This window comes from Psychrosphaera aquimarina, from assembly GCF_032461525.1.
GTDB lineage: Bacteria > Pseudomonadota > Gammaproteobacteria > Enterobacterales > Alteromonadaceae > Psychrosphaera > Psychrosphaera aquimarina.
The window spans coordinates 634386-692056 of sequence record NZ_JAWCUA010000007.1 but is presented as its reverse complement, the minus strand read 5'-3'; the positions used below and the strand labels follow the sequence as shown (position 1 = coordinate 692056).

Sequence of the window (57671 nt, the reverse complement as noted above, 5' to 3'; positions counted from 1 at the left end):
CTATAAAATTCCCGAGCTCTAAGTGAAACTCACCTTTGCCTTTAAATGGTAAAGTATCCCACTGAAATTGTTCGTCAAACCCTAATGCCCTCGGATACCATTGGGCAGCACCTATTAAAATTGCACCAGATTTAGTGATTTCAAAACCGGAACGTGGTGATAAATCGTTATTACGTTCTATGAATTGAAGATCCCAGGTAAGAGTTATTTTCTGTTTTTGGTTTGCTTTTAATGGTTTGTCTAAATGAACCAAATAATAGGTTTGTTTTTGCTCTACGTGCAACGTTTGCCCGAGTTGGTTTTGTGCTTTTAAAAAAGTTGTGCCTGCGCTTTTAATATCATCAGCTTGTTGAAAGCGTTGTTGAGGCAGTTCAAAAATAAGATAAGGCAATGTGTTACGAGAATGGTTGTGGTATGTCACATTTGCTGATGCACTAAGGTATTTTCTATCGACGTTGACCTCAACATCAATAATATAATCGACTTGTTGCTGACTCATGCCTGATTGAAGGCTGTTTGATACACTCTGCCAGCTTATTAAAAATAGTAAAATGCCCGTGACAACTCTGATATTAGTAAGACAATAAAGCATTTTGTTAATAAGCCTTTAAAGTTGATAAAAAAGTTAAGCTACCCAACGTTTGTTTAAGTACTCAATTAATGGATCACACAACACGGGTGGTTCAATCATTACCAGAAGTTCGATAAATAATGCGAGCAATTCAGGCTGAGAATTAAGACCCAATTTGGCATAGATGTTTTTACGATGCATTTTAATGGTTTCATCACCAATGGACAGTTGTCCTGCAATCGCTTTCACTGAGTAACCTTGTAACATTAATAAACAAACATCATGCTCTCTTGGCGTTAGCGTTTCTGTGCCAAATAGGCGATGAAAGTCTTCAACGTATGAGGTTTCAAATTCATCATAACGCATTTGTTTATGTAGCTCTTTATGGTGAGCAACCACAAGACGTTCAACTTGAGGAAATAATTCATTGAAAACGTCTAATTCTGAATTGGAAAATGACTCAGATCGTTGGAAACGAGCCATTTCAATATGCACAAACGCATTGTTTGTTGGTAATTGAATTAAAAATCCAACCTCATCTTTGATTTTTAATAATCTAAAGTATTGGTTGAAGTAGTTGGGGTAATGTCTGTTGTGTTCAGCGCTGATGTCATTTAAACGGAAAAACCCATTGCCTTTTTTCTCTCTTCCTAAGGTATAAAACGGATCTAATACAAAGGCTTTAGTTAAATAAACATCGAGTTGATCACCAATGATTTTTTTATTTTGCCAGATCAATTGAGCATGGGTATTGGGAATAAACTCCAACACTAATATCTCGTCTAAATGCGCGACTTCGCTTAAAAATTTATTCATTAACGGGTAAAATGTAGTTTTGCCAATTGCATCTTGCAATGCCATTAAAAGCTTTGTCCAGTTAACTAAATTAGTTGTCATTTTTCTTCTCACACAATAATAGATTTTATTTCAAAGAATTCTTCTATAGCCGAAGGACCTAATTCACGCCCGTTGCCCGACTCTTTGTAACCACCAAATGGAGCCGCGTTATGCCAAAAAGCGCCATTGATATAGACTTGCCCAGCATCTATTTTTCTAGCCAGTTTTTTACTTTGTTCCGTATCATCACTCCACACTCTGGCACTTAATCCATATGGTGTGTCATTACATAATTGAATAGCTTCATCTATTGTTTTGTATTTAAACAGAACCAATACGGGACCAAATATTTCTTGTTGAGCTAATTGTGCGTCATGCGGCAAATTAGTAATCACAGTCGGTTGATAATAGTAACCAGTTTGGTCGATGCGGTTGCCGCCGTATATGATTTCAGCACCTTCATTTTTGGCACGTTCCACTGCAGACGAAATATTATCAAGCTGGTTTTGGTTGATCACTGGCCCCATAAACGTATCTTTTGTATCTGGATCACCAACACTAAGTGATGAGGCTGACTGCTTAGCAAGTTGTTTAGCCTGTTCGAATTGAGACTCGTGAATGAACATTCTGGTTAATGCCACGCATGTCTGGCCACTGTTTGCCATGACATCTTCAATGCCTAGATTGATAGCGCTTTCAAGTTGTGTCGTTGGACAAATCAAGTAAGGCGATTTGCCTCCTAACTCCAATAGGACTCGTTTAACAGACCCAGCAGCAACCGATTGAATATGTTTCCCGACAGCAGTGCTTCCGATAAACGATATGCATTTAACTAAAGGATGGGTGGTTAATACCGGCCCAACATCGCGCCCTGAACCAATAACTAAATTGAATACCCCTTTAGGTAAATTAGCCGCTTCAATAGCTTGTGTCAGAAGTAATGCCGAAGTTGGTGTAAATTCAGAAGGTTTTACCACCATAGTGCAACCCGCAGCCAAAGCTGGGGCAACTTTTGCGATTAACTGATGCAAAGGGTAATTCCACGGCGTAATAATACTGCATACCCCTATGGCTTCTTTATAAATGGTGAGGTTTTCGTCTATAACTTGTTCATGTTGTATATCTTTAGTCCATTGCACATGTTGCTCAAATGCATCAATCGGATCGTCAACTTGCACTTCTGTGGTGAACTCACGAGGACAACCAAGTTCATTAACAATGGAATCAATCAGTGGCGTTCTTCGTTTTTTTAATTCAATGACAATATTGTTAATAAATTCAGCTCGTTCATTCGACGAATATTGTTGCCAAGTTGGTATTGCATCGTGAGCAGACTGGATAGCTGTTTCCGCTAATTCATGGCTAGCTAACATCAGAGTAATGTTATCAAGTCCCGTTGCTGGATTTTTTAAATATAGCGCAGCAGGCTTAGATTCTTGTACCCAAGCACCATTGATGAAATGAGAATTAATTGTTTTACACATGATCGGTCGTCGACTTTAATATATTGCTTGAACGGACAGTAAGCAGAATGCTCACTATGATGGAAATGGCACCTAACCATAAAACTTCTCGTACAGGGAAGTAGTTAATCGTTAAAGCTGCAACTGGAGGGCCGATGACTAAGCCTACTTTAAAGGCAGAAACACATAACACTATTAGTTTACCCGCACTGTCTATATCACTAAATAATGCCATCATGATTGGCACGACAAAGCTCCACATAATCTGATAAACAATGGTTGAAACGGCATAGATCCAAAAGGCGGTTTCAGGGGTCATGAAATATAAAACAGCAAGACAAGGTATCTGAATGAGTGCGGTTAAATATAAACCGGAATTACGCCCATAACGATCTACATACATACCTGATATAATTGATCCTATGGCACTAATTGCAAAGCCTAGCCCTAAGATTAAGCCAATTTGGGTATTGGTTAATTGTGCATCGACACCAATGCGCTCTAAATAAGCCCAAACCGTGCCTTGTGCAAAATAATAAGCAACGACCCCTAAAAATACATAGACCGCAGCTTTTAAGTTTCCATCAATTTGGAAAGCGCCAACGGTTGACGTTTTACTGTTCTTTGGGCAAGTAATCAAAATTAATATTAGTGCGGGGATTAAAAATAAATTAAAAAACTCAAAAATGCTATCTAGCCCATCAACTGAAATTAAGTTAGGTAATATCCAAAAACCGATAGTGCCAAATACAACTTGCGTGGTAACTACGGCACCAAAGGCTTGATCTGGTTTTTTAAAGTCGCCAAATGCAGCAAGAGAAATAGCATAACTGGCACCACAGGCAACGCCTGCAACAAAACGGATCATCATTAAATGTGAGAAGTCTGTAATGTGAGTTGAGGCAATATTACAGGCAATGAAAATGAGTAGTCCTAACGATGTCACCACGCGCCAATTTACTCGCCGACCCCATAAAAAAGCAGTCGCACTTGCAATTAAAATTCCTGCTACATCTGCAGATGTCAGCCAACCTACTTGTTGTGTAGTAAAGTGCCCTGAGTCTGAATAAGCGCCAACCATTAATGGCATTAATGTCGTAACGGCTGCCCCCATCATAGCAACAAGCAATAACCCTAAGGTTTCAAACACTTTTAGCATTGAATAATTGGTAAAATTGGTCAGGATTTTTTGCAAAATGTTCTCTTTATTATTGTTATTATTGGACGATAAATATACTCAATTTCAGTTTGCCTACTGGAAACTGATAATTACAGTTAAAACCTATAGGTTAATGCTATAGGTATTAAAATTTAGTGTGCAATTTTAATTTCTCAAAATTGCACACTTGTAAAAGCGAATTATTGATAAATTAAGTACGGCTTTCTCTTGGCCAAGTAATTTTGTAGACCAGCTTGCCATTGTTGTTTTATCTGTTCAGCCGTTTGTCCAGCTAAGATACTGGTTCTTATCTTGTCTGTTCCTGCTAATTTATCCATAAATTCTGGACGTTCGAAAAACTCAACGCCAGCTTTGTCAAACAGTTGATACCAATTCATAAAAATGGATAACTCTAAACCTCGAACATTTGAAGAGGTAAAGGTTTCACCTGTGGCTAATTTCTCTTCCAGCTTAGGATATGGGGCGGAATGTGGATTAGCTTTCGGTGTAAATTTAAAGTTACCTTGGTTGATTTTGTCATGCCCCACCACTTGGAAAGGTAGATCGGTACCTCGGCCAATACTTATTGGTGTTGCTTCAAAAAAACATAAAGAAGGATATAAGTTAATAGACAGGTCATTAGGTAAATTGGGGCTTGGTGGTACAGGTAATGAATAAGGTGTCTCTCTACTGTAGTTAGCTACAGGGATGACGGTTAAGTCTAATCGAGACATTAAATCTTTAGTTTGTTGTTCAGCCGATTCTAACCCTATGGTCAACCATTTCTCACCAAGAATCATCTGAGCTAACTCGCCTACGGTTAAGCCATGTAAAATCGGAATAGGGTGCATACCAACAAACGAACGAAACTCATCTTCAAGAATAGGCCCGTCGATATACATGATATTGGGGTTTGGTCTATCTAAAACGATAAATTTTACATTAGATTCCGCTGCAGCCTGCATTACATAATGCATTGAACTGATATAAGTATAAAAACGAGTGCCGACATCTTGAATATCAAAGATCATGACATCCAATGAGTTCATGACATCAGCAGTAGGTTTTTTATTTTTACCGTATATAGAAATTATATCTATGCCAGTTTTAGGATCTTTAGAGGATGAAACTTTTTCACCTGCACCATGATCTCCTCTGAAGCCATGTTCAGGTGCGAAAATATATTTAATGTTCACGCCATGACTCAATAACAGATCGACGATATGCTGCTGGTTCACTTGAGACGTTTGATTTACCACTAGGCCAACCGCCTTGCCCTCAAGTAAAGGCAGGTATTTATCTACTTGTGCCGCACCAACCAGTACATCTTGGTTACCCGTGTTGTTATCACTTTTTTCCGTAATAGAACAAGACAATACCATTGGTAAAATAGCGATTAATATTAATGTTTTCATCCACATAACTGGCCCCTATATATTGATAAAGTTGTATAGTTAACTAAGGTTTTATGCCTTTGCCAGTTTCACACTTTCTAATGTTTTTCTTAAAAAGCCACCGTTATCTAATAACTTTTGCTGAATATCTTGAACATTTTCGTTGGTCAAAATATGCAATATGGCAAGTTTTGCATTGTAATGGGTTTGCTCTAACGCGACTTGAGCGGTATGTGCATCACAGTGTGTTGCCTGCATGACGATTCTGATCGCGCGGACATAGAGTTTTTTATTACTGGCGTTAACATCCACCATCAAATTTTCATAAATTTTACCGGTACGTATCATACTGGCGGTACTCAACATGTTTAATATTAACTTTTGAGCGGTACCAGACTTCATTCTTGTCGAACCTGTTAATACTTCAGGGCCAACCACAGCACATATATTGATGTCACAATAGGTAGCTAATTGGCTACTAGGGTTACAGCTGATGGAAATGGTTTTTGTACCTAAACTTTTAGCGTAGTCAATTGCGCCTATCACATAAGGCGTTCGGCCACTTGCAGCAACGCCAACTAAGATGTCATTTTCACAATAATCGATGTTGATTAAATCGTTCTTACCCAGCTCTGCTGAATCTTCAGCTCCTTCAACGGCTTTATAGATAGCTTGACTACCACCGGCAATAATACCGATAACCTGTTCACTAGATACGCTAAATGTAGGAGGGCACTCAACTGCATCAAGAACACCAAGTCGTCCACTGGTTCCAGCGCCAATATAAATCAGTCGGCCGCCTTTATTGAATGACTTTACGATCTCATCCACTGCTTTGCCTATTTGAGGTATGCAAGATTTTATCGCAACAGGCACAATAGCGTCTGCTTGATTGATTTTAATTAATAATTGCTCAGTATTTACTAAATCCAGATCAAACGTATCTGGATTACGCGTCTCTGATACCATAATATCCAATTGGGCAAGTAAGGTATCTCTTTCAGTGCTGTCGTATTTTTGGCTTTTGCTTTTCTTAGTCTTGTGTTTATCTTTATTGCCAAACTGTTTTTTGGCTAACAAACAAGCGCCATCTAATGAACTGCCACAGGACAATTTACAAAATGACTTAATTTCCTCTTTAAGTAATGGCAAAGTCACTTCAGCCAAACCACCCATGATCACCACATCAACTCCGCTATTTAAACGTGTTTGTTGGATCAGTTGCTCTGCATCTGAAACGTGTTGTTCCACTAGTCCTTTTGCAACAGGGCATTCATTGCGTAATTCAAATACGTCGATGCTCAATGAGGCATAATCTTTTGCTTGAGCTTTGGCTAACCAATTTGCAATTTGTTGTTTTCCATTACCTAAAATAGAAGCGACACGATGTGCCATTTTCGATTGAGCAGCTTGGTGCCAGTTGATTTCTGACAACAGAGCTTGTACGGCATTAAAACCTAATTTTGCACCACTGGCTTCATCACCAATAGGGAAACCCCAACCACCTACATAATGCTCTTCACTATTTTCATCTAATCGAGCGCCTACTGAACCTGTTCCTAATGCGATTACCGCAACAGGTTCACCCTTATTAGCACCAAACAAAGAAGTTTTGGCATCATTAACGACTTCTAACGAAGCAAATGCAAAAGGCAACTCTTCAATAAGTTGTTCTGCTTGACTGGCAACACCACCGCCGGCAACACCAATAAGAACGTGAGTATCTAAAGATGATGCTTTTACCTTAAGTAATAGTTTTTCAATTAGTTCTTTTAATATAATTTGAGCATTTGCAAAGTCGTTACTTAATGAAGAAGAGCCCGTTTGAATAGTATGGCTTTCTCCAGTTGAAAGATTTTCGATCCGACCAATGGTTTTGGTGCCGCCACCATCAATACCAATTATGTATTTATCTTCCATTAGATTTCCTTAGCGTCTGAGGTTTTGTCGATATGAGTAACCTTGTTTGGTTTTCCCAGCAGACAAGTTAAAAATGATAAAGCAGTACCAATACATAGTTGCCACGTGAAGCCTAGGTTGATCTGCCAATCAGCAGGAAACAGAGCTTGTGCAATGTATGGTTGGAATATTAGAGGTGTTAAAAAGCCTACGATTAGGGCTAATAATACAGAGCGAGGGTTACCTCGTTTAGTAAATAAAGTTGCGCCATAAACCCCAAGCAATCCACTGTATGAGAACACCATGACACTCAATGCGAAGGCTAATAATGGCATTTCAGAATACTGTTGCCAGAAATAACAAAGAATGGCCATAGCTGATAGTACGATTGCCACTACAAGCATACTTATCTGTCCTGCAAACACAAAATGTCGGTCATTTTTGACTGAACGTTTTTGTTTCCAAGGGCGATATAAATCTTGCACAACAACTGAAGACATTGAATTTAAACCAGAATTTAGTGTTGAAATTGCAGCTGCAATTACACCAATCGTCACGAGACCTTTGATACCGGCAGGCAGTTCGTTTAATACGTAATACATAAACACAGTGACTTTTTCGCCAGAAAATGTAGGTGTGTCGGCGATAGAGTTGCTTAGATTCATTAAGTCTGGACGTTGGTAGAAAACATAAAGTAGTAAACCAATAACAATAAATAACAACATCACTGGAATAACTAAAAACACAGACATTAAAATAGAACGGCTACCTTCTTTAGCATCTTTACAGGTTAATACTCTTTGCGTCATATCTTGGTCTAAACCAAATGCAGCTATATTAAGTAATACAAAGCCCACTAACGTTGAAGCAACGGTAAATACACCTGTTGAAGTAAAGTCTAAACGCCAATCTACAATTTTTAGTTTGGATGCTTGCCCATTACCAGGGTTTTGGAGGACATCAACGATTTGGCCAAAATCAGCAGGTATGCTTTGTAATAGAAAATAGATAACAAATAATCCAGCACTAACATAAACGGCACACTGGATCACATCACTGTAAATAACGGTTTTGATACCACCAACAACAGAGTAGCCTAAACCGACAGCGGCCAATACCAACACAGAAATGACAACAGAATTAGGCTCTATATTACCAAATAGGATCATAGCAACGGCGATGGCAGCCATATAAAGTCTAGCGCCACTAGCAAAGATACGACCAAACAGATATAAAATCCCCGCTTGTTTTTTAGCATCAGAGCCAAATCGCTTCTCTAATAATTCATAAACAGTAGAAACATTATTTTTGTAAAATTGCGGAATTAACCATACCGATACAATATAAGCAGCAATAAGAGCACCTACATTGGTGAACAAGTAGGTCAGGTCGTTTCTATACCCTTGGTCAGGCCCACCTAAAAAAGTAGCGGCCGATTGAGAAGTTGCCAAAACAGATATGGCAACTAGCCATACGGGCATTTTATTTCCACCAAGAAAATAATCATTGGTATTGTCAACGGCCTTGCGATTGAAGTACAAGCCTGTAGCTACTAATAGTAATATGTACCCAAAAAATACTAGCCAGTCGTATATGTGAAATTGTCCAGTCATAATGTTTTGTAATTCATGATTCCGTGATTTGATAATTGTAGAATATATAATTCCTGTTAAGATGTAAAAACTTTAAGCAATTTATTTTAATTATCCCCCTATATAGGTGCTAAAAATGACAAAAATTCAGTCGCTTTCCCTCATTTTATCTGGCTTTGCCATATTATTGGTGACAGGGTGTCAAACTTCTATTAAATCACCAGAAGATGAACTTCGACTGGCTTTAGCACAGAAACTAATGATTGATGCTAGATATTATTGCCCAACTAACTCTAAAGGTGAGCGTTGTGTTAAGCCATTAACTCAATTAACACCTGATTTAGCGGATATGGTGGCAAACACCAATTTAGGCGGAATAATTCTATTTGCTGAGAATTTAGACTCACCAGAACAAATCACTCGGTTAAATAATGATCTGCAAAATGCAGCGCAAAACAGTAGCAGGCAAATTCCATTATTTATATCAGTGGATCAAGAAGGGGGAAGGGTTGTTCGTTTACCGCGTCAATATGCTACCTCATTTAGTGGCAATATGGCGATTGGGGCAACTTTTGCCAAACACCAAGATAAGTTTGCACAGCAAGTTGGGCAAGTCATTGGGGCAGAACTATCGGCAGTTGGTTTTAATGTTAATCATGCACCGACAGTAGATGTTAATGTAAATGCACAAAACCCAGTGATAAATGTTCGCTCTTTTGGTGAAAACGTTGATCTTGTGTCTGAGTTAGGTGCGAGCATGACCGATGCGATGCAAAAACAAAATGTCATCGCTACGTTAAAACACTTTCCTGGCCACGGCGATACCAATGTAGATAGTCACACCGGTTTGCCTGTGGTGAAACATGACATTGAGCGGATAACTCAAGTTGAATTGGCACCATTCCAATATGCCATTGATAAAGGCATTGCTAAAATGATCATGACGGCACATATTCAATACCCCAGTTTAGATAATACTCAGTTTGTTAGTAAAGCTGGTGAAAGCATGACGTTACCTGCCACAATGTCTCGTAAGATATTGACCAACTTATTACGAAATAAAATGCAATTTGATGGTGTTGTGATCACGGATGCTTTAGACATGAAAGGTATCAGTGATTATTTCACAGAAGATGAAGCCGTGATTAACACTTTTGCAGCGGGGGCGGATATTGCTCTTATGCCGTTTAAGGTTCGCACACCACATGATTTAAATAAAGCAGACTTATTGTTGGACAAGTTGGTCGCTGCAACAAAAGCGGGCAGATTGGATAGACAAGAAATTCTAGATTCCGCTCAGCGCATCATGAAGTTGAAGCAGACGTATAATTTAAGCAGTGCGTACCAAGGGACGTTAGACCAAAAGTTAACTGAAGTGAAAAACGTGTTAGCGAATAAAAAGCACAAAAAAATAGAAGCTGAATTGGCAATAGAGTCGGTGACACTAATTAAAGGCAAAGGTAAAATTAAGCCCGGCGCAAACGCTATACATATTGTAATGCCAGATCAAAATAAGTGTAAAGCGATGTTGAATGCTTTTGCTCAAGATCATCAATACTTTATAACTTGTAGTAACTTTACTACCGGTAATGCTGTCCATACTAAGCAATCGATTAACTCAGCTGATGTGTTAATTTTTGGCAGTATTTATCCTAATCAAAGCGCAGTTGAAATGGGCGGGATGGAAGATTTAAGTAAGATGAAAAACAAGTTGAATCGACAAAGTTGGCCTAAATCAACCCAAATGAAAGACATGAAAGCACTGTTTTCTAGTGCCAAAGAAGCCGGTAAACAAACTATTTTCATTAGTTTAAGAGCCCCGTATGAAGTGACTCAATTCTATAATGAGAGTACCGACATAATAGCAACTTATTCTTATAACCAAAGTGTTGGACAAGACCAGGTTATTAGTGGTTTGGCGTTTGAAGCACTGGCACAGATTTTAACGGGTAAACGAGAAGCTCATGGTCAGTTACCTGTAACGGTGGTAAAGCCTTAACCCATTATAATTAACAGACGTTAGATAACTTATATAATTGACCAGAGTTAATCGTATAGGTTATCTATCGTTCTAACCGATATGTAATGATTGTTGTCGTGATTTCTATCCCTCTATATTCAATAATAAAAAAAGGGAAAGATATGAAAACACTAGCACTTGCTTTATCTACATTAGTACTGATTTCTTGCGGTTCCAGTAGCCCTGAGGAAGATACTGAATCTAGCATAACCACACCAGATAATGTCCAACAAAACAACGAGATCGTGTATCAAGATGTCACAACGCCAACCAATAAATTAGGCGCGTGGATCTTCTACATAGATGAAACTACGTTAGTTCATAATAATCATCAGGATATGGCTAATTATTTAGCGAGTGTTGGGATTAAACGCGTGTTTATTAAAATAAGCGATATTAATTACAACTGGGGATCCAACAAAATTGCATTTAACGAAGATAGTGTTGATTGCGGCGAGTGGCAAGATGCTTGTGAGCCAGACAACCTAGCGCATTATAAACAAAATGGAATTGAAGTATGGGCATGGACGTATAATGATATTGGCTTATATGAAGATCAAGCTGATATGTTAGAAGCGGCAGTTCGAGTTGGGTATCAAGGATATGTGTTAGACATCGAAACTGAATTTGATGGTAATTCTACCGAGTTAAATAATTTGTTAGTCGCACACTCTAATCGTTTAGCGTCATTAACAGAAATACTTCCGGAAGATTTTACCTTTGCTGCAACTACTTGGGGGAACCCTAAAGATCATAGTATGGATATCGGATTGATAGATGATTATGTTGATGTGCATATGCCACAAACTTACATAGAAAAGTGGGGCGGATCTTATCTCACGGATATAGCTGCAGGGATCAGAAAAGGCGATTGTGAATATAGAGATTTAGGCGCCGAAAAACCTATTTGGCACATTGTTTCTCACGAAGACAAAATCCTGTCAGGTGATGATTTGGACACGTTTATTAAATATGCAGGACCAAATACATCGATTTGGCGTATAGCAACATCTTCTCTTATGACAGAAATCGAGGCAGTTGATGATGCAACAACCACATTTAAAAGTCAGGACTGTACACTGAATAATTTTGACTTATAAATTTCACAATGAATAGAATAGGCAGTTAGTTTGTGTTTACTAACCGCTCATTTATAATAAAATAGTGAGAAAAATTAATGACTAACCAATTAAGAGTGTTGTTTGCGATTGCCTGTATTGGGTTTATCTTGGTTGCTGCTAATATCGATGCAAAGACAAGTGCCAATGTACGATATGGAAAATATCTTCAACCACTGTTGGACAAAGCAGAGATTTCGCCGAGTGACATAACTCCAATTATTGCAACCCTACAGAACAAAGAGATACTAAAAGTAGAAGCGATAGGTCACTCTTTTCAAGGGCGAAAAATACATAAAATTTCAATTGGAAGCGGTAAGACACACGTATTAATTTGGTCACAAATGCACGGCGATGAGCCAACAGCAACCGCGTCTATTTTTGATGTTTTGAACTATATAACGGCGGATGAAAATAAAACATGGCGTGACAATTGGTCGTCTAAATTAACTCTACATTTTGTTCCAATGTTAAACCCTGATGGTGCAGAACAAGCGTCTCGTTTTAATGCTCAGGGCATTGATATCAATCGTGATGCTTCACAATTACAAACCCCTGAAGGCCAGTTGTTACACAAACTCGTTAGTACGATAAAACCCAGTTTTGGTTTTAACCTGCACGATCAAAGTAGAAATTACGCGGCGGGTGATTCAGATAAAACAGCGACTATTTCGGTTTTAGCCCCTTCGTTTAATTATGCAAAAGAAGTTAATGATGTGCGTTTACGAGCAATGCAAGTTATCGCAGAAACAGTTTCAGCGATAAAACCTAGATTAACCGGGCACATTGGGCGTTATGATGATAGTTATTCTCACCGTGCATTTGGCGACACGCTGACTCGTTTAGGGGTGAGTACAGTCTTAATTGAATCTGGTGGTTTCCCTTCAGATGATAATCGGCAAATTGCCAGAAAAGCGACCTACTTAATGTTAATTGCTGGTATTGACTCGGTTCACAACAAGACTTATTTAAAATTTAATCAAAAAGATTATGACAAAATTCCCATGAACGTTGAGGGAAAAATAAAAGATTTATTGGTTAACAATATCACTATTAATGTAGGTGAGAAGCCAAGTTATACCACCAACTTTATTATTGATTTAGCGGTTTATGGCTCTGGTAAAGCTAAGATAATCGAAATTGGAGATGCATCGGTTTACAGCAGTTATCATCAATTGGATGCGAGTAATTACCAGTATATTAAAGGCGAGGCATACGATTTAGATAAAGAAGGGCCTTTAACGTTATCTGACTCAGTTTATTTTAGAATACTCAAACAAGGAATAACTCACTTTATAGGTGATGCGACAAAATTAATAAATTCCTCTTCATTTCCAGTCGTGCTAAACCCAACTAATACAGCAACTGAAATACCTAGCTTAAGGCAAACTGCAACCTTCTTATTGTCAGATGGTCGTGGTATTAAATTTGCGGTATTAAACGGACAAGTATTGGACTTGCGCACCGGGCAGCTACTGAATCCAATTGGAACATAATGGTGTAATTTTAATTGAAGCGATAATTTTCAATGTTATAAAAAAAGCCGCAGATTTGCGGCTTTGTTTTATGTTTTAACCTATTTCAAGACAGACCTAAGTTAGATTAGGCCAGAACACTTTTACTATGAAGCTAGCCAATTGGGAATTTGATCTAAATTGATTAAATCATCTAGGTTTTGTCGCTTACGTATTACTGCAAAAGCATCATTTTTTACCATTACTTCGGCAATAAGTGGACGAGTATTATATGTACCTGACATTACCGCTCCGTAAGCACCACAGTCTTGGATCACCACCAGATCACCTGACTCTAACTCAGGAAGCTCTCGAGCTACAGCAAAGGTATCACCACTTTCACAAACCGGGCCTACAATGTCGTATTTCTTGTTCGGTTTGGTTGATTCTAAAACTGGACTAATACGATGATAAGCATCATATAAACTAGGGCGGGCAAAATCGTTCATGGCTGCATCAACAATTAAAAAGTTTCTATCTGTGCCCAATTTGTCATAAATTACTTCACTTACTAAACACCCTGTATCGGCAGTTAAACTGCGTCCCGGTTCTACTATGTATTGGCAGTTAAACTCGCTAAGCTCATCTTCGATGATCTGACGGTATTCGGCCATGTCTGGTAGCGAATCGTTTTCTGGGTCGTAACAAATACCTAACCCGCCGCCTAAATCTAATACCTTTATGTCGATGCCAAGTGCGTTAAGTTGTTTATAAAGATCAGCGACACGTTTGAATGCGGCTTTAAAAGGGGTGACATCTGTGATCTGAGAACCAATATGAACATGGATACCTTGAACCGTGATCGCAGGCAGGTTATCAGCTAGTACAAAAGTATCTAGTGCTTGTTCATATCCGATGCCAAATTTATTCTCTGCTGTACCTGTGGTTATTTTTGCATGGGTATCGACAGCAACATCTGGGTTGATTCGGATAGCTATGTTTGCTGACTTATTACATTTAATCGCCACCTTATTGATGTTGTGTAACTCGGCTACAGACTCAACGTTAAATTGTAAAATACCTTGTTCAAGTGCATATTCAATCTCATGCGCCTTTTTGCCAACGCCAGAAAATACAACTTTATGTGGAGGTACTCCAGCATGTAGAGCACGTTTTAATTCACCTAAGCTTACGACATCGGCTCCTGAGCCTAAAGCCGCTAAAGTACGTAAAACCGCTTGATTAGAGTTTGCTTTGACAGCAAAACATATCAAGTGATTTAAATCTGATAAACGTGACTGCAATGATAAAAAATTATTTTCAATCATAGTCGCCGAATAAACATAAAAAGGTGTTGGTATTGATTTAGATATAGTGCTTATAGCAACACCTTCAATATGAAGTTGGCTTGATTTGTATTTAAATTCGGACATAACGATAACTTATTGATTGAATTTTAGGGTGGATTTGGACAGGTACTTTTGCATATTTCATTAGGTTTTAGCTCCCCCGAATGGGGGCTTATTGAATAATTACTCCTAATTACATGGCCATAACAATTAAGTTATCTAGATAAAATAAGGTTGAAAGTAGACGTTCGAATATTAAGTACTTTCATTCATCTCTTCGGCTTGACTAATATTTTGAAAATTAAGGTAAAAAAAAGAACTTGCCCAATCACAAGTTCTTTTAAATTTAACCAATGTGAATTGCGTTATTTATCAAAAATATGCAACCATAAGTCATTGCCTTGACCATTGTCATTTATGGCATATTCGAATGCGGCTTTTGCGTATTTTTGGCCTTCACCAGACACGTAAGAATTATAACTTCCCCATTTCTGTTGGTTCCATTTTCCAAACGGGTCATTCACTGTGTAGTGTGTTCCGTCATAACTAGTTACCACCATAATATGTCCTGGGTTAGTGAACCAACCATGTACAATCGCGACTTTACCACTTGCTAATGCTTGTTGTAGTTCTGCAAAAGTACCATTGGTTTTGCTATTAGCTCGTTTACTACTACCTGCACGGATTGCCATGGTGTTATAACCATTCGCTAATGAAGGTACCGTTTGTAATACCCCACCTAACTCTTCATACAAATAATCAGGAGATCGCCCCGTTACACTTGGATTAGTGAACCCACTCATATCTGTGATCATAGCTAGCGATGTAACAGAACAAGTACCATAAGGGTCATAATAATTATTTAATTGATTATAATAAGGGACTGCAGCCGCGGAAGGGTTGGCTATTTCAGCTTTAACGCTTAAGTAGAAACTTGATCCCCAGCGATTGGTATAACAAGCGGTTCCCCCGTTTAATCTATTACAGGCATCGACCTCAGTTTGACTGAAGTTACCATAAACATTATTGCTACCATTGTTTACATTTTCAAAGCAATGACCACCGTATGTTGAAGATCGTACGGTTCCTGTTGGACAGTCATTGTCTCCTCTAAGGTTATTAGTAAAGGATTCAGACCAACGTAAAACGTCGATGGTGGTTCCTTGTACATTGTATTGGTAGGTATTTGTACACGCGCTACCGCCGCCTGCAGAAATACAGTCATCTACCATGTCATTAGTAAATGGACCAAAAGCATCAACACCGTTGGCACAAAAGCCAAGGTTTTGATCAAACGAAGTGCCATCCGGGCAAAGTGCCATTACATTTGTGCTCATCAATAAGCATGCAGTTATCAGTAACTTTTTAATATTCATATTATTGTTCTTATTTATGTTTTATTTATTAGTTAGAGTCATAAAATCATAGGTTGATTTATGCTCGATTTAAATTGCCAGCGTACTGCTACTGGTGACTATATAAAACGACGTATACGATTGGTTAACAAATGAGCAGGTATCGGGTATGGCGATGGAAGGCGTGTTTAAATTTATGAATTAGGTTTATGTCGGACTAAAATAGGCTCAACACCTTTTATACCTCATAGGTGTTGAGCCGTCTGTCCGAATATGTGATGGATCAATTATCTAAATTATTTGATTGGCGAAAATTGAAAATAGTTTCAGCCAATTTAGTGAGTGGTAAATCAATGTTTTCAACAATTTGTGCCGGAGTACCAAACAGCTCTTGTGCCTGTTCTTGTGGGCCAATTTCTAATAATGCTGCGCCGCCTTTGGAGTGGCCAATTATGTTTAAGGTTAAATTGCCTTGATAACGAATTTGTCGTTCGTAATCTGGACGAATACGTAAACCGGTATCATTTAATAATTTTAAAACATTGCCATCAAAAATGATTGATTCAGCAAAAGCAATCGTTTCATTACTGGTGGCTCTTTGGTCAAGAATAACGTGAGCCCCACCTATATAATCATTAGCACTGCCATAGTCGGCTGCCTTAATAATATTGGCATCGTAATGGACAGATAAGATAGTAACGTTAGCTGCAACAGCGGCGTTTAATACTTTATCGAACTCAGCGTAAGCCGCTTCAAATGTGGTTTTGTTGTCTATTGATTTATCTTCAACCATGTCTTCTACATTAAGTACATAGGTTGATAGGTTTAGTTCTTGAAGTTTTGCCCTAAGGGATTGAATTGTTGGGTCAATAAAACGTCTTTCTTCCCCATTAGCACCACCACTGGACAAATTTAAATGTTCAGGAAGTGTATGATCTGATACTAACAATACATCGGTTTGTTTCATTGTTTCAATAGTGGTCAGAAGTGGTTGTTCTTGTTCATTTTGACAGGCTGAAAGCGTTAAGAACAAGATTATTGGATACAATATTTTCATAGTATTTCTTCTTATTATTCTAGTTTAATTTAGTAATTTATTTGGTTGTAATGTCAGCTGACACTTTAGAGAAAAGGTGTAACCAAAGATCGTCGCCAGTCCCGTTGTCATTGATTGCAAATTCAAATTCTGTGGCAGGATACAATATCTGTTGTCCAGATTGTGATGTGTCATATTTCCCCTCGCCGAATTTTTTTAAATTCCAACGTCCAGCAGGATCATTTACTGTGTAATGTTTGCCATCAAAACCGGTGACCACAAGGATGTGACCAGCTTCAGTAAACCAGCCATGGACTATAGCAGGTAACCCTTTCATAACATGGTTGCGTAACTGGTCAATTGTGCCTGACGTATACAGAGTGTCGCGAACTTGAACATTATTTTCTTTCGCCACCGTGTTAAAAATATCAGCAAGTTGTTCAGGTTGTTGTTTGATACCAAAACGCTGATATAAATAATCGGGGGTTCTTAAATTAGGTTTGATGTCTTTAAGCACATTAAAATGATCCAATACCATAGCTACACTTGTAATATTGCACGCTCTTGGCCCTTCATGCTGGTTATCGTATTGATAATAATAAGGCACTGCTTTAGTCAATCTTTCTAAGGTATTATCTTGAAACGCCGCACTGCCATATGCGGTTAATAAACAGATAACGTAGAACCAATTGTTCATTTTAAATTTCATATCAACTAGCCGGGTTATAAGTTAGGAAAACGAGTAGTGTAAAACTCACTCGCTATCGTTTCAGATAAGTACTTAGCTAGAGTGAATATTGCTTCATCTTGGTATGGACGACCGACTAGTTGTACTGAGCTAGGGACCCCATTGTCACAAAATCCATTAGGCATCGCGAGGACAGGGCATTGGCCTAATGTGTTAAACGGGTAGGTCATAAACCAACCTTTGTTGGGATCAACTTGTTTACCGTTAATTTCAACTTTATCTTTACTGTAATCATAATCAGCAGGGATGTTAGTTGTGGCTAAAGTTGGACATAAGAGTAAGTCATACTGTTTAAAAATAGGTGAAATTTCTTCCCACATTTTACATAGGTACAGGTTGGCATCGAGAATATCATTTGGGGTTAATTCTTCGACTTTATCTAAATACCAATTGGTATAAGAGTTCATTAACGTTTTGTTTTCTGGTTTAGCCCAAGACCGTCTTAATAATAACCCCATATTTTGGCGTTGGTGTATTTTGGCGGTTTCAATGACTCGTTCATCCCAGTCCAAATCGACGTATTCTACTTGTACACCGGCTTGTTTTAATTGATTGACTGTATTGTCTAATGCATCAAGTACATCTTGCTCAACTTGGTAAAACCCTAAGTTCTTCGAAACCGCGACTTTCAATTCTGATAATGGTTTCGTAACCGCTTGGCTATCGGGTACAAAAGAATGTGAATCCTCCCAATCCGCGCCTTTAATTAGATTGTACCCATATATAAGATCGTCAACTGTGCGGGTTAATAAACCGTGATGACAATATGGATCAATGTTGTATGGAATAATTTCAGGTACTCGCCCGTGGGCAGGTTTAAAGCCATATAAACCACAAAATGCAGCTGGGATACGAATAGACCCACCAATGTCTGTACCGTTGGCAAAGCTACACATCCCCGTTGCTACTGCGATTGCAGAGCCTCCAGATGAACCTCCACAAGTAATGTCAGTATTCCAAGGGTTACGACTGACTCCCCATAATTTTGTCCATGTTGTTGAGGCAACTGAAAATTCTGGAGTACAGGTTCTACCATGAATGATTGCTTGGTTGTCGATTAAACGGCGAGCTACAGGGTCGGTAGATGTAGCTACAAAATCAGATAACAACAAACTCCCGTTAGTGGTTATTTGACCTTCTATATAAGTTTCGTCTTTTATGGCAACCGCAATACCAGTCAAAGCTTGGTATTCATCATTGTTATAGGCAAGATCGGCTAATTTTGCCGATTCAATGGCATCATCAAAAAAGGTAAAACTAAACGCATTTACTTTATCATTTATGGCTTCATACTGTGCTTTATAACTAGCCATCACTTTACTTGGTGTTAACGTTTTATTGCGATATCCAGCTAAAATTTCTGTCGTACTTAAAAAGCAGGTCTTTGGCACGTTTGGCTCCATGTTTGAACACTCTTGTCCTATATATATCTATGAATGAACAATATATGAGTCTATGTGGATGAATAAGTTAGAACCTATAGGTTAAACCTATGTTTAAGCAGTTGTTATCTGAGTGTTCTATCGTATATCGTTATAATTAATATTAATCACGCACTAAAACTATGTAATCGTCGTGTAACAACGGCCGATTTAGTAAAGGAATAATTAATTATGAAGCGCCAAAAAAATAAGAATAAAAAAACAACTAAAATAACACTTACATCAATTGTAAAGTACTCTGCTTTTACAATGATAGTATTAGCTTTAGCTAGTTGCAGCCCTGACTCAGTCCAAGAAGAAACAAATCGCCCAGCAGATGAAGTCAAAGTTCAATTCGATCAACAAACACAAGACACGTTAAGCACAATGCAATCTAAAATAATCGATAATGCGACCATGTGGAATGAAAAGGCTTATCGAGTTGGCAAAGCAGAACAATGTATGAATTGGACTCGTGAAGTTCTAGTTGCCGCTTGTGGTGGTCATTTTAATACGTTAGAAACGGATCAACCTTGGGATGGGCATTTATTAGGAGAAGGAGATAAATTGCTCCCTGAACATGCGGACTCATTAGCCTCTGAAACCTTAGGGAAAAAGATATTAGAAATTGATCAATTACAAAAAGGGGATCTGGTCTTTCTAAAAAATACTTATGGTAATTGGGCTGAGGGCGTTATTACACACATAGGTATTGCCATGGGCAATGGTAAATACATACATCGTATGACCTCCAATAAAGGCATAGTCAAAATACAAAGTATTGATTCTACCGAGTTTGATGCCGGGCTGAGATTAAACCAAGAGTTATGCCAATAACCGTGAGTTAATTGGCATACTATTTAACACATTCGTATTATTCGACAGGGAAGTCCCAATACGTTGTTCTTGGATCTGAAGTATGGGTAAAGTGCCACCACTCCATGGAATAATCTGAAAATCCATGTTTTAACATTAAAGATTTTAATAACAGTCTATTTTGGGTTTGTTTTGGCGTCACTAACGAAGACATAGTGTTAGACTTTTCATCAAACAGATCAAACGGTGAACCCATGTCTAACTCTTTGAACTGGCCATCTCTGGTCTGATATTCAATCGTTAAATCAACTGTGTATCCTCTGCTGTGTCCCGATTTTTCTGCGATGTACTCTCCCTTTAATAGAGGTTTTGGCAAGTTAGGGTAATACTCGGCTTTGGTCGATGTATCCTTTATATCGTCCACCCAACGCATGAAATGTGATACCGCGGTTTGCGGCCTGTAACAGTCAAATACTTTTAATCGTTTAAATACTTTTTTTAGTTCTTCATTTACTTGTTTTAATGCTTCTACGGCATCTTTATGCAAAATGCACTTAGGCGCTTTGTATGCATCTATTGGCTTACCCACAAAGTTGTTGGAGGTGTAATAGCGAATATCAAAAGTAGCTGAGGGAATGATATCTTGGACGTTAACAAATGCTGATTTTTTTGTTTTGTTTTCGTCTCTAGAGTCCTTTAATGCCAGCGCATTTGAACTGATCATTACGATAGCACTATATATAACGGCCTTTGTTATGTTACGGGGTAAGTTTGTTAAGTATTGAGTCATCATTCAATCCTTTAAAGTTTTACTAAGTAGATGAAATTAATAATAACGTTAACATATTCTATTTGGATAAAAGATTACTAATTAACGGTTTATCTGTTGTTAAATTGGTATAAAAAAGCCGAAGCAAATGCTTCGGCTAATTGTTCTAATCACAACTATTTAGAAATAGTTATAAGAGAAAGTTACACCTACAGTACGTGGCATGATGTAAATCGATTTGTGACCCCAACTTCCACCAACTCGTTGGTAAGAGGACTCACCAAGTTCATCAGTAAGGTTATCAACAAATACCGACACTGACCAATCATCTTGTGAATAACCAGCTGATAAGTTCATCACGTTATAAGCGTCGAAAATATATGGGTCAACTTGAATTTCTTGCTCAAGTTCATCATCATATTTTGTATCTTGACGACTACTTAATTGCTTGCCAACAAATCTAACGGATAAGGAAGCATCAACACTACCATCACCTAACTCATCATAGTAATTAATAGATAGATTTTGACGACTTTTTGGTGTCCCACCTAAACCTTCACCTTTAGTCCAAGTTTGAGTTTCATCAACTAAGTTATCTTCAAACAAATAAACGGTTTTGGTTTCGGTGAATTCAGCTTCCGTTGCAGCATAACTTGCTTTAATGGTGAAGTTGTCATTGATTCTATAACGTCCTGATAACTCATAACCATTGGTTTGTGCATCAGGGCCATTAACTGTGCCGTTGATTGGGAAACCTTTAATGGTTTGGTCAAAATACGTTTGTGTATCGTGCCAATCAATTTGGTAAAACGCGGCTTGCAAATAAAGTTGGTTGTCTAAAACCGTTGCTTTAATACCTAACTCTTTATTTGTTGTAGTATCTGGGGCAAAGCGTTGTGTGTCTCCAGCAACAATATCGTCACCTTCGTCTCTGAATCCATTAGTACCACCGCGTCGGAACCCTTGTGATACAGTAAAGTAAGCTAATGAACTTTCATTAAAGTTATATGATGTATTAAATTTAAAGATAGTATCCGAACCGCCATCTTTTGAAGTATCGATATCGATACCTAAATAACCCGTATAATCACTAATGTTTTTAAGTACAGAGTCTTCCCAGTCAAAGAAACGCGCACCCGCTGTTACCGTCCACTCTGGTAAAATTTTGTATGAAATTTCACCGTACACTGCTGTTTCAGTATATTCAGATGTAATGTCTTCATAATAACCTGAATCTAAAAAACCACGATCTGGGTATTCAGTTCTTGGGTCAAAACCGCCGTAATCTGATACCGCTGCATCATCAAACCCTGGGAAAACTTCCCAAAACTGTAAACTCTTGTCTTGGCTTGTATTAAAGATACCAGCTATCCAACTGAAAGGGCCATCTCCATTTGAAGTTAAACGACTTTCATGAGTGAAGCCTTTGTAAGTATTGTCATAACGTATATAAGCCGATTGGTCGGTATTTTCATGGCGTAAGGAAGGCATATATGCAAGAGTACCATAGTAGGTAAAACCTTCATAAAGATAATCACCTTGGCCGATACGTGCATCATCATAAGTTGATAATGAACTGGTTAATGTAGCAAACCCTAGATTCCAATCGATATCAACTGAAGTTAAGGCAAAGTCACGGTCAGAATATTCTTCATGTACTGATTGAATTGTATATTCATCAAATTGTAGTGGTGCAGTTTCAGTACTGTATTTTTCTTTACAATCTAATGATGAAAGATTTTCAGCCGCACAAGCTTCATCTAAATCCCAACGACTCGCGCCACGGGTACCATGCGCTAATTGTGTTTGATTTATATGAGAGAAGTTAACGGATAAATCGTCGTTTACTTGCCATAATAATTGAACACGAGCGCTTGTGGTTTCTTCCCAATCGTCGTCTTCATATAACTCTTGCCCAGGGTTAGGGGTACCAACAATTTTTTCACCGTCTGACAACCAAACAGGATTAACCATTCTGTCAGTAAAACCACCATCGTCTAAGCGTGCTAATGAAGCACGAAGAGCAACTGACTTTGTTAAAGGAACATTGACAACAACATCAGTATCATGACTTAAGCTTCCTTCTTTGACTTGATACACACTTGAATTGAAGTCTACTGTGAATTCTTCTAATTCAGGTTTATTAGTAATATAGCGAACGGTACCACCTAAACTACCACCACCATATAACGTACCTTGAGGACCTAATAGAGTTTCAACTCGCTTAATATCTTTTATTCGATAAGCAATATTTGGAAGTGGTGTAGCATCTAAATAATATGCAAGAGTACTTGTTGCAAAACGTTCAATGTTATTCGCATTAACGTTGGCAACATTTAGACCACGAACTGTAACTGAGTCAGCGAAACGGTTACTGTTGCCTGGAGCACTAATGGCTACACTTTCTGCGATTAAATCTTTAATGTCAGTAATATTTTTTCTGCGAAGTTCATCTGAACCCATTGCTGTGATATTCATTGGTAGCTCGGCAGCACTTGTAACACGACCTGAAGCAGAAACTTCAATTCGCTCCATTATGTCTTCTTTATCTTTCTTTTCTTTTTCAACTTCGTCAGCGGAATACGCTGCACCTGAAGCAAGAATACTTGCTATTAAAATACTTAATTTTTGTTTTTTTAGATTATTCATACTTATTCCCATTGTAAGCTATTTATTATTGTAATATTTTATTCCAACCAACTTGGTAGTTTTATAATTGAAAATTTGTATGACCTAGATTGCATCTGGACATAAATAGAACAAAGTTAAATACTATCGGTTTAACCTATAGGAAAAAGAATGAACTTTTCGCTAGAGCAATTAGAAGCTTTTACCGCAGCCGTTGAAAATGGTAGCTTTTCAGGGGCAGCTAGAAAGTTAGGTAAGGCACAATCTTCTATCAGTGGTTTGATCACAAATATGGAAATTGACGCTGGATTTGATTTATTTGATCGCTCTTCTCGTTCCCCTTCGTTAACTCAAGAAGGGAAAATATTATTAAGAGAAATTAAGGCTGTTTTAAAAAGTCATGACCATTTAGTAAAAAAAGTGGATAGCTTAATTAGGCAAGTTGATAATGAAATTAAAATTGCATTTGATGAGTTATCTTTTCCTCGTGGCATATTGCTGAAAATACTAACGGACTTTGAATCAAAATTTCCTACAACCTCATTGTTATTAATGAATTGCAGCCATAACGAAGCTTATCAGTTAGTTCAAAATGGCAAGGCTGATCTGGCGATTACGTTAGCCGTACAGGATTATCCAGAAGGGGTTTTGTTCAAAGGATTTGCTCATGTCCAGTACAGTACCGTTGTAGGTATCGATCATGAGTTAGCAAATATACCTGCTGTTGGCCCTGAAGAGTTGGCACAGTTTAGACACATAAGGATCACCGACTCTGAATCAGGTTTTAGGACTTACGATTCTGATTTATCCACCAATATTTGGTTTACCGATACCAGCTCAATGATGGTCGATTTGGTCTCGCAAGGCTTCGGTTGGGCTGAGTTACCTATTCATTTGTTTGAACATAGAGCTGATATCAAAAGACTCACTACTCGCCATCAAGCGGTCAGTTTTACACAAAATGTCGACATGGTGTGGAGTCATGATGCTTCACTTGGTATTGCTGGTGAGTGGTTAGTTGACGAATTTTCAAGAATCGGAAAAACATTAATTTAATACCATATTATCACGCTAAACTTTCCTATATTGAGCTAGATTAGTGGGCTTCCCCCCTTTAAGGGGATACAGAAATATACGCTATTCTGTATATTTATATAATAATTCAGAGTTGAAATAATCATGTTAGAAGAAATGGAACCAAATACAGCCTCGCCGTCACAAGTACGTCGTTTTATTCGAGACGGAAAGTGGAAAAATCACACCTCTGGGTTAGCGAACGGTTACGTGCAATGTAATTTAGTGATTTTGCCTGAACCCCAAGCCAATGATTTTTTACGTTTTTGTCAATTAAACCCAAAGTCTTGCCCTATTATTGCTATGTCAACGGAAGTTGGCTCTCCATATATAGATGTTGGTGCTGAACAACCCGCCGATATTCGTTTTGATATTCCAAAATATAATATTTTTGTAGATGGTGAATTACAAACGCAAGTGTCAAATATTGATGAATATTGGCGTGACGATTTAGTTATATTTTTGCTTGGTTGCTCGTTCTCATTTGAAGAAGCCTTGTTAGCAGATGGTATTGAGATTAGGAATATTACCCAAAATGTAAACGTACCAATGTATAACACTAATATTGCCAATGTTAAAGCGGGAGAGCTTGCTGGTAACTTAGTCGTGAGTATGCGACCAATGTTAGCCAAAGATGCGATTAGAGCTGTGCAAATATGTAGTCGTTTCCCAAGTGTTCATGGTGCGCCTGTGCATTTAGGTGATCCCAGTTTAATTGGCATTAGCCACATTGATAAACCAGACTATGGAGATGCAGTTGAGATCAAAGAAAATGAACTTCCCGTTTTTTGGGCGTGTGGTGTGACTCCACAGAATGTAATACGCGAAGCAAAACTAGGCTTTTGTATAACCCATAGTCCAGGCTGTATGTTAGTGACGGATATAAAAAATAGTAAATTGTCTGTTTTGTAACTTGCACCTTTTCATTCAGTTTATTAATGACTAATCATTCAAAGGCAAATTAAAACCATGACGAAAAAATTAAAATTAAATTGTGATCTCGGTGAAAGTTTTGGCTCATGGAAAATGGGATTAGACGACGCGGTAATGCCGCATATCGATATGGCAAATATTGCTTGTGGTTTTCATGCCGGTGATGCCGATGTAATGTCTTTAACCTTAGATTTAGCCAAGCAGCATGCAACGCAAATCGGTGCTCACCCAGGATACTTAGATCTTCAAGGGTTTGGCCGTAGGTCAATTAACTGCAGTGAAAGTGAAATTATCAATTTAATGATTTATCAAGTAAGCGCGTTAAGTGGCATGGCAAGTACTAAGGGGTTAACGGTCAGTTATGTTAAGCCTCATGGAGCCTTGTATAACGACATGATGAAACTAACTAATATTAGACATGCTATTTACAAAGCGATGTTTGCGCTAAATTCAGCTCGAGGCGAGGGCTCTCATTTGTCCTTATTAATGTTAGCCACACAAGATAATGACCAATTTATATTAGAAGCCAAAGAGTATGGTGTTGAATTGCAGTTTGAAGTTTTTGCAGATCGCCGTTATACCGACGATGGAAAGTTACAAGCCCGAACTGAACAAGGCTCAGTATTACAACATGATGAGATCCTTGTTCAAGTAGAGCAACTATGTCGTGGTGAAGTGGTGACAGCTTCTGGCGCTATTATACAGGTGCAAGCAAATACTATTTGTGTACATGGTGATAATGCAGATGGCATTAAGTTAATTTCAGAAATTCGTCGACTTTGTAAAGCAGAATAATATAACCATGGCAGAGCAAAAACTTCACGCAATGAATCCCGACGTTATCGTTAGTGAATTTATGAAAAATGTCCGCATTGTCCCAGCGTCAGAGTGCGCGCTTATTTTATATATAGACCAACCTTTGAGTGAATCTCTAGCGGCACAATTAAAAACTATTTCTGAGTATATCTCGTTAAATGCTAATGATTTAGGTATTGAAATTATAGTTTCTTACGCATCATTACTGATTAATTATAATCCACTGGTGACCGACCATTTTGCCGTCAAAAAATTAGTGGCTCAAGCCATTACGACACTTTTGACATCAACTCAAACTTCCCTGACTAATAGCGGCGTCCAAACTTTAGAGCACGTCGTTGAGTTACCTGTGTATTATTCGGTGCAAACAGGCCCAGATTTAGAGCGTATAGCGAATCATCATAATTTGAATGTTGAAGATGTTATTCGAATCCATCAACAACAAACCTACCGCGTTTTCGCCATTGGATTTGCCCCTGGTTTTGGTTACTTAGGACAAGTGGATGAGCAGATCGCAATGCCCAGATTAGCGACACCAAGAGCCATAGTACCTAAAGGTGCAGTCGCGATAGCGGATAGGCAAACGGCTGTTTACCCAGCGGCATCACCAGGCGGTTGGAATATTATTGGTCAGTGTCCGTTATTAATGTTTAATCCTGATGTCGAACCGTCTATGCCTTTTAAAGTTGGTGACTCAGTACAGTTTAAAGCAATAGACCAAACGGAATACATAGCACTAGGGGGTGAGTTATGAGTGATAATAATACTCATTTTGTAGTAGAACGTCCGGGAGTGTTGAGTTTAATTCAAGATGCGGGGCGTTTTGGCCAAACTCACCTTGGCCTAACTCAAGGTGGTCCTGCTGATAGGTTTTCATTTAATTGGTGCCACAACTTATTAGGCAATGCTCACACTTGCAGTGCTTTAGAAGTAGTAATTGGAGGCCTAAAATTAAAAAGTAATTGTCAAACAGTTGGTTGTGTCACTGGTGCAGAAACGAACGTCACCGTAAATGGTAAGTTAATACCGATGTGGTGTACCTTCGTGATCAATGCCGGCGATGTTATCGAGTTTGGCTTTGCTGCAAAAGGGTTAAGAAGTTATTTCTCGGTGAGTGGCGGGTTCACCATTAAACCTGAATTTGGTAGTTGCTCTACGGTTGTTAGAGAAAAAGTAGGTGGATTGTCAGGAGAGCCTTTAAAACAAGGTGACAAACTACCAATGTTGGCGATTGATGACGCTGACTCAAACACTTTACCGACACTAGACTCTTATACCATCGATGCCAAAGCAATTCCAACTTTTGAATCTACAGTTACTTTACGGGTGATTTTAGGCTATCAGCAAGATTGGTTTTCAGACTTAGATATTCGACGTTTTTTTTGTAACAATTACCAAATAAGTAAACAATTTGATCGAATGGGATATCGATTAAAAGGGCCTAAGATTACAGCTAATAAGACAGAGATGTTATCAGAAGGCATTACTTTAGGTGCGATTCAAATACCTGCTGATGGACAACCGATAATCTTATTGAATGACCGCCAAACTATTGGGGGATACCCCAAACTAGGCAGTGTGTTATCAATAGATTTAGATAAGTTAAGTCAATGTAAACAAGGTGATGTTGTTCGATTTGAAGCTATTACTATAGAGCAAGCGCATAACATTTTGCATTTTGAACAACATAGGCAAGCTCAAATTAACATTGTAAAAAAGGCCTGTAGTTAATGTTATCCAATACAGATAAAGTTATACCTCCAAAAAATCATCGACGAACCATACTCCTAAAACACTGAGTTTGCAGATCGAAGATCTTTTAGTTGAGAAAGATTTACGAGGAATGAAGTTTGCTCAAAGCTGCCTAAAATCAGGGTATTATTATCGTGCTGCCAAATTGATCAACAAAGCAACTGGTACCGTTTTAATTGGAACTGGTTTTCCAGTGTTAGACACCTTTGAAACAGATGGTCCAGTTGGCGCGATAGTATTGTATAACGCGTTTTTGAAAATCGGACTATCACCTGTTTTAGTTTGTGGCGAACCGTTATATTCCGCGCTGATAGAAGAATACGATTGTTTACGATTAAACCTTGATAATAATATCAATGCAGAGCACTTTGCTAAATCAGCACTTGCTGATATTGAACCTTCTTTACTGATCTCCATTGAACGACCAGGATTAACATTAGATGGAACATATCGAAATATGTTCGGTGATGATATCACCGCACGCTGCGCTAGTTTTGATGATTTTTTTAATTTTTCGATTTGTCCATCCATTGGTATAGGTGATGGGGGTAATGAAATCGGGATGGGCAACATAAGCCATCATTTAACCTCACACAATATCATGACGTCTCAGACTTGCTGTGATGAGTTATTAGTGGCCGATGTATCAAACTGGGCAGCATATGGCATTCTTGGTCTATTGAGTTTAATGAAAAAAGAAGATTTGTTAGCGGATGTGAATCCCCTAAAAATTTTAAAGTATTTGTCTAGTAAAGGCAGTGTTGATGGCGTCACTAAGCTAAACACGTTAACGGAAGATAGCTTAAGTTACACCGAAGGTTTAGAGCTAATAAATAAAATTCGCACTTTGTGTGGGTTCCAACAAATATCAAACTTGTAGTACAGGAAACTCAATGAGTATAGTATTTTTAAATGGCGAGTATATGGCGCCTGAAGAAGCAAAAATATCCCCAATGGACCGTGGATTTTTATTCGGTGATGGCATCTATGAAGTTATTCCAAGTTACGACGGTAAATTTGTTGGTTTTGCTTTGCATTTTGAACGTTTGTTAAACGGTTTGGCCGCGATAAGCTTAACGAATACATTTTCTGAGACAGAATTTAGAGCGATCTGCACTAAACTAATTAACCAGAACGGTAATGGGAATTTAGGCGTTTATATACAAATTTCCAGAGGCTCTTCACCCGTTAGACAACATGGGTTTAGTGACGACTTAACACCAACCGTTTTTATATACACCTTTGAAATTCCACCTATGCCAGATGCGGATGCTGAAAACTTAAAGTTTTATAAAGTAAATACTCAAGTAGATACCAGATGGCAAAATAAGCATATAAAATCGACCTCTTTGTTAGGTAATGTTATGCATTATCAATCAAGTAAGTTGGCTGGTTTTGATGAAACTCTATTATTTAATGTGCATGGCGAATTAACCGAAGCCGCGGCCTGTAATGTGTTTATCGTCAGCGCGAATAAAGTATTAACACCACAGCTAGATCATGAGAAATTACCAGGCATTACCCGTGCTATGGTCATTGATGTAGTTAATAAACATAGTAACTTTGAGCTTGAAGAAAGAGTAATAAGTTTTGATGAAGTTTTAAATGCAGATGAAATTTGGATCACAAGCTCTTCAAAGCAAATTGCACCTATCTCTGTGCTTAATGATCAAACCGTTGGAAATGGAAAGTCTTACCCTGTTTGGTATCAAGTTCAGTCTTTATTTACGAAACACCTATTTGATTATAATTAATACTTAATGAAATTGGTATAACTGATAAAAAGGCGGTTAACGTTATTCAACAAGTTAACCGCCTTATTTTTTGTTCACATTTATAATTCTAGTAATTTAATCAACTAGTTTAACGTTTTTCTTCGGCGTAATAATACGGCAACACTGCTTATTAATAAAAGCAACAATGATGTCGAGCCGCCGGAGTCTTTATCATCTTCTTCATTGTCATCTTCATCTTCAACAGGTTCTTCTGTAGGTGTTTCATCAGTGGATTCACCTCCAGTCTCTAATGTTCCTTTATAATAAGACACAACCTCTAACATGACTTCATCTAGGAAGTGCCACCAATTATCACTAACAGCAGGGTAACCATTAACTATAACGGCAATAGATACTTCGTATTCTGGGATATACATATAAATCGACTTGTATCCGCCTAACGTGCCAGTATGCCCAAAGTGAAAAATATTTTGTAAAGACCAAAGTCTTGAGCCTAAACCATAAGCATTGTTTAAATCACTGCCGGTTGACATGGCGGCTTCTGATTCGTCCGAAATAAAATTACCAGCATAAACTTGCTGACCTAACTTTGCTAATGCTAAAGGTTTTGCCACAAAGTTACCGGCAGCACCTATTGAACTTTTATGGTACTCATAAGCTCGGTTATTAGCCGCAAACATTTCAATAGGCGTATTTGTATCGCTATAGTCATCTGCAAAAATACCGGTTAAAGATAAAGGGTTGACTAATAAATCGTTAAACGCTTCAGCAAAGGTTTGTTCTGTTACCGCTTCAATTAATAAACCTAGGATATAATAACCTGTGTTTGAATAGCTATAAGCTGCTCCCGGTTGGAAATCAGCGCCAGCTTGTACGGTATAATTTAAAACTTCTTCAGGTGTCCACACACGATTAGGTTCAGATAAAGCAATAGAAAAGTAATCATTAGGGCTGTTTACATGGTCATAAACACCCGCCGTATGGTTCATTAATTGTCTAATAGTAATGATATCTCTGTTGGGAAAATCAGGTAAATCTACATGATTTATGATCTTATCATCCAAGGCTATATCACCTTGCTCCTGTAATAACATGAGCATAATTGCCGTTAAGTGTTTTGAAACACTGGCTAACCTAAATTGATGGTCCTCATTTAATTCTTCTTTAGTTTCTGTATTTGCGGTCCCTTTAAAAGCAGTGATCTCATCACCAGAATCTAATACAACAGCAACGGAAACACCTGGCACACTTAACCTTGTAAACTCAGATTCAACCATATTTATTATATTGGTTTTTAATAAATCAACATCACCAGTTTCGCTGATGGCGTAGGTATTTAGGCTTAACATATTTAGGCTTAAAAAGAGCAGTAAAGAGTGGGGCAAGTATTTCATATTTCATTTCCTTTTCTCTTAACATAACAGATACATAGATACGACTGACCCACCCAAAGGAGGGGGAATCGGTTTTGGCGATAGAATCTATTTCGCAGTTTATATAGCTATTCAATAGTATCTTTATCAAGATAAAACACACCTGAATTGAAAAGGAATGTCATGTTAAACGTTATTCACCCAAGTACATTTACGCATAAGCTTATGATCTGTTTATTTCCATTATTACTATTGGGGTGCAGTAATAATGATAAAGAAGCGGAAACTGAGACGGAAAGCGATAATACGTTAACGTGGCAAGATGTAAGTGCAGAATATTCTTTACCTACTGGGGTAAATTATTTCCTTGGTAGTATTGGAGAATCAAAGCCTCTGCATTACGTGAAATTAGATTTAACCAATGACAATTTAGAGTTAAGAGCCGCATCTTCTGAGCAAAGTCAGTCAATTATGAATTTTGCCGAACAAGAAGGTGTACTAGCAGCCATTAATGGTGGTTTTTTCTCTGGTAACTCCTCCTACTCTGCACTGATTGACGACAATGAATTTTACGCAAGAAATGTGACGGCACTTACTCGCTCAGGTCAATCTTTTCCCGTACTTAGAAGCGCATTAACTCTATCTTCCTCTAATCAAGCATCTGTAGATTGGGTATATCAGTATGATCTAACAGGGGCTATATATGGGTTTGCCGAACCCCTAAGTTATTCCTTATCCGATACGACACCACAAGAGATACCTGAGGCTGCAGCAGGTACCTTGTTAGATGCCAAAATGGCAATAGGTGGTGGTCCAACGTTAGTGAAAAATGGTCAAAGCAAGATCACCTACGATGAAGAAATATTCTGGGGGTCAGGTGTTGAAATTGGTGATTACCGTCCCCGTAGTGCGGTTTGTATTACAGCTGATAATCATGTGATCATGTTAGTCGCGAAAAGTTATAAAATAAGTGCTCTGCCTGAGTTACTCATTTCTTTGGGTTGTGATGAAGCAATGAACCTTGATGGCGGGGGCTCAACCGCTTTAGCTGTTGGTGGAGAGTCTATTTATAATCAAGGGCGCTCTATACCAACCAGTTTATTAATTGTTGATAAAAGCAAATACCTTAAGTAAATAATGAATTTTCAGTTCCTGGTTGTTGTTAAGCGATCACTAAGAAACAAAATCAAATGGTTGTTTTTGGCTTTTGTTGTCGTTCTTAGTGCTCTCGCTTTTTTTCTATCAACCAACTAAAACCACGCTTATATCTCATTTAGTAAAAGCTAATGGTGATAATAACTGGCAACACGCTTTAATATTAAATGACATAAATGGTGCTTATGGTAGCGTTGGTTATCCAGAAACACTTAGGCGTTCGTTAAAAGAGATAATCCAAAATTGGGATATTTCTCTTGTCGTGTCACCTGGTGATGTAGTGGCTGGCCAAAAGTCTAGTTTAGACAATTCGCAAGTCAGAGCAATGTGGCAAGGGTTTTACCAACAAATTTTATTGCCATTTGAGCACGCTAATATTCCTTTTGCTTTATCACTAGGTAATCATGATGGTTCTAAATCGAGTAGGCCATCTGTGATAAATGGCAGCCAATCATCGAAGGTTATTAATTATACATATCAATTAGAGCGCTCAGAGACAGAAGCATTCTGGCTATCTCACTCCCCAGAGTTAAACTTCATTAACCAAGAAAAATTTCCATACTTTTATCATTTTGAATTTGCTGGTGGTCGATTTGTAATGCTTGATCTTTCTGGTCATCAAATACTTGAAGAGGAGTGGTTACTGATTGAGTCTATGTTACAGCATGATACGACTAATGGGCCTTTATTTGTTGTTGGCCATTTACCTCTGAGTGGTGTTGCCGTTAGTCGCAATAAGTTTGGTGAGGTAATACAAGCGTCCGATAAACTAATGGCATTATTCAATAAATATAACGTTGATGTGTATATTAGCGGTCATCAACATGCTTTTTATCCAGCTAAATATCAGGAGCTTTTTTTACTTAATGCAGGGGGCATGCCTGCACGACAATTTGTTGGAAACCAACATCAAGTGCAAGCTCAAGTTCAAGCAATGGCAGAGTCAGAAACCATCACAACTGTGAATAAGCCGACAGTGAGTGTGTTATCGGTTAATGCTAAGAACGGTGGGTTTTATACCACTACCTATGAAATAGAAACACTTCAGATAGTGGATGAAACTCTATTACCGGATTTTATTAACGGATTTCCATATACAATACACAGAGCTAAAATCGAAAGTCATTAACCAATTAAGTCAGGTGGCGAGGTAACGGTACCGCTGATGGCTGCTCTAGTTGCTCCTGTAACTGATGGTAAGGTGCTAGGTAATAAATTAACGCGACAATAAGCCAACCAAGCAAATGCGATAGCTTCCATGAAATCACTTTCAATACCTAATTCAATCGTATCTTTTATTTGCCAATTTGGTAACAAAATCTGAATTGCATTCATCAAGGTGTGGTTTCTGCACCCACCACCAAATGACCATAAGGTGTGGCACTCTTCAATAGTATTGTCAGCGTTTTGGTTTGTGTAAAGTTTAAGATCATTGCAAATGGATTGTGCCGTGAATTGTACTAATGTTGCCATTATGTCTTCATTGGTTAATTTGATCTGTTCATTCTTATCGATTTTGTCATTAACAAGCGTCAACTGTTTTTCTAACCAATGTTCATTAAAATATTCGCGTCCTGTGCTTTTGGGCGCTGCTTTTTTAAAATATGGGTCAGACAACATAATGGCTAACAAGCCTTCATTGACAGTGCCTGATGCGGCTATTTGACCGTTTTTATCAAAGGGTAAGTTATATTTGTTTAATGCCCAGTGGTCGATTAACGCATTGCCAGGACCAGTATCAAAACCAATGGTTTGGCGATTGTTTGCTATTTGTTGGTCTTTAATAGAGGTTGAGTTTATAAGCGTAATATTAGCCATCCCCCCTATATTCAAAAAGCCGCAGTTTGCGCTGCACTGTTGTTAGCTTTATTCGGGCAGCCTACTGACAGCAAAAACTGATGAAACGCTGGAATTAACGGTGCACCTTGACCATTAAGTGCAATATCCATCGATCTAAAATCACAGATGGTTGTGATATTGGTCATGGCTGCAATTAAAGAGGCGTTAATCAATTGCATAGAAAATGGATGTTCGCCAACGGGATGATGGCATACCGTTTGGCCATGACAACCGATAGCTTGAATATCACTGGATGAGAGTTTATTACGTACTAAAAGCGCATTTATAGCCTCAGCATAAGACTTGCTCAAGTGTTGAGTAATTTGCCCAAGCTCAACCAAATTAGCAGATTGGCGTTCACAAAGGGTTAAGACCTGCTTCCTTAATAGTGGGCAAAATTTCGTTTCGCTAGTGGCTAAAACTGAAATCTTATTGCTGTCGAAACTAACAATGGCTAAATCGATAGCATCCACACTTGTACCGGACATAACCCCAATATACAGAGATTTATTATTCTTCATGAAGACCCCATCTATACACACATTAAACGACAGTATAACGATGGAATAACAAATTTAATGCTCCCCGTTAGTGGGGGATGTTAAATTTGGATTAATTTAATACAAAGCTGAGTTAATATGCAGTTGTATTGAACTAATTGATTAAAAACAACGTACTTACTATAAATACCCAGCTAGATAAAAGGCCATAACCATGCTGAACATGAACTTTGAACAACACGTCATAATTAATACCAATGAAATACAATGGCAACAAAGTCCGGCCAAAGGAGTATGGCGCAAGCCATTAGCGCGAGCCGAACAAGAACGAGGGCATGCCACTAGCGTGGTTAAATATGACGCCGGGTCACAGTTTTCTGAACATCCTCATCCTAAAGGCGAAGAGATCTTTGTTTTAGAGGGCGTATTTTCTGATGAAACCGGTGATTACCCTGCAGGCACTTATATTAGAAATCCAGAAGGGTTTAGTCATAGTCCTTTTAGCAAAAACGGCTGTGTTTTGTTTGTGAAGTTATATCAATTTCAAGCGGATGATAGTGAGCAAGTCAGAGTTGATACTAAACAAACACCTTGGTTGCAGGGGCAGGGCAACTTGCAGGTTATGCCTTTACATAGTATTGGGACTGAATCTACTGCATTAGTATTTTGGCCTGCTGGTGAAAAATTTGTTCCTCATACTCATATGGGAGGGGAAGAAATTTTTGTACTGCAAGGTGAGTTTATCGACGAACATGGGCGTTACCCTGCAGGGACTTGGATACGCTCACCACACTTAAGCCGTCACCACCCATATGTAGAGCAAGATACAATTATATTGGTGAAAGTAGGGCATATTTAGTCTTAATATTGATAACGCTAATAGCACTAGGCTAAACGTTTGAAAATTCTATGTGTATATAATTGAAATAGGAATAGGGCAACATAATCAATATTTATAAAAAAACGGCGTGGCTAAAGGTTAAACCTATTTTATGATGATCTTTATATGAGTAAAGGTGTTGATTTGAGTAATCCTAGAACACAGTAGATTGAGGTTTCTCTTTTTATGTATTGATGGCATTCATCGTCCATGAAGAGGTCATCTTTATAAACATCCTTGTTTAGATGACATCCCTTCGTCCATGAAGTGGCAGGTTGTCAGCTCCCGACACAACCTAAGCGAGTACATCCATGTACTCGACAATACCTTTTTCAAAGGGCCAAAAAAAGGTAGGCGACTCTTATAATGAAACAGAGCGCCGCTTTCAACAAAATCTAATACTTCATTAAATAGTTATTTTTGTTTATAAAAACGGACTGAAAAGTCGTCCTTTGGTCATCAAATAAAACATCCCTGTTTTGATGACATCCCATCATCCATGATGTGAAACACCATCCCTTATTCGACGTCCCCGACAACTGCGTCCTGCGTTGTTCTAATTACATCCATCCATGGATTAATGTCTCATATTTTGGAAAACTTATTTTATTTCGGGAATATTTAGATGGAGAGATAAAGCAGAGCAAGAGAAAAAAGAAAAGCTAACCGAACCTAACGGTTGGAATGCAATGAATTGACTTAAATGTTTGTGCAATTTAGAGTGGATGTCCACGTTATTTCGTTATTTTTGTTTTTATATTTTATAGAATGGAAGTTAGTTTATGGAAGACAATAGTGAACTAGTTAAGTTGAAAGCTAAATTAGAAAAAGATAAAACAGTTGTTATTTATTTACCAGATAGATTTAACTTTAAAGAGCATGGAGCTTTTGACTTCGATCGTTTTTTAAAATTTTTTGATTGGTCATTTACGGATAAAAAAGTAAAAATTGATCTAAAAAAATGTTCAAACGCTAATTATCAAGCTGTTTCACTTCTAGTTCTTTATGCGTGGAAATTAAAGTCACAAAGGTGCACTGTTTCTTTTATAGAATCGGACTCAAGAAATGGTGCAAGTGAAATGTATCGTAGACTTGGAGCTAGGGGAGCTTTTAATGTTTTAATGCATGACGGACGTAATTTTACAGGAAATCAATTTAAGCCCTTATTTGCCTTGAGAAATTCAAGTGACTTTAAAGACGTTATTGAAGCAGCTGAACAATACACTGGAAATTTTAATGTGGAATTCACAAAAACTCTAAGATATGTATTAAGTGAATTACTTTACAATACATTAGAGCATGGTCAGTCACATTATGAATTTTCCAATAGAACACATAGAATCCCATCTCTTTGTCAATTTTCATATTTTAAAAATAAGAATGAGGTTTCATTCATCATTGCAGATGTGGGTATTGGAATTAAAAAGCATCTTGAACAAGCATACCCTGGGCAAGTTACACATGAGGAAGCTATTTTAAAGGCTATGAAACCACAGGTTTCAGGAACTTTTGGTAAAAATGATCCATATAAAGATAAAAACAATGCAGGTATTGGTTTATTTATTTCTACTAATATTATTAGACGCTTAAATGCCGATATGCATATACTTTCAGGCAATGGTTTAATTCATATATCTCCAAGAGATATAACGAATAAGAGACTTGATGAAAACTGGCCTGGTACATTTGTATTAGTAACTATCAAGTTAGATAATAATCCTTTTAGAGAAACATTAGATCAGATGCTTCAAGGCTTTAGACAGGAAGCTTTAGTTGAACAAAGAAAGGCTGATGGTAAGCAGGAACTGCAGCAGCTATATGTTAACATTTCCAATTATTTTGGTTTTTTTGCTGAAGATAAAGATGCAGCTATACGCTTTCGAAATGAAAGAATATTCCCAGCGTTAGCTGAGAATAAAACAATCCAACTGGATTTTGATGGCGTTGAAAGCTCACCTCATAGTTTTTTGAGTGCTTTATTAGCTTCTCCCATTAAATCTACAGGGATGAATGCTTATAAGATCTTTAAAATAATTAATGCAACTCCGGATGTAAGAGAAACTGTAGATTTTATTTTGGATGAAAATACAGAATAATTTATTGTGAAAGTACACTACTCGAATTTAATAATCTTTGTGTTGCTTTTAGCTCTTACTCTAACTTCCGATTTAAATATCAGTATTGAATATAACTTTTCTTAAATAGATATTGAGTAACTGATTTCTAAACCTTTTGGTATTATTAATACAAAACTAGGAATGATAAAAATTGTTAGAATTAACACCTAGAAAGGAAATTACGTCAATAATTTTCAATTTATTGTCCGGCTGTATTATTTACTATTTAACATTCAAAAATATTGAATATTCGAAAGAAGAATTAATAATGTTAATTAGTGCTGGCATTGTTGTATTAATCATATGTCTGATAATTGGCATTCATGCAGTTAAGAATACTCAGAAATTAGTGTGGCTAAGAAAAACTAACCTTTTCTTATCTGCAACTATATTATTTATCTTAAAAATCTACTTGTGGTTGGTAATGCAGTTATTTACTTTCTTCTTTGAGGTTTTAGATTATTCCGCGAACCGTCAGAGAAAGTATTATCAAAAAAATACTTTAAATGATCATACGCTTAATAATAAAAAGAGTCAGGGGTAAATTAACCTCGATGAAAGCCCATTAGCTAACGCTAATGGGCTTTATTGCTTTTAGCTCTTGCTCTGCTTTTATCCTCCATCACAAAATCACTTCATTAATATTATTTTTTATAAAATTCGAAGCAGGGATGCTGAGAAAGGGCTGGTTATCAGGGACGATTTTTCAGCCCTTTTTTGTAAACAAAAATAACTATTTAATGAAGTATTAGATTTTGTTTGGAAGCGGGCTTTTTCGCCTACCTTTTTTGGCTGTTGAAAAAAGGTACGGTCGCCGTCAAGGTGAAATCTTAGGGTTCAGGAAGATTCGATGACAAATATAATACTCCCAGTTAGAGAGTTAACCTGCGTCTTTTGAGCTGTCGCAAAAAGTCTACCTACCTTAAAAGAATAACGAACTTACACCCTGTAGGGAATTGAAAACCCGCCACTTCAAGCTGAAACCATATCAACATTCTTTAACCTTCCTTTGTGATTAAAAAATAAACAGAAAATAAAAAGGGAAATAACAAGGCCACCCACCTTAATTTGAAAGTTTTTAAACTCAGGTTGTTTGATTTAAATTAGGTGAAACAGTTATTTTTCAATAATGAAACCCCATTAGCGTTAGCTAATGGGCTTTCTGCTTTAGCTCTTGCTCTGCTTTACTTTACCTCTCCATCTAAATATTCCTGATATAAAATAAGTTTTGAAAGTATGAGACATTAATCCATGGATGGATGTACTCGCTTAGGTTGTGTCGGGAGCTGACAACTTGCGCCGAAGGTGAAACAGTCTTTTATCTTTTACAGTAAAAAGCGAAACCTAGATTCCAAACACACACAATTTAAAAAACTAGAAACAACATTTGAGTAAGTCACGTCTGAAACCATATCAACTTTTTTAAATCTTCCTTTGTGATTAAAAAACAAACAGAAAATAAAAAGGGATCAGATCAGCTATGTATTAAAAATAATATATAAATAATTTTCCCCACAAAATCCCACAACTATCATAACTTTAGCTATAGCCCTTTATTTATTTGGTCAAGAATCAAATTATCTTATGCTTTAGAAGCTTGACAATATTTACATATGAGGCTTAAACTGTTCATTGGTGGGAAATAGTGGGAGTAAATGGTACTCACTCCCCCAAAAAGCAATAAATAACGAAGTGGAAATAATAATAACCACATAATGGAGTGAACAATGTTTCGCGGTGCAAACCCTCTTTCTTTAGATAGTAAAGGACGGTTGTCGATACCTACTCGACACCGAGACTTGTTGCTGTCTGAATCTGAAGGGAAAATGATTTGTACGGTGGATCTTCACCAGCCTTGCCTCTTGCTCTACCCATTAGTTGAATGGGAAGACATCGAATATAAATTACGCCAACTGTCATCAATGAATCCTCATGAAAGAAGAGTTCAGCGTGTTTTATTAGGTAATGCACACGAAGTGGATATGGATAAAAGCGGGCGTATTTTACTGCCAACGGCATTAAGGCAACACGCCAGTTTAGATAAACCCATTATGTTAGTGGGGCAACTGAATAAGTTTGAAATTTGGTCTGAGACCAGATGGCAACAACAAATGTCTGACGACATAGAAACTGAACTTGAAGGTGACTTTGAGTTAACAGACAGATTAAAAGATTTTTCTCTTTAACTATATTTATTGATAAATGGCAGAACAATGACAGAAGCGCACGTTTCGGTTTTATTAAAAGAATCAATTGATGCTTTGGCAATTAAGCCAAATGGTATTTATATCGATTGTACATTTGGTCGCGGTGGTCATTCTGGCGAGATTTTAAAACAACTTAATAGTGATGGTCGTTTATACGCGATTGACCGAGATCCAACGGCAATAGAAGAGGCAAAGAAATTTGCCGATAACCCCAGTTTTCATATTGATCATTCCCCATTTTCACAACTACAAGCCATTGTTGAAAAACATGAATTGGTTGGCAAAGTTGACGGTATTTTGATGGATTTAGGGGTATCTTCACCACAGCTGGATGAAGCGGATCGTGGTTTTAGTTTTATGAAACCGGGCCCTTTAGATATGCGCATGGACAATACTAATGGTATTAGTGCTGCGGCATGGTTAGCTAAAGCGGCAGAAGAAGATATTGCATTTGCTTTAAAGACGTACGGTGAAGAAAAATTTGCTAAACGTGTGGCAAGAAAAATTGTAGAAGTGCGTGATGAATCCCCCATTTTAACCACTACGGATTTAGCCACATTAGTTGCTGCGACTGTACCTAAAAGTAAAGCTGAGAAAAAACATCCAGCAACGCGTACTTTCCAAGGTATTCGTATTTATATCAACAGTGAATTGGTAGAAATTGAAGCGGCGTTAGAGGCTTCATTAAACGTATTAGCACCGGGTGGACGACTGTCAGTGATCAGTTTCCATTCGTTAGAAGACCGTATTGTAAAACAGTTTATTCGTAAGGAAAGTCAAGGCAAACAAGTACCACGTGGTATGCCTATTACAGAAGCCGAGTTAAATCAGGGGATTAAGTTAAAGCCAATTGGCAAAGCTTATAAACCTTCTGATGAAGAAATTGCTAGAAATAGCCGTGCGCGAAGCTCCGTTCTTAGAGTCGCTGAAAGATTGCCATAATGAAAAAAACAATAGACAGTCAGTTAGCAAAATTGATTTTTAAGGACATCGGTAAGTACAAACTTACAATGGGGCTCCTGTTGCTCAATGTGATCTTTGCCATCGCAGTGGTTCATTGGGCGCAGCTTAACCGACAAATGGTGATCCAACAGGACGTATTGTTGCAACAACGCGATGATATCGACCTACGCTGGCGCCATTTGTTATTAGAACAGCGGTCTTTGGCCGAACACAGCCGAGTTGAAAATATCGCTCGCAATCGTCTTGGTATGAATCGTCCTACTACGGATGAAGAAGTGGTGGTGACCTTGCCATGAAAGATTGGTTAAATAAATCATCCAAGTCAAAAAATAAACAAACGAGTAATCGAAAGTCTTCGAGTGCCAAGTCGGGTAATAATAAACCGCACAGCAGTAAATCCAACAAACAAGCCAAACAAATCGCTAAGCCGGGATTCAATCGTTGGCGCTTTCAGTTTGTCGTTGTGTCCTTAGTTTTAGTGTTTGGTACTGTTGTTTCAAGAGCTGCCTATTTACAAATTATCCAACCAGATCGTTTACGTATGGAAGGTGATAATCGTACGGTTCGTATTAAAGAAGGCACCATCCAGCGTGGCATGATCACCGACAGAAACGGTGTTGAGTTAGCCGTAAGTGTACCGGTACAAACTATTTGGGCTGACCCTAAACAAGTACTTGAATATCCAGAGTTTGAAACCGATGTACGCTGGGAAGCGCTAGCCAAAGTGTTAGACATGGAAGAACATGAGTTACTTGCCCGTATTACCAATAACGCTAAAAAGCGTTTTATTTATTTAAAACGTAAAACCAATCCAGTGGTTGCCGATTATGTTGAGCAATTACGTATACCGGGTGTGCGCTTAAGAGAAGAATCAAAACGTTATTATCCTGCCGGAGAGATCACGGCGCATATTGTTGGCTTTACCAATATTGATGGTAAAGGCATCGAAGGGGTCGAATTACGCCATAACGATTGGATGGTGGGTACACCAAGCAAACGTAAAATAATTAAAGATGCCAAAGGTCGCGAAATTGAAGTGTTGGAAGAGCAAAAAGGCTCTAAACCGCAAAACGTTGTATTGACCATAGATCAACGTATTCAATCGGCCGTTTATCAAGAACTAAAAAAAGCAGTGCAAACATACGAAGCCACTTCAGGCTCAGCCATTGTGGTTGATGTTAAAACGGCTGAAGTTTTAGCTATGGTTAATAGTCCATCATTTAACCCTAATAACCGTAACAATGTGCCACTACGTAGAATACGTAACCGTGCTATTACCGACACCTTTGAACCGGGTTCAACCGTAAAACCATTATCGGTTATTAATGCGTTGGATTATGGCTCTTACGGCACGTTAGATTTAGTGGATACCTCACCGGGTTATATGCGTATTGGCGGGAGTCGAGTTTCTGATCCAAGAAACCGAGGCCAAATTAGTTTGGCAGATGTACTTAAATATTCATCAAATATGGGCTCTAGTAAATTAGCTTTATCTACCCCTAAAGAGTCGTTTTTAGATATTTTTTACCGCATGGGATTAGTGGATTACAGCGGATTAGATTTAGTCGGTGAAAGTACAGGTATATTTAATGAACGCAGACGTTGGTCTGACATTGAAGTGGCCACCTTATCCTATGGTTACGGAATTTCAGTGACAGCCGCACAGTTAGTGAAAATGTATACCACTATAGGCGCTGGTGGCATTAGTAAACCTTTATCTATTGTGAAAACACAACTGACTAAACCAGAACAACAAGTGATCAGTAAAGACATTGCCAATGACGTATTAAATATGATGGAAAGTGTGGTCAGTGCAACAGGTTCTGGTAAACGCGCCATTGTGAAAGGTTACCGCGTCGCAGGTAAAACGGGTACCAGTATTAAAGCCGTTGGTGGAGGTTATGGTAACGACTATGTCAATGTATTTGCGGGGGTTGGCCCGGTCTCGAATCCAGAAGTTGCGGTCGTTGTGGTGATCAATGAACCTAAAGGTGATTATTATTATGGTGGCGAAACCGCTGCCCCTACCTTTGCAAAAATTATGAGGCAAACGTTAAGAACATTAAATGTTGCGCCGGATGCGCTGGGTGATTCCAAAATTCAATTGGCCAATGTAAGGCGGGAGAGTGCCGATGAGTAATTGGCAAGATATAGAACAGCAATTAAAAAGGCTCAAGTTGTACTTGAGCCTTCTGCACGTTTAATCCCTGACAGTAGACAAGTAACGCCGGGTGATATTTTCATTGCCACTAAAGGCTTTGACCAAGATGGTTCATTGTACATAAATAGTGCATTGGAGTTAGGGGCTGTTGCTATTTTAGTGTCGGATGCTTGTGATAAAACGTCGTACCATAAATTAGATAATGTGATTTTAGTTGAAGGCTTAGAGAAAAAACTCGCCACCATCGCTAAAGAGTTTTATGTAAAAGATCAGTCCGTGCCTATGCCGGTTATTGGTGTTACGGGGACCAATGGTAAAACGTCGATTAGTCATTTATTAGCCCAGTTAAGCCAAATTTGTTTGCAGCAAGAGTCTGCTGTGATTGGCACCATTGGCACAGGTTCAATCAATGATTTACAACCTAGCAGTAATACAACGCCGGGTGTGACAGAGATTTATCGTTTAATAAAACAATTTTCTGCCAAAAATTATGGCTCTTTGACCATGGAAGTGTCTTCTCATGCGTTAGACCAGGGGCGAATCGAAGGATTAGATCTCGACGTTGCCATTTTCACTAATTTGACTTTGGACCACCTTGATTACCATGGAAACATGGAGTCATATTTTAACGCTAAAGCGAAATTATTTACTGAATATCTACCAAAGTGTGCCGTACTGAATGTAGATGACCAATATGGTCGTCGTATAGCCGACATGGTGGCAAATCAAACTCGTGTGGTTGCTTTTGGCCAATCAGAAAGTGTTAAAGCCTATTCCGATTATGTGTTTATTCGTGGTTTTGAATGCCATGTTCATGGTTTGTCTATCGACATTGAATGGCAAGTTATCGGGGCTAAAGAAACGTGTTTTTTACAGTTACCTATTTATGGTGAGTTTAACTGCTTAAATCTAGCAGCTGTGTTTGCAACGGCTCTGACGTTGAATTGGCCGATAGTAGCAGCACATTTTAGTCAATTAAGACCGGTGCCGGGGCGATTAGAGTTATTTGTTAAACCTAATTTACCTGTGGCTGTAGTGGATTATGCTCATACTCCCGATGCGTTAGAGCAGTCCCTGTTAGCAGTGCGTAAACACTTAACGGGTGAGCTTTATGTCATATTTGGTTGTGGTGGTGAGCGTGATGTTAGCAAACGTCCAATTATGGGTAAATTAGCTGAGCAACATGCTGATCATGTGATCATCACAAATGACAACCCAAGAACGGAATCAGAAGACACAATCATCGCTGACATTGAAGCGGGTATGTCTGGAAATAATTATCAAATAATTAAAAGTCGTAAAGAGGCCATTGATTTAGCGTTAAGAACGGCAACCGCCAGTGACGCTATTTTAATTGCCGGAAAAGGGCACGAGATTTATCAGGTTATCGGTAAAGAATCCATTGATTACAATGAACGTGATTATGTAGAAAAAGCCATGCTGGCGTTAACCACTCATGGGGGCATGATATGATTAATGTCTCGCTAAAATGGATTATTGATACCTTATCATTAACCGACGAACAAATTGTTAATGTACCAGTAGAACTTGAACAACAAGGAATATCGGCATTTTCTACGGACAGCAGAACCATTGAAGCTGGGCATGTTTTTGTTGCTTTGCGCGGCCCTAACTTTGATAGCAATGCGTTTATCGGACAAGTAAAAGACAAAGGTGCCGTTGCCGTTATCGTTGATACGCCAAGTCCTGTTGATATTCCTCAGTTTATAGTCAAAGACACTTTAATTGCATACGGCAAACTGGCAGCGAAAGTTGCGGCTACGGTTAAGCCAAAAACTATTGCTATCACAGGCAGCGTAGGTAAAACCTCAGTGAAAGAAATGTGTGCGGCTATTTTGGCTCAAAAAGGCAACGTATTAGCCACGAATGGCAATTTCAACAATGAAATTGGGGTTCCGCATACGTTAATGCGTTTAGAGCCAAGTCATGAGTATGCAGTTATCGAATTAGGCGCCAACCACATAGGTGAAATTGCTTACACCACAGAATTGACTCAACCGGATGTGGCCATTCTTAATAATGTAGCAGAAGCGCATTTAGAAGGATTTGGCGATATATATGGTGTCGTGCGCGCTAAAGGTGAAATATTTAATAGCTTAAGCCAAACCGGCATTGCCATCGTTAATGGTGATTCTGAATATAAAGAATATTGGTTAACTCGCCTTAATGACAAGTTTGAAAATAGTGAAAACAACATTATTCAATTTGGCTTCAATCCGGATCTTACTTCAAAAGGTCAAGCTATAACGGCCTCTAATATTACCTTGAACAAGTTAGGCTGTGCGAGCTTTACATTAAAGTTAGATCTGAAAAAAGGTGAGCAACAGCAAATTGATGTTGAGTTGGTTATCCCGGGTAAACATAACGTTAATAATGCATTAGCCGCCGCCGCCGCCTGTTACTCAGTTGGTGCAGATTTAGAAGATATAAAAAACGGTTTGTTAGCTATGCAATCAGTGAAAGGCCGCGTTAACTTGCACCAAGTTACTGATTCACTGTTAGTGATTGATGATACCTACAATGCCAATGTTCAATCGGCTAAAGCGGCGATTGATTCTATTGTCGGGGTATCAAGGCAAAAAAATATTTGTCTTAGGTGATATGGCGGAACTTGGTTCAGGTGCCAGACGTTACCATCAAGATGTTGGCGAATATGCCAGCGAGCAGAATATCGATGTTTTGTTGTCAATTGGTGTATTAAGCCAAAGTGCGTCATCGGCAATGGAACAAAAAGGCGAACATTTTTCTAGTCAACAAAATGTAATTTCAAGATTAAATCAGCTGATTAAAGACGCTGATTGTTCTATATCCATTCTATTAAAAGGCTCTCGAAGTGCCAAGATGGAACAGATAGTTGAACAAATAATCGCTGATAATAATTTAAGCAATTAATAAAAATAATAAAGGTAAGGTTATGTTAGTTTGGTTAGCGGAATATTTAACTCAGTTTTACTCTGGGTTTAACGTGTTTTCATACTTAACATTTAGAGCCATTCTAAGTGTACTTACTGCTATGGTGTTGTCATTATATTTTGGTCCCAAACTGATACGACGTTTGCAGCTTATGCAAATTGGGCAAACCATTAGAGATGATGGACCTGAAAGTCATTTATCCAAATCTGGAACGCCCACAATGGGTGGCATTCTAATACTTGGTGCAATTGTATTTAGTACCTTAATGTGGGCAGATTTATCCAATAAATATGTCTGGGTTGTGATGACGGTTGTTGTCGGTTACGGCTTAGTGGGATTTGTTGATGATTACCGCAAAGTTATACGCAAAGACAGTAAAGGTTTGATTGCGCGTTGGAAATATTTTTGGCAATCGGTGATTGCTATTGGTGTTGCCGTATTTTTATACATGACGGCAGAGAATCCTGCTGAAACCTCATTAATCGTTCCTTTCTTTAAAGATGTGATGCCACAACTTGGTTTAATGTACTTATTGGTTGTGTACTTTACGGTAGTTGGTACCAGTAATGCGGTGAATTTAACAGACGGCTTAGATGGGCTTGCCATAGTTCCTACGATTATGGTGGCTGGCGCATTGTCGTTAATGGCGTATTTAACCAGTAATGTAAACTTTGCAGAATACTTACACATACCTTATATCCCTCAAGCGGATGAATTAACCGTTGTATGTACCGCTATTGTTGGTGCAGGGCTTGGGTTCTTATGGTTTAACACATATCCAGCACAAGTATTTATGGGCGATGTTGGCTCTTTGGCATTGGGTGGAGCATTAGGCATCATTGCGGTTTTGGTTCGTCAAGAGTTAGTGTTATTTATCATGGGCGGTGTATTTGTCATGGAAACCATGTCGGTTATTTTACAAGTTGGTTCATTTAAATTACGCGGCGAACGGGTATTTAAAATGGCACCAATTCATCATCATTATGAGTTAAGTGGTTGGCCTGAACCTCGTGTTATCGTGCGTTTTTGGATCATCTCTTTGATCTTAGTGTTGATCGGCTTAGCTACACTTAAACTTCGTTAATCTTATAGAGAAGTGAATAATATGACTGATACGTTAAACAATGAATTTATCGAAGAATTACAAAGTAGTAATGTGGCGATCGTTGGTATTGGTATGTCAGGGATGTCGGCACTTAGGTTTTTGTTAAATAAAGGTGTTTTCCCAAAGGTATTTGACTCTAGATTAACCCCACCGGTTGCCGAAAAAGATCAGCAGTTTTTAAATCAAGTTGAACGTAAGTTTGGTGAATTTAAGCTTGATGAGTTTAAAGAATTTGATTATGTCATTGTCAGTCCAGGGATCAGTTTAAAGGAACCTGCATTAGCCAATGCGCAGCGTTATAACGAAAATGTTTTTTGTGATGTGGAATTGTTTGCAAGAATAAATACCAAACCCGTTATCGCAGTGACAGGCTCAAATGGTAAATCTACGGTAGTTGCTTGGTTAGAAGACTTTCTTGGTCGCATGGGAAAAAATGCAGTGGCCTGTGGCAATTTTGGTGTGCCAGTATTAGATGTGATTGAATACGGCTATAACGGTGAACCAGTCGATGTTTACATTATGGAATTATCCAGTTTCCAATTGGAGTCTACTCACAGCCTTATTTGTGAAGCGGCGACGGTATTAAATGTCACGCCTGATCATATGGACAGATATGAATCATTTTCTGAATATGGTCGTTCAAAATTACGTATTTATCATCACTCAAAGCTGTGCCTCTACAACAATGACGACTTTGAAACTAAGCCGTTATTAAACTGCAATAAGGTTCATGCATTTGGTACGGAAGCTCAATCACGTGCTGAAAATTACTGGTACTTTAATAATGAAACCGAAGATTTATGTCTGAATAATGAAGTCATAGGTAATTTGGGACAGCTGTCTTTATCCGGTTCTCATAATGGATTAAATGCCATCGTTGTATTGGCATTAGCTAATGCGATAGGTGTTGATCCTGTGGCTGAATTTCATAACTTGAGCCATTTTTCTGGTTTGCCACACCGTTGTAAATTTATTGCGGATGCTAATGGTGTGTTGTTTGTGGATGATTCTAAAGCGACCAATATCGCGTCGACACAAGCGGCGTTAAATGGTCTATCAAAAAATGACAATAAAAATATAGTACTCATTGCCGGCGGTGATGCAAAAGGTGCTGACCTGTCTGAACTGCAAGCTGACATTAACAAACATGTTAAAAAAGTTATTGCGTTTGGCAAAGACAAAACCAAATTTGTGGATTTTTTAAAACCAGAACAATTGGTTTTAGTGAGCAATATGTCAGAAGCCGTAAATCAATCGATGAAACTGGTAGAGCAGGGCGACATTGTTTTGTTATCACCTGCATGTGCCAGTATTGATATGTATAAAAATTACCAACACCGTGGCGCAGACTTTAAACAGAATGTGTTAGCTGCCATTAGCGGATTAAATAAATGAGTAGAATTGGTTTTGGTTTAGTTAGTTTAACTAAACGAAACAAATTAAAAGAAACCACTCCGGCGTTATATGACCGTGGTTTGTTGTTTTTGGTTTTAGCGTTAATGGCGTTTGGTTGGGTGATGGTGACATCGGCATCACTGCCTGTGTCGGAAAAGATTTATAACAATGAATACTACATTTCAATCAAACATGCGGCGTTTATTTTTATTGCGTTAACCGCCATGTTGACTGTGTTGTTTTTCAAAATGCAGTGGTGGCAACGTTTTAATATGGAGCTACTGTTTGTTGCGATTTTGCTCTTGGTCGCGGTGTTATTAATTGGCTCGACAGTGAACGGGAGTCGACGTTGGTTGTCTTTAGGCATATTTAATTTACAAGCTGCTGAAGTTGCAAAGTTATTCTTCTTTAGCTTTTTGGCCGGTTACTTAGTAAGACAGCATGAACAGTTAAGAGAAAATGTAATTGGTTTTGCCAAGCCGTTAGTCGTGTTTATGATATTGGCAGTTTTATTACTAATGCAACCAGATTTAGGTACCGTTATCGTCATGTTTGTGACCACGGTTGCTTTGTTGTTTTTAGCTGGTGCAAAGATTTGGCAGTTTATAGCATTAATTGCCAGTGGTTTATTAGCGGTTTGGACTTTGATTATGTTAGAGCCGTACCGAATGAGACGAGTGGTGTCTTTTGTTGATCCTTGGGCGGACCCGTTTGGTAGTGGTTATCAGTTAACTCAGTCTTTAATGGCTTACGGACGAGGAAGTTGGTCTGGATTAGGATTGGGCAATAGTATCCAAAAACTGGATTATTTACCTGAGTCACATACTGACTTTATTGCGGCCGTCATTGCAGAAGAAATTGGTTTTGTTGGGTTAAGTATTTTGGTCATGATGTTGGGTTGGCTAGTTTATAAAATTTTAAATGTAGGCCGTTTAGCGATGGAAAAATCGCAACATTATAATGGTTTTTTTGCCTATGCAATTGGCATTTGGATTGCCTTTCAGGTGTTTGTAAATATTGGTGCGAGTACAGGCATGTTACCGACTAAAGGATTAACACTACCTTTTATTTCGTACGGTGGAAGTAGTTTGATTGTGTTTAGTATTGCGATTGCCATTGTATTAAGAATTGACTTTGAAACCCGTGCGCTTGAACGGACAGAAAAAGATGAGTTATCCAATGAGTAAACCAATGAATAACTCAAGTAATAATAGTCCTATCCAAACTAAACGCGCAGTGATCATGGCGGGTGGTACCGGTGGACATATCTTTCCTGGTTTAGCGTTAGCAAAGTCTTTAATGGCTGAAGGATGGGATGTTCAGTGGATGGGTACCGCTGACAAAATGGAAGCGGATATAGTGCCTAAACATGACATATCGATTCACTATATTGATGTTAAAGGCGTACGTGGTAATGGCATAAAACGTTTAGTTAAAGCACCATTTATGCTGTTAAAAGCATGGTTGCAAGCCAGGGCGATATTCAAAAAGTTAAAACCTAATTTAGTCATTGGTTTTGGTGGTTATGCATCTGGACCGGGGGGCATTGCAGCTTGGTCTTTAGGTTTACCGTTAATTATACATGAACAAAATGCGATTGCCGGAATGACGAATCGTTGGTTATCTAAGGTAGCAAAACATACTTTGTTAGCATTCCCAAATGCAAAACAATCATTGCCTAAGATACAAACCGAGGTAGTTGGTAATCCGGTAAGAATGGATATTGCTCAATTAAACAATATGCCAAAACGAGTATTGACTGGGCAGGACGCAATTAGGATTTTGGTAATAGGTGGTAGTTTAGGTGCTCGGGCATTAAACCAGCAGTTACCTCATGTATTTTACCAATTACAAGCGTTAGGTTTGGAGGTGAAGGTTCACCATCAAGTAGGTAAAGGCAACAAATTAAGTGTTACTGACGAATATGATAAATGCAAAAATTCAGCAGAGGTTGCAGAGTTATCGGTAGTAATCGATGAGTTCATTGATGATATGCCGTCTGTTTTATCATGGGCGGATTTGGTAATATGCCGCGCTGGCGCGTTGACGGTTTCTGAATTGGCCGCATCGGGAAATGTAGGGGTATTCATCCCATTACCATATGCGGTAGACGATCACCAAACAGCCAATGCAAATTGGTTGGTAGAAAAAGAGGCGGCGGTACTAATGCCTCAAAATGAAATTAAACAAAAGCTTGTTTCGACGTTAGTAGAGTTGATTAATGATCCGAATAGAATCAACCAAATGCAAATAAATGCAAAACAACAAGCAATTTTAACCACAACCGACCGTATGGTTGAGTTGTGCCAGACATGGAAATAAGTAATTGAGTATTCAAGCTAACTTCGTAAATACATCGATGCGCCGATTAAACACTATTCACTTTGTGGGTATTGGTGGCGCAGGAATGGGCGGTATTGCGGAAGTTTTATTAAATGAAGGTTATCAAGTAGCCGGTTCAGATATAAATGAAAATGCAGTCACCCAAAGATTAAGAACACAAGGTGCGACAGTAAATATTGGCCACAAAGAAGAAAACCTGATCAATGTCAGTGTTGTGGTTGTATCCAGTGCAATTGATGAGTCAAACATTGAAATTCAAACGGCCCGTAAACGTCGAATTCCAATTGTACGTCGAGCTGAAATGTTGGCGGAACTAATGCGTTTTCGTTTTGGTATCGCAATTTCTGGTACACACGGGAAGACGACGACAACCAGTCTAATTGCCAGTATTTTTGCCGAAGCTAAAAAAGACCCTACCTTCATCATAGGTGGTCTATTAAATAGTGCAGGGACCAATGCACGGTTAGGTAAAGGTAATTATTTAATTGCGGAAGCGGATGAAAGTGATGCTTCATTTTTACACCTACAACCTATGATTTCAGTGGTAACGAATATCGAAGCGGACCATATGGAAACCTATGGTGGTGATTTTGAAAAAATGAAAAAAACCTACATCGAATTTTTACATAACTTGCCGTTTTACGGACTGGCTGCAGTATGTGGTGACGACGACGTAGTTCAAGAGATATGTACAAATTTAGGTCGCAGAGTGGTGACTTACGGATTTAAAGAAACCAATGATTATGTGATCAGTGACTTTAAACAAACCGGCACTCAAACATCATTTGTTGTTAGTTATAACAGTAAAAGTATAAACATCACTCTTAATTTACCTGGAGTGCATAACGCGCTTAATGCAACAGCTGCAATTGCGGTGTCTCATGAGGAAGGTATTGATGATAATTATATCATTGCGGCCTTGCAAAAGTTTGAAGGCATAGGTCGTCGTTTTCAGCAATACGGTGATTTTGAAACAGGGCGTGGTGTGGTTAAGTTGATGGACGATTATGGACATCATCCAACTGAGGTCGCCGCTACTATCGCAGCGGTTCGAGCTGCATGGCCTGATAAACGTATAGTGATGTGTTATCAACCACATAGATACAGTCGTACCAATGATTTATACGACGATTTTATTAGAGTGTTATCAAAGGTAGATTGTTTGTTATTACTCGATGTGTACGCCGCAGGTGAAAAGCCAATTGTTGGGGCAGACAGTCGCAGTTTAGCTCAGTCTATACGAGTTCGTAATTTGATTGACCCTATTTTTGTTGCACAACCCGCTAACTTGCCAAGCGAATTAGCTAATGTGATAAAAGATGGTGATATCGTTATTACCCAAGGCGCTGGCAATATAAATTCAGTATTAAAAACCTTGGTTGCTTGTGAAATGAAAATTGAAAAATTAGCTGAGGTAACTGAGTTATGAGCTTAGATGTTAAAGCCTTTGGAAAAATAGCCGTCATGTTTGGTGGCGAGTCTGCTGAACGTTCCGTCTCGTTGAATTCTGGCGCGGCTGTATTAAAAGCTTTGCTTGCTCAAGGTTTTGATGCTCATAAATTTGATCCGAAAGACAGTCCGTTAACCGACTTAATAACACACAAGTTTGATCGTGTGTTTATTGTTTTACATGGTCGAGGCGGTGAAGATGGTACGTTACAAGGGGCATTAACCTATATGGGATTGCCTTTCACTGGTAGCAGTGCTCAAGGTTCTGCCTTTGCAATGGATAAGGTTCGTAGCAAGTATTTGTTCTTAGGGGCGCAATTACCAACGGCACCATTTTGTGTTGTGACTAAAGGCGATGAATTTGATTGCCAAGCGATTTTATCTCAGTTAGATGGCAAAGTGATGGTTAAGCCTGCAAATGAAGGTTCAAGCATTGGTATGTCAGAAGCGCATTCGGTTGAGCAGTTAAAAGCCGCAATTGAAAATGCCTTTAATTACGACGATGAATTATTAATTGAACAATGGGTGACTGGCCGTGAAGTTACGGTAAGTATCTTAAATGGTGTGGCGTTGCCAATAATTGAAATGCGTACCTCTCATGAGTTTTATGACTACGACGCTAAATACATAACAGGCGACACAGAATATTTATGTCCAGCGCCTTTGGATGCCGAACTAACCAAAGAAATTCAAGATGTAGCGGTCAAAGTTTTTAACATTGTTGGTGCCTCAGGTTGGGGACGTGTCGATTTCATTATTGGTGAAAATAATCAGTTAAACGTGTTGGAAGTAAATACGGTTCCTGGCATGACAGAAACCTCATTAGTACCTAAGGCTGCAGCTGCAACTAATATGGATTTTGCAACCTTAGTAACGAAAATTTTACAAGGTAGTCGTTAATGGTAGAAAAACCGCTTAAAAAATGGAGACACTCTAGCTTTTTAGTTGGAATTGTTTTCTTTTTAACGGTTATTTTATTCATTATATGGGGGTATAATGCTCTGTTCGATTGGGCACAAAGTAAAAATGATTCGCCGATAAATTCGGTTGTTGTTCATGGAAACTTTAAATATTTAAGTGCTGAGCAGCTAGAAGCTAAAATTGGCCAAAAATTAGATGGCAGTTTTTTTACTTTAGACGTGGATAGACTGCAAAATCAGATTGAAGAAAACCCTTGGGTTTACAGTGCTTCTATCCGTAAAGAGTGGCCAAGAAAGCTTCATGTTTACATTGTAGAGCAAGAAGCGTTTGCGATTTGGAATAATGATTTACTTTTAAACAAATTTGGTGACGTTTTTTACGCTAATGGTGTTAAAGTAGACAACACTCTGGCACGGCTTTACGGGCCAGAGGGAAATGAAAAAGATGTATTAAAAGGTTATGTGGATATGCAATATCTGTTGAAGCTACATAACTTTAAAATTAGCGAGTTAGTTTTGTCTGAGCGGTACGCTTGGCAGTTGTGGTTAAAATCAGGCATTCACCTAAATTTAGGTCGTTCGGATAAGATGTCTAGAGTACAACGTTTTTTAGATTTACAGCCTTTGTTGGCTGAATATGGTAACAAAAAGATAGCTCGTGTAGATTTACGTTATGACATAGGTTTAGCCGTGTCATGGCAATAAATATAATAATTAAAACATATAATAAGTGCGATAAGCGGATAGTATGAACTCAAGTGCAAAGGCCAACGACCGTAATTTAATAGTCGGTTTAGATGTAGGTACTTCTAAAGTAACTGCTGTGGTTGGTGAAATTACCCCAGATCAACAGATAAGTATTGTTGGTGTTGGACATCATGTTAGTCATGGTATGGATAAAGGCGGAGTTAATGACTTAAATTTAGTTATTGGCTCTGTACAACGCGCTATTAATGAAGCTGAGTTAATGGCGGATTGCCGTATATCTTCGGTTTATTTAGCGATAAGTGGCAAACACATATCGTGTCAAAACGAAAGTGGCATGGTGCCAATTAATGATTCAGAAGTAACATCGGAAGATGTTGAGAACGTTATTCACGCAGCAAAAGCGGTACCTATGGCAGCAGAACGAAAAATGTTGCATGTATTACCGCAAGAGTTTTCTGTCGACATGCAAGAAGGGATCAAGAGCCCTGTTGGTATGTCGGGTGTAAGAATGGAAGCAAAAGTTCATATCATTACTTGTGCCAATGACATGGCAAAAAACATAGTAAAATGTGTTGAGCGATGTGAATTAAAAGAAGACCAGTTGATTTTTAGTGCATTAGCCTCAAGTTATTCTGTTCTAACTGATGATGAAAGAGAATTAGGTGTATGTGTTGTTGATATGGGTGGTGGTACGTTAGATATCGCTATTTATGCCAATGGTGCAATTAGACATTCTGCGGTTCTGCCTATTGCGGGTAATCAGGTAACCAATGATATAGCTAAAATTTTCCGCACCCCAATTAGTCATGCAGAAGATATTAAAGTTAAATACGGCGCGGCTTATCGAAATTTAGCCAGTGCTGAAGAAAGTATAGAAGTTCCTAGTGTTGGTGGTCGCCCTGCAAGAACGATGTCTCGACATACGTTAGCAGAAGTAATAGAGCCTAGATACCAGGAAATATTTGAATTGATTTTGGATGAAATTCGAAAGTCAGGCTTGGAAGATCAAATAGCTGCGGGCATAGTTTTAACAGGTGGAACGTCGAAAATGAAAGGCGCTGTTGAATATGCTGAGCAAGTTTTCCAAATGCCTGTACGAATTGGTACACCTGTGGGTGTCAAAGGACTAACAGAATATGTACAAGATCCTAGTTATGCTACAGCTGTAGGTTTGTTGCTATATGGAATGGAAAAACAACAATCTAACGACGAAGAAAAAGAACAAAGTTGGTGGCATAGAGTAGCTAGTTGGTTCAAAGGCGAATTTTAAAGAATTTTAGACGGAGAGTGTGACGATGATTGAGTTAATGGATAATCATAACGAAGAAGCGGTCATTAAAGTATTTGGTGTAGGCGGCGGCGGCGGTAATGCTATTGATCATATGGTTAAAGCATCTATCGAAGGCGTTGATTTTGTTGCAGCGAATACAGATGCACAGGCATTACGTAACTCTGCTGCAGGCCTAACATTACAATTAGGAACCGCAGTGACTAAAGGGTTAGGCGCTGGCGCAAATCCTGATATTGGGCGTCAATCTGCGCTTGAAGATAGAGACAATATTGCAGCATCTATGGAAGGTGCGGATATGATCTTTATCGCAGCAGGCATGGGTGGCGGTACCGGTACTGGTGCTGCACCAGTTGTTGCTGAAATAGCAAAAGAACTCGGTATATTAACTGTTGCTGTAGTAACTAAACCGTTTGGTTTTGAAGGTAAAAAACGTTTAGGTTTTGCTGAACATGGTATTGAAGAATTAGCTCGTAGTGTTGACTCTTTGATCACAATTCCAAACGACAAATTATTAAAAGTACTAGGTCCTAAAACAAGCCTGTTAGATGCGTTTAAAGAAGCAAATAATGTTCTTCTTGGCGCTGTTCAAGGTATTGCTGAACTAATTACTCGTCCAGGTTTAATTAACGTGGATTTCGCCGACGTACGAACGGTAATGTCTGAAATGGGCACTGCTATGATGGGAACTGGTTCCTCATCTGGTGCAGACCGAGCACAAGAAGCTGCTGAAGCGGCAATATCTTCTCCTCTATTGGAAGATATTGACTTAGCCGGTGCCAAAGGTATTCTGGTTAATATTACAGCAGGCTTAGACATTAGCATTGAAGAGTTTGAAACAGTTGGTAATACTGTAAAAGCCTTTGCATCTGAAAATGCAACGGTTGTTGTTGGTGCCGTTATTGATATGGAAATGCAAGATGAGCTAAGAGTGACGGTTGTTGCTACTGGCATCGGCGGTGATAAACGTGCTGATATCTCTTTAGTTCCAGCAGCACCAATTGCAGCGACAGGGACATCTGGAATGTCATCTCAACCAAGTGCGATGCAACAGCCTAAGCCTATGCAAGAGCAACAAGCTTTGATTGAGCCTGAAGAGAAAAAAGCGGAAGAAGAAAACTATTTCGATATCCCAGCTTTCTTGCGTAAACAAGCTGATTAAATATTAAACTATTGTAAAGTGGTAGGATTACCTGTATAATCCTTCAACTTTTTTAACGCTCAAAATATTTAGTGGGAATAAGATAAATTAATGATTAGACAACGTACTATCAAATCTTCAGTTACTACAACTGGAATTGGTTTACATAAAGGTGAAAAGGTTACTTTGACCTTACGTCCTGCTGCGGATAATACAGGTATTGTATTTTTACGTACGGACTTGTCTCCTGTTGCAGAGTTTTTGACTACGCCAGAATTAGTTGGTGATACTCAAATGTGCACGTGTTTAATTAATGATCAAAATCAACGTTTGTCTACTACTGAACATTTAATGGCTGCGATTGCGAGCTTATCAATTGATAATCTAATTGTTGAAGTTGATTCTGCAGAGATCCCAATCATGGACGGTAGTTCACTGCCATTTATCTTCTTATTACAAGAAGCAGAAGTGGTTGAGCAAAAGTCATTGCGTCGTTATATTAAAATCACTAAACCAGTTCGTGTAGAAATTGATGATAAATGGGCAGAGTTAAGACCATATGATGGTTTTAAAATTGATTTTCAAATTGAATTTGATCACCCTATTATCTCTAAATCAGCGCAGCGTATTAGTGTAGATATTACTGCTGAATCATTTTTAAAAGAAGTGAGCAGAGCGAGAACGTTCGGTTTTATGCGTGATATTGAATATTTAAGAAATAACAATTTAGCGTTAGGTGGCAACATGGATAACGCGATCGTTTTGGACGAATATCGTGTATTAAATCCAGACGGTTTACGTTATGACGATGAGTTTGTTAAACATAAAATTTTAGATGCAGTTGGTGACTTGTACATGACAGGTAAACCTTTATTAGCTGAGTTTGTTGCATTTAAATCTGGCCATGACCTAAACAATAAAGTGTTGGTTGAACTGATGAAAAATCAGGATTGTTGGGAATATGTAACCTTTGAAAATGAAACTCCTGAGTTAGTAAGTCAAAGCTTACCGCAACTTGCATAATCACTTCACTGATTAAAAAGAAAGCGCGTTTAGCGCTTTTTTTGTGCCTGTCTATTTAATCCACCTTCATTAAGATGCTCATTCTGACTGACGTTGTACAGTAATTTAGTCACAAACACAGAGGCTGGACGTCTCTCGAACAAAGTGTAAAGACTATGATGCAGTCATGGTTTTATTGTAAACATTAGTTGCCTTTATTTACTGTTAAACATTAAGCGTTGTAATTAGCG

Annotated in this window: 47 protein-coding genes and 2 pseudogenes (1 of these 49 only partly in view); 31 read left to right on the top strand and 18 right to left on the bottom strand. The window is 38.4% G+C overall.

What is annotated here, in order from left to right; all coding sequences use genetic code 11:
• The 8 genes and pseudogenes from RT723_RS09590 to RT723_RS09555 form a co-directional block, all read right to left on the bottom strand.
• Positions 1 to 499, bottom strand: the beginning of a protein-coding gene (locus tag RT723_RS09590; protein ID WP_315946843.1) for a gluzincin family metallopeptidase. Its footprint begins 1235 nt before the window's first position; the window shows 499 of its 1734 coding nt (coding positions 1-499); the start codon lies at positions 497 to 499; its stop codon lies off the left edge, out of view.
• A gap of 126 nt (positions 500 to 625) precedes the next feature.
• Positions 626 to 1468, bottom strand: a complete 843-nt coding sequence (locus RT723_RS09585; protein ID WP_315946842.1) for a helix-turn-helix transcriptional regulator — start codon at positions 1466 to 1468, stop codon at positions 626 to 628.
• Positions 1469 to 1476: 8 nt separating this feature from the next.
• Positions 1477 to 2892 (bottom strand): aldehyde dehydrogenase family protein, encoded by a 1416-nt coding sequence (locus tag RT723_RS09580; RefSeq protein ID WP_315946840.1) that lies wholly within the window; start codon positions 2890 to 2892, stop codon positions 1477 to 1479.
• Positions 2885 to 4066 carry an MFS transporter gene (locus RT723_RS09575; RefSeq protein ID WP_315946839.1) on the bottom strand — a complete coding sequence of 394 codons (1182 nt, stop codon included), beginning with the start codon at positions 4064 to 4066 and terminating at the stop codon, positions 2885 to 2887. The genes RT723_RS09580 and RT723_RS09575 overlap by 8 nt, the downstream gene beginning before the upstream one ends.
• A 164-nt stretch (positions 4067 to 4230) precedes the next feature.
• Positions 4231 to 5445, bottom strand: coding sequence for an exo-beta-N-acetylmuramidase NamZ family protein (locus tag RT723_RS09570; RefSeq protein ID WP_428983654.1), 1215 nt, complete (start codon positions 5443 to 5445; stop codon positions 4231 to 4233).
• Positions 5446 to 5496: 51 nt separating this feature from the next.
• A complete protein-coding gene (gene murQ, locus RT723_RS09565; protein WP_428983653.1) occupies positions 5497 to 6504 on the bottom strand; it encodes an N-acetylmuramic acid 6-phosphate etherase in 1008 nt (335 codons plus the stop codon).
• 87 nt (positions 6505 to 6591) lie between these two features.
• Positions 6592 to 7344, bottom strand: a pseudogene (locus tag RT723_RS09560) (glucosamine kinase nucleotide-binding domain-containing protein); the annotation flags it as partial.
• Positions 7344 to 8936, bottom strand: a complete 1593-nt coding sequence (locus tag RT723_RS09555; protein ID WP_315946838.1) for a sodium:solute symporter — start codon at positions 8934 to 8936, stop codon at positions 7344 to 7346. The gene RT723_RS09555 and the pseudogene RT723_RS09560, both read right to left, overlap by 1 nt.
• A 115-nt stretch (positions 8937 to 9051) precedes the next feature.
• On the opposite strand from RT723_RS09555, the gene RT723_RS09550 reads away from it, so the two are divergent.
• From RT723_RS09550 to RT723_RS09540, 3 genes are all read left to right on the top strand, one after another.
• Complete coding sequence (locus RT723_RS09550) at positions 9052 to 10914, top strand: glycoside hydrolase family 3 protein (protein ID WP_315946837.1); 1863 nt, start codon at positions 9052 to 9054, stop codon at positions 10912 to 10914.
• A 143-nt stretch (positions 10915 to 11057) separates the two neighbouring features.
• Positions 11058 to 12035 carry a hypothetical protein gene (locus RT723_RS09545; protein ID WP_315946836.1) on the top strand — a complete coding sequence of 326 codons (978 nt, stop codon included), beginning with the start codon at positions 11058 to 11060 and terminating at the stop codon, positions 12033 to 12035.
• A 77-nt stretch (positions 12036 to 12112) separates the two neighbouring features.
• Positions 12113 to 13549: a M14 family zinc carboxypeptidase gene (locus RT723_RS09540; protein WP_315946835.1), complete on the top strand. Its 1437-nt coding sequence runs from the start codon at positions 12113 to 12115 to the stop codon at positions 13547 to 13549.
• Positions 13550 to 13674: 125 nt separating this feature from the next.
• On the opposite strand, the gene lysA is transcribed toward RT723_RS09540, so the two are convergent.
• The 5 genes from lysA to RT723_RS09515 form a co-directional block, all read right to left on the bottom strand.
• A complete protein-coding gene (gene lysA / locus RT723_RS09535; RefSeq protein ID WP_315946833.1) occupies positions 13675 to 14940 on the bottom strand; it encodes a diaminopimelate decarboxylase in 1266 nt (421 codons plus the stop codon).
• 281 nt (positions 14941 to 15221) lie between these two features.
• Positions 15222 to 16232, bottom strand: coding sequence for a C39 family peptidase (locus RT723_RS09530; protein WP_315946832.1), 1011 nt, complete (start codon positions 16230 to 16232; stop codon positions 15222 to 15224).
• A 262-nt stretch (positions 16233 to 16494) separates the two neighbouring features.
• Positions 16495 to 17268 (bottom strand): hypothetical protein, encoded by a 774-nt coding sequence (locus RT723_RS09525; RefSeq protein ID WP_315946830.1) that lies wholly within the window; start codon positions 17266 to 17268, stop codon positions 16495 to 16497.
• Between the two features lie 37 nt (positions 17269 to 17305).
• Complete coding sequence (locus RT723_RS09520; protein WP_315946828.1) at positions 17306 to 17944, bottom strand: C39 family peptidase; 639 nt, start codon at positions 17942 to 17944, stop codon at positions 17306 to 17308.
• 26 nt (positions 17945 to 17970) lie between these two features.
• Positions 17971 to 19386, bottom strand: a complete 1416-nt coding sequence (locus RT723_RS09515) for an amidase (RefSeq protein ID WP_315946826.1) — start codon at positions 19384 to 19386, stop codon at positions 17971 to 17973.
• Between the two features lie 222 nt (positions 19387 to 19608).
• On the opposite strand from RT723_RS09515, the gene RT723_RS09510 reads away from it, so the two are divergent.
• Entirely contained in the window at positions 19609 to 20253 is a 645-nt protein-coding gene (locus RT723_RS09510) for an NlpC/P60 family protein (RefSeq protein ID WP_315946824.1), read from the top strand.
• Positions 20254 to 20290: 37 nt separating this feature from the next.
• Here RT723_RS09510 and RT723_RS09505 read toward each other — a convergent pair whose 3' ends face one another.
• Both RT723_RS09505 and RT723_RS09500 read right to left on the bottom strand, forming a co-directional pair.
• On the bottom strand, positions 20291 to 21025 hold the full coding sequence (locus RT723_RS09505) for a M15 family metallopeptidase (RefSeq protein ID WP_315946822.1): 735 nt from the start codon (positions 21023 to 21025) through the stop codon (positions 20291 to 20293).
• A gap of 156 nt (positions 21026 to 21181) precedes the next feature.
• Positions 21182 to 23650, bottom strand: coding sequence for a TonB-dependent receptor (locus RT723_RS09500; protein ID WP_315946820.1), 2469 nt, complete (start codon positions 23648 to 23650; stop codon positions 21182 to 21184).
• A 150-nt stretch (positions 23651 to 23800) separates the two neighbouring features.
• On the opposite strand from RT723_RS09500, the gene RT723_RS09495 reads away from it, so the two are divergent.
• The 7 genes from RT723_RS09495 to RT723_RS09465 all read left to right on the top strand — a co-directional run bounded on the left by RT723_RS09495 (position 23801) and on the right by RT723_RS09465 (position 29958).
• The gene (locus tag RT723_RS09495; RefSeq protein ID WP_315946819.1) at positions 23801 to 24685 is read left to right on the top strand and encodes a LysR family transcriptional regulator; all 885 of its coding nucleotides are present in this window, start codon (positions 23801 to 23803) and stop codon (positions 24683 to 24685) included.
• Positions 24686 to 24808: 123 nt separating this feature from the next.
• Positions 24809 to 25615, top strand: coding sequence for a putative hydro-lyase (locus tag RT723_RS09490; RefSeq protein ID WP_315946817.1), 807 nt, complete (start codon positions 24809 to 24811; stop codon positions 25613 to 25615).
• Positions 25616 to 25672: 57 nt separating this feature from the next.
• The gene (locus RT723_RS09485) at positions 25673 to 26431 is read left to right on the top strand and encodes a 5-oxoprolinase subunit PxpA (RefSeq protein WP_315946815.1); all 759 of its coding nucleotides are present in this window, start codon (positions 25673 to 25675) and stop codon (positions 26429 to 26431) included.
• 7 nt (positions 26432 to 26438) lie between these two features.
• A complete protein-coding gene (gene pxpB, locus RT723_RS09480) occupies positions 26439 to 27206 on the top strand; it encodes a 5-oxoprolinase subunit PxpB (protein WP_315946814.1) in 768 nt (255 codons plus the stop codon).
• Complete coding sequence (locus RT723_RS09475) at positions 27203 to 28183, top strand: 5-oxoprolinase subunit C family protein (RefSeq protein ID WP_315946813.1); 981 nt, start codon at positions 27203 to 27205, stop codon at positions 28181 to 28183. Before pxpB ends, RT723_RS09475 begins: the two co-directional genes overlap by 4 nt.
• A 70-nt stretch (positions 28184 to 28253) precedes the next feature.
• The gene (locus RT723_RS09470) at positions 28254 to 29084 is read left to right on the top strand and encodes a glutamate cyclase domain-containing protein (RefSeq protein WP_315946812.1); all 831 of its coding nucleotides are present in this window, start codon (positions 28254 to 28256) and stop codon (positions 29082 to 29084) included.
• A 13-nt stretch (positions 29085 to 29097) separates the two neighbouring features.
• Entirely contained in the window at positions 29098 to 29958 is an 861-nt protein-coding gene (locus RT723_RS09465) for an aminotransferase class IV (RefSeq protein ID WP_315946811.1), read from the top strand.
• 104 nt (positions 29959 to 30062) lie between these two features.
• Here RT723_RS09465 and RT723_RS09460 read toward each other — a convergent pair whose 3' ends face one another.
• A complete protein-coding gene (locus RT723_RS09460; RefSeq protein WP_315946810.1) occupies positions 30063 to 31334 on the bottom strand; it encodes a serine hydrolase domain-containing protein in 1272 nt (423 codons plus the stop codon).
• Positions 31335 to 31496: 162 nt separating this feature from the next.
• On the opposite strand from RT723_RS09460, the gene RT723_RS09455 reads away from it, so the two are divergent.
• Entirely contained in the window at positions 31497 to 32447 is a 951-nt protein-coding gene (locus tag RT723_RS09455) for a phosphodiester glycosidase family protein (RefSeq protein WP_315946809.1), read from the top strand.
• 88 nt (positions 32448 to 32535) lie between these two features.
• Positions 32536 to 33597 (top strand): metallophosphoesterase family protein, encoded by a 1062-nt coding sequence (locus tag RT723_RS09450; RefSeq protein WP_315946808.1) that lies wholly within the window; start codon positions 32536 to 32538, stop codon positions 33595 to 33597.
• Here the strand turns inward: RT723_RS09450 and RT723_RS09445 are convergent.
• Complete coding sequence (locus RT723_RS09445; RefSeq protein ID WP_315946807.1) at positions 33594 to 34286, bottom strand: anhydro-N-acetylmuramic acid kinase; 693 nt, start codon at positions 34284 to 34286, stop codon at positions 33594 to 33596. The two genes, RT723_RS09450 and RT723_RS09445, sit on opposite strands and share 4 nt — an antisense overlap.
• An 11-nt stretch (positions 34287 to 34297) precedes the next feature.
• Positions 34298 to 34828 carry an anhydro-N-acetylmuramic acid kinase gene (locus RT723_RS09440; protein WP_315946806.1) on the bottom strand — a complete coding sequence of 177 codons (531 nt, stop codon included), beginning with the start codon at positions 34826 to 34828 and terminating at the stop codon, positions 34298 to 34300.
• Between the two features lie 193 nt (positions 34829 to 35021).
• On the opposite strand from RT723_RS09440, the gene RT723_RS09435 reads away from it, so the two are divergent.
• The 18 genes and pseudogenes from RT723_RS09435 (at position 35022) to lpxC (ending at position 57441) form a co-directional block, all read left to right on the top strand.
• Complete coding sequence (locus RT723_RS09435; RefSeq protein ID WP_315946805.1) at positions 35022 to 35666, top strand: cupin domain-containing protein; 645 nt, start codon at positions 35022 to 35024, stop codon at positions 35664 to 35666.
• 803 nt (positions 35667 to 36469) lie between these two features.
• Positions 36470 to 37783, top strand: coding sequence for an STAS-like domain-containing protein (locus RT723_RS09430; RefSeq protein ID WP_315946804.1), 1314 nt, complete (start codon positions 36470 to 36472; stop codon positions 37781 to 37783).
• A gap of 1748 nt (positions 37784 to 39531) precedes the next feature.
• Positions 39532 to 39990 carry a division/cell wall cluster transcriptional repressor MraZ gene (gene mraZ, locus RT723_RS09425; protein WP_216053842.1) on the top strand — a complete coding sequence of 153 codons (459 nt, stop codon included), beginning with the start codon at positions 39532 to 39534 and terminating at the stop codon, positions 39988 to 39990.
• 27 nt (positions 39991 to 40017) lie between these two features.
• Complete coding sequence (gene rsmH / locus RT723_RS09420) at positions 40018 to 40953, top strand: 16S rRNA (cytosine(1402)-N(4))-methyltransferase RsmH (protein ID WP_315946802.1); 936 nt, start codon at positions 40018 to 40020, stop codon at positions 40951 to 40953.
• On the top strand, positions 40953 to 41270 hold the full coding sequence (gene ftsL / locus RT723_RS09415; protein ID WP_216053844.1) for a cell division protein FtsL: 318 nt from the start codon (positions 40953 to 40955) through the stop codon (positions 41268 to 41270). The genes rsmH and ftsL overlap by 1 nt, the downstream gene beginning before the upstream one ends.
• Positions 41267 to 43114, top strand: a complete 1848-nt coding sequence (locus tag RT723_RS09410; RefSeq protein ID WP_216053845.1) for a penicillin-binding transpeptidase domain-containing protein — start codon at positions 41267 to 41269, stop codon at positions 43112 to 43114. Before ftsL ends, RT723_RS09410 begins: the two co-directional genes overlap by 4 nt.
• Positions 43115 to 44608, top strand: a complete 1494-nt coding sequence (locus tag RT723_RS09405; protein WP_315946800.1) for a UDP-N-acetylmuramoyl-L-alanyl-D-glutamate--2,6-diaminopimelate ligase — start codon at positions 43115 to 43117, stop codon at positions 44606 to 44608.
• A pseudogene (locus tag RT723_RS09400) lies at positions 44605 to 46048 on the top strand (UDP-N-acetylmuramoyl-tripeptide--D-alanyl-D-alanine ligase). The gene RT723_RS09405 and the pseudogene RT723_RS09400 overlap by 4 nt, the downstream one beginning before the upstream one ends.
• Positions 46049 to 46070: 22 nt before the next feature.
• Positions 46071 to 47153, top strand: coding sequence for a phospho-N-acetylmuramoyl-pentapeptide-transferase (gene mraY, locus RT723_RS09395; protein WP_216053848.1), 1083 nt, complete (start codon positions 46071 to 46073; stop codon positions 47151 to 47153).
• Between the two features lie 21 nt (positions 47154 to 47174).
• Positions 47175 to 48569, top strand: a complete 1395-nt coding sequence (gene murD / locus RT723_RS09390) for a UDP-N-acetylmuramoyl-L-alanine--D-glutamate ligase (protein WP_315946798.1) — start codon at positions 47175 to 47177, stop codon at positions 48567 to 48569.
• Positions 48566 to 49756, top strand: a complete 1191-nt coding sequence (gene ftsW, locus RT723_RS09385) for a cell division protein FtsW (RefSeq protein WP_315946797.1) — start codon at positions 48566 to 48568, stop codon at positions 49754 to 49756. Before murD ends, ftsW begins: the two co-directional genes overlap by 4 nt.
• 4 nt (positions 49757 to 49760) lie before the next feature.
• Positions 49761 to 50891, top strand: coding sequence for an undecaprenyldiphospho-muramoylpentapeptide beta-N-acetylglucosaminyltransferase (gene murG / locus RT723_RS09380; protein ID WP_315946796.1), 1131 nt, complete (start codon positions 49761 to 49763; stop codon positions 50889 to 50891).
• A 37-nt stretch (positions 50892 to 50928) separates the two neighbouring features.
• Positions 50929 to 52341, top strand: a complete 1413-nt coding sequence (gene murC / locus RT723_RS09375) for a UDP-N-acetylmuramate--L-alanine ligase (protein ID WP_315947186.1) — start codon at positions 50929 to 50931, stop codon at positions 52339 to 52341.
• Positions 52338 to 53261, top strand: coding sequence for a D-alanine--D-alanine ligase (locus tag RT723_RS09370; RefSeq protein WP_315946793.1), 924 nt, complete (start codon positions 52338 to 52340; stop codon positions 53259 to 53261). The genes murC and RT723_RS09370 overlap by 4 nt, the downstream gene beginning before the upstream one ends.
• A complete protein-coding gene (locus RT723_RS09365; RefSeq protein ID WP_216053852.1) occupies positions 53261 to 53986 on the top strand; it encodes a cell division protein FtsQ/DivIB in 726 nt (241 codons plus the stop codon). The genes RT723_RS09370 and RT723_RS09365 overlap by 1 nt, the downstream gene beginning before the upstream one ends.
• Before the next feature lie 43 nt (positions 53987 to 54029).
• Positions 54030 to 55259 (top strand): cell division protein FtsA, encoded by a 1230-nt coding sequence (gene ftsA / locus RT723_RS09360; protein ID WP_216053853.1) that lies wholly within the window; start codon positions 54030 to 54032, stop codon positions 55257 to 55259.
• A 25-nt stretch (positions 55260 to 55284) separates the two neighbouring features.
• Positions 55285 to 56439, top strand: coding sequence for a cell division protein FtsZ (gene ftsZ, locus RT723_RS09355; RefSeq protein ID WP_216053854.1), 1155 nt, complete (start codon positions 55285 to 55287; stop codon positions 56437 to 56439).
• Between the two features lie 90 nt (positions 56440 to 56529).
• Positions 56530 to 57441, top strand: coding sequence for a UDP-3-O-acyl-N-acetylglucosamine deacetylase (gene lpxC, locus RT723_RS09350; RefSeq protein ID WP_315946791.1), 912 nt, complete (start codon positions 56530 to 56532; stop codon positions 57439 to 57441).
• The last annotated feature ends 230 nt before the right edge of the window (positions 57442 to 57671 follow it).

Excerpts from the sequence above, each read along its gene's own strand:
- ftsA (WP_216053853.1), top strand. The coding sequence starts at position 54,030 with ATGAACTCAAGTGCAAAGGCCAACGACCGTAATTTAATAGTCGGTTTA.
- rsmH (WP_315946802.1), top strand. The coding sequence starts at position 40,018 with ATGACAGAAGCGCACGTTTCGGTTTTATTAAAAGAATCAATTGATGCT.
- RT723_RS09440 (WP_315946806.1), bottom strand. The coding sequence starts at position 34,828 with ATGAAGAATAATAAATCTCTGTATATTGGGGTTATGTCCGGTACAAGT.
- murD (WP_315946798.1), top strand. The coding sequence starts at position 47,175 with ATGACTGATACGTTAAACAATGAATTTATCGAAGAATTACAAAGTAGT.
- RT723_RS09485 (WP_315946815.1), top strand. The coding sequence starts at position 25,673 with ATGACGAAAAAATTAAAATTAAATTGTGATCTCGGTGAAAGTTTTGGC.
- RT723_RS09465 (WP_315946811.1), top strand. The coding sequence starts at position 29,098 with ATGAGTATAGTATTTTTAAATGGCGAGTATATGGCGCCTGAAGAAGCA.
- pxpB (WP_315946814.1), top strand. The coding sequence starts at position 26,439 with ATGGCAGAGCAAAAACTTCACGCAATGAATCCCGACGTTATCGTTAGT.
- RT723_RS09545 (WP_315946836.1), top strand. The coding sequence starts at position 11,058 with ATGAAAACACTAGCACTTGCTTTATCTACATTAGTACTGATTTCTTGC.
- RT723_RS09460 (WP_315946810.1), bottom strand. The coding sequence starts at position 31,334 with ATGAAATACTTGCCCCACTCTTTACTGCTCTTTTTAAGCCTAAATATG.
- RT723_RS09585 (WP_315946842.1), bottom strand. The coding sequence starts at position 1,468 with ATGACAACTAATTTAGTTAACTGGACAAAGCTTTTAATGGCATTGCAA.
- RT723_RS09525 (WP_315946830.1), bottom strand. The coding sequence starts at position 17,268 with ATGAAAATATTGTATCCAATAATCTTGTTCTTAACGCTTTCAGCCTGT.
- RT723_RS09410 (WP_216053845.1), top strand. The coding sequence starts at position 41,267 with ATGAAAGATTGGTTAAATAAATCATCCAAGTCAAAAAATAAACAAACG.
- RT723_RS09495 (WP_315946819.1), top strand. The coding sequence starts at position 23,801 with ATGAACTTTTCGCTAGAGCAATTAGAAGCTTTTACCGCAGCCGTTGAA.
- RT723_RS09365 (WP_216053852.1), top strand. The coding sequence starts at position 53,261 with ATGGTAGAAAAACCGCTTAAAAAATGGAGACACTCTAGCTTTTTAGTT.
- RT723_RS09500 (WP_315946820.1), bottom strand. The coding sequence starts at position 23,650 with ATGAATAATCTAAAAAAACAAAAATTAAGTATTTTAATAGCAAGTATT.
- mraY (WP_216053848.1), top strand. The coding sequence starts at position 46,071 with ATGTTAGTTTGGTTAGCGGAATATTTAACTCAGTTTTACTCTGGGTTT.
- RT723_RS09520 (WP_315946828.1), bottom strand. The coding sequence starts at position 17,944 with ATGAACAATTGGTTCTACGTTATCTGTTTATTAACCGCATATGGCAGT.
- RT723_RS09570 (WP_428983654.1), bottom strand. The coding sequence starts at position 5,445 with ATGAAAACATTAATATTAATCGCTATTTTACCAATGGTATTGTCTTGT.
- RT723_RS09550 (WP_315946837.1), top strand. The coding sequence starts at position 9,052 with ATGACAAAAATTCAGTCGCTTTCCCTCATTTTATCTGGCTTTGCCATA.
- RT723_RS09435 (WP_315946805.1), top strand. The coding sequence starts at position 35,022 with ATGCTGAACATGAACTTTGAACAACACGTCATAATTAATACCAATGAA.
- RT723_RS09445 (WP_315946807.1), bottom strand. The coding sequence starts at position 34,286 with ATGGCTAATATTACGCTTATAAACTCAACCTCTATTAAAGACCAACAA.
- RT723_RS09505 (WP_315946822.1), bottom strand. The coding sequence starts at position 21,025 with ATGATGACTCAATACTTAACAAACTTACCCCGTAACATAACAAAGGCC.
- RT723_RS09370 (WP_315946793.1), top strand. The coding sequence starts at position 52,338 with ATGAGCTTAGATGTTAAAGCCTTTGGAAAAATAGCCGTCATGTTTGGT.
- ftsZ (WP_216053854.1), top strand. The coding sequence starts at position 55,285 with ATGATTGAGTTAATGGATAATCATAACGAAGAAGCGGTCATTAAAGTA.
- RT723_RS09540 (WP_315946835.1), top strand. The coding sequence starts at position 12,113 with ATGACTAACCAATTAAGAGTGTTGTTTGCGATTGCCTGTATTGGGTTT.
- RT723_RS09490 (WP_315946817.1), top strand. The coding sequence starts at position 24,809 with ATGTTAGAAGAAATGGAACCAAATACAGCCTCGCCGTCACAAGTACGT.
- murC (WP_315947186.1), top strand. The coding sequence starts at position 50,929 with ATGCGCCGATTAAACACTATTCACTTTGTGGGTATTGGTGGCGCAGGA.
- RT723_RS09580 (WP_315946840.1), bottom strand. The coding sequence starts at position 2,892 with ATGTGTAAAACAATTAATTCTCATTTCATCAATGGTGCTTGGGTACAA.
- RT723_RS09430 (WP_315946804.1), top strand. The coding sequence starts at position 36,470 with ATGGAAGACAATAGTGAACTAGTTAAGTTGAAAGCTAAATTAGAAAAA.
- murG (WP_315946796.1), top strand. The coding sequence starts at position 49,761 with ATGAATAACTCAAGTAATAATAGTCCTATCCAAACTAAACGCGCAGTG.
- RT723_RS09530 (WP_315946832.1), bottom strand. The coding sequence starts at position 16,232 with ATGAATATTAAAAAGTTACTGATAACTGCATGCTTATTGATGAGCACA.
- lpxC (WP_315946791.1), top strand. The coding sequence starts at position 56,530 with ATGATTAGACAACGTACTATCAAATCTTCAGTTACTACAACTGGAATT.
- mraZ (WP_216053842.1), top strand. The coding sequence starts at position 39,532 with ATGTTTCGCGGTGCAAACCCTCTTTCTTTAGATAGTAAAGGACGGTTG.
- ftsL (WP_216053844.1), top strand. The coding sequence starts at position 40,953 with ATGAAAAAAACAATAGACAGTCAGTTAGCAAAATTGATTTTTAAGGAC.
- RT723_RS09475 (WP_315946813.1), top strand. The coding sequence starts at position 27,203 with ATGAGTGATAATAATACTCATTTTGTAGTAGAACGTCCGGGAGTGTTG.
- lysA (WP_315946833.1), bottom strand. The coding sequence starts at position 14,940 with ATGTCCGAATTTAAATACAAATCAAGCCAACTTCATATTGAAGGTGTT.
- RT723_RS09455 (WP_315946809.1), top strand. The coding sequence starts at position 31,497 with ATGTTAAACGTTATTCACCCAAGTACATTTACGCATAAGCTTATGATC.
- RT723_RS09510 (WP_315946824.1), top strand. The coding sequence starts at position 19,609 with ATGAAGCGCCAAAAAAATAAGAATAAAAAAACAACTAAAATAACACTT.
- ftsW (WP_315946797.1), top strand. The coding sequence starts at position 48,566 with ATGAGTAGAATTGGTTTTGGTTTAGTTAGTTTAACTAAACGAAACAAA.
- RT723_RS09555 (WP_315946838.1), bottom strand. The coding sequence starts at position 8,936 with ATGACTGGACAATTTCACATATACGACTGGCTAGTATTTTTTGGGTAC.